Source organism: Brevibacterium linens ATCC 9172, assembly GCF_900169165.1.
GTDB classification, from domain to species: Bacteria; Actinomycetota; Actinomycetes; order Actinomycetales; family Brevibacteriaceae; genus Brevibacterium; species Brevibacterium linens.
The window spans coordinates 1-48,470 of record NZ_FXYY01000024.1 but is presented as its reverse complement, the minus strand read 5'-3'; the positions used below and the strand labels follow the sequence as shown (position 1 = coordinate 48,470).

General features: G+C 65.4%; 42 protein-coding genes. 35 read left to right on the top strand and 7 right to left on the bottom strand.

From position 1 onward, the window contains the following. Positions 1-538: 538 nt before the first annotated feature. A complete protein-coding gene (locus BLIN9172_RS14780; protein WP_127363988.1) occupies positions 539-796 on the top strand; it encodes a hypothetical protein in 258 nt (85 codons plus the stop codon). A 537-nt stretch (positions 797-1,333) separates the two neighbouring features. Here the strand turns inward: BLIN9172_RS14780 and BLIN9172_RS14775 are convergent. After that, complete coding sequence (locus tag BLIN9172_RS14775; RefSeq protein ID WP_101555719.1) at positions 1,334-1,738, bottom strand: hypothetical protein; 405 nt, start codon at positions 1,736-1,738, stop codon at positions 1,334-1,336. A 383-nt stretch (positions 1,739-2,121) separates the two neighbouring features. On the opposite strand from BLIN9172_RS14775, the gene BLIN9172_RS14770 reads away from it, so the two are divergent. The 3 genes from BLIN9172_RS14770 (at position 2,122) to BLIN9172_RS14760 (ending at position 6,569) form a co-directional block, all read left to right on the top strand. Next, the gene (locus BLIN9172_RS14770; protein WP_101555718.1) at positions 2,122-3,330 is read left to right on the top strand and encodes an acetyl-CoA C-acetyltransferase; all 1,209 of its coding nucleotides are present in this window, start codon (positions 2,122-2,124) and stop codon (positions 3,328-3,330) included. Between the two features lies 1 nt (position 3,331). Beyond that, positions 3,332-5,509 (top strand): 3-hydroxyacyl-CoA dehydrogenase NAD-binding domain-containing protein, encoded by a 2,178-nt coding sequence (locus tag BLIN9172_RS14765; protein ID WP_101555717.1) that lies wholly within the window; start codon positions 3,332-3,334, stop codon positions 5,507-5,509. Between the two features lie 139 nt (positions 5,510-5,648). Further along, complete coding sequence (locus tag BLIN9172_RS14760) at positions 5,649-6,569, top strand: NADP-dependent oxidoreductase (RefSeq protein ID WP_101555716.1); 921 nt, start codon at positions 5,649-5,651, stop codon at positions 6,567-6,569. Between the two features lie 64 nt (positions 6,570-6,633). Here the strand turns inward: BLIN9172_RS14760 and BLIN9172_RS14755 are convergent, their stop codons facing one another. Next, positions 6,634-7,260, bottom strand: coding sequence for a TetR/AcrR family transcriptional regulator (locus tag BLIN9172_RS14755; protein ID WP_101555715.1), 627 nt, complete (start codon positions 7,258-7,260; stop codon positions 6,634-6,636). A gap of 134 nt (positions 7,261-7,394) precedes the next feature. Between BLIN9172_RS14755 and BLIN9172_RS14750 the strand changes: the two genes are divergently transcribed. The 4 genes from BLIN9172_RS14750 (at position 7,395) to cls (ending at position 13,919) form a co-directional block, all read left to right on the top strand. Continuing rightward, positions 7,395-9,008 carry a carboxyl transferase domain-containing protein gene (locus BLIN9172_RS14750; RefSeq protein ID WP_101555714.1) on the top strand — a complete coding sequence of 538 codons (1,614 nt, stop codon included), beginning with the start codon at positions 7,395-7,397 and terminating at the stop codon, positions 9,006-9,008. 17 nt (positions 9,009-9,025) lie between these two features. Further along, complete coding sequence (locus BLIN9172_RS14745; protein ID WP_205751064.1) at positions 9,026-11,035, top strand: acetyl-CoA carboxylase biotin carboxylase subunit; 2,010 nt, start codon at positions 9,026-9,028, stop codon at positions 11,033-11,035. Between the two features lie 47 nt (positions 11,036-11,082). Further along, positions 11,083-12,255 carry an acyl-CoA dehydrogenase family protein gene (locus BLIN9172_RS14740; protein WP_101555712.1) on the top strand — a complete coding sequence of 391 codons (1,173 nt, stop codon included), beginning with the start codon at positions 11,083-11,085 and terminating at the stop codon, positions 12,253-12,255. A gap of 191 nt (positions 12,256-12,446) precedes the next feature. After that, positions 12,447-13,919: a cardiolipin synthase gene (cls, locus tag BLIN9172_RS14735; RefSeq protein WP_101555711.1), complete on the top strand. Its 1,473-nt coding sequence runs from the start codon at positions 12,447-12,449 to the stop codon at positions 13,917-13,919. Between the two features lie 109 nt (positions 13,920-14,028). Here the strand turns inward: cls and BLIN9172_RS14730 are convergent, their stop codons facing one another. Next, positions 14,029-15,000, bottom strand: a complete 972-nt coding sequence (locus BLIN9172_RS14730; RefSeq protein WP_101555710.1) for a hypothetical protein — start codon at positions 14,998-15,000, stop codon at positions 14,029-14,031. A 186-nt stretch (positions 15,001-15,186) separates the two neighbouring features. After that, positions 15,187-16,008 carry an HAD-IIA family hydrolase gene (locus BLIN9172_RS14725; protein ID WP_101555709.1) on the bottom strand — a complete coding sequence of 274 codons (822 nt, stop codon included), beginning with the start codon at positions 16,006-16,008 and terminating at the stop codon, positions 15,187-15,189. Between the two features lie 156 nt (positions 16,009-16,164). Here BLIN9172_RS14725 and BLIN9172_RS14720 point away from each other — a divergent pair, with 156 nt between their 5' ends. The 11 genes from BLIN9172_RS14720 (at position 16,165) to BLIN9172_RS14670 (ending at position 28,937) form a co-directional block, all read left to right on the top strand. Beyond that, positions 16,165-16,527 carry an ArsR/SmtB family transcription factor gene (locus BLIN9172_RS14720; protein WP_101555708.1) on the top strand — a complete coding sequence of 121 codons (363 nt, stop codon included), beginning with the start codon at positions 16,165-16,167 and terminating at the stop codon, positions 16,525-16,527. Positions 16,528-16,610: 83 nt separating this feature from the next. After that, positions 16,611-17,141 (top strand): SRPBCC family protein, encoded by a 531-nt coding sequence (locus BLIN9172_RS14715; protein WP_101555707.1) that lies wholly within the window; start codon positions 16,611-16,613, stop codon positions 17,139-17,141. A 140-nt stretch (positions 17,142-17,281) separates the two neighbouring features. Then, positions 17,282-17,812, top strand: coding sequence for a MaoC family dehydratase (locus BLIN9172_RS14710; protein WP_101555706.1), 531 nt, complete (start codon positions 17,282-17,284; stop codon positions 17,810-17,812). A gap of 8 nt (positions 17,813-17,820) precedes the next feature. Beyond that, positions 17,821-18,624, top strand: coding sequence for an HpcH/HpaI aldolase/citrate lyase family protein (locus BLIN9172_RS14705; RefSeq protein ID WP_101555705.1), 804 nt, complete (start codon positions 17,821-17,823; stop codon positions 18,622-18,624). A 14-nt stretch (positions 18,625-18,638) separates the two neighbouring features. Next, entirely contained in the window at positions 18,639-19,304 is a 666-nt protein-coding gene (locus BLIN9172_RS14700; RefSeq protein WP_101555704.1) for a peptide deformylase, read from the top strand. Between the two features lie 48 nt (positions 19,305-19,352). Further along, complete coding sequence (gene msrA, locus BLIN9172_RS14695) at positions 19,353-19,883, top strand: peptide-methionine (S)-S-oxide reductase MsrA (RefSeq protein ID WP_101555703.1); 531 nt, start codon at positions 19,353-19,355, stop codon at positions 19,881-19,883. After that, on the top strand, positions 19,871-20,746 hold the full coding sequence (locus BLIN9172_RS14690) for a nitroreductase family protein (protein ID WP_240812165.1): 876 nt from the start codon (positions 19,871-19,873) through the stop codon (positions 20,744-20,746). Before msrA ends, BLIN9172_RS14690 begins: the two co-directional genes overlap by 13 nt. Further along, positions 20,743-21,996 (top strand): MFS transporter, encoded by a 1,254-nt coding sequence (locus BLIN9172_RS14685; RefSeq protein ID WP_101555701.1) that lies wholly within the window; start codon positions 20,743-20,745, stop codon positions 21,994-21,996. The genes BLIN9172_RS14690 and BLIN9172_RS14685 overlap by 4 nt, the downstream gene beginning before the upstream one ends. Before the next feature lie 141 nt (positions 21,997-22,137). After that, positions 22,138-25,923 carry an efflux RND transporter permease subunit gene (locus BLIN9172_RS14680; RefSeq protein WP_170286930.1) on the top strand — a complete coding sequence of 1,262 codons (3,786 nt, stop codon included), beginning with the start codon at positions 22,138-22,140 and terminating at the stop codon, positions 25,921-25,923. Positions 25,924-25,947: 24 nt separating this feature from the next. After that, positions 25,948-26,709 carry a CPBP family intramembrane glutamic endopeptidase gene (locus BLIN9172_RS14675; RefSeq protein ID WP_101555700.1) on the top strand — a complete coding sequence of 254 codons (762 nt, stop codon included), beginning with the start codon at positions 25,948-25,950 and terminating at the stop codon, positions 26,707-26,709. A 146-nt stretch (positions 26,710-26,855) separates the two neighbouring features. Continuing rightward, a complete protein-coding gene (locus BLIN9172_RS14670; protein WP_101555699.1) occupies positions 26,856-28,937 on the top strand; it encodes a PhoX family protein in 2,082 nt (693 codons plus the stop codon). Between the two features lie 207 nt (positions 28,938-29,144). Here BLIN9172_RS14670 and BLIN9172_RS14665 read toward each other — a convergent pair whose 3' ends face one another. Together BLIN9172_RS14665 and BLIN9172_RS14660 are read right to left on the bottom strand one after the other, a co-directional pair. After that, positions 29,145-29,786, bottom strand: a complete 642-nt coding sequence (locus tag BLIN9172_RS14665) for a VOC family protein (protein ID WP_101555698.1) — start codon at positions 29,784-29,786, stop codon at positions 29,145-29,147. A 184-nt stretch (positions 29,787-29,970) separates the two neighbouring features. Then, positions 29,971-30,459 carry an inorganic diphosphatase gene (locus BLIN9172_RS14660; RefSeq protein WP_101555697.1) on the bottom strand — a complete coding sequence of 163 codons (489 nt, stop codon included), beginning with the start codon at positions 30,457-30,459 and terminating at the stop codon, positions 29,971-29,973. Between the two features lie 108 nt (positions 30,460-30,567). Between BLIN9172_RS14660 and dacB the strand changes: the two genes are divergently transcribed. Genes dacB through tilS form a run of 3 tightly spaced genes read left to right on the top strand, consistent with a single transcriptional unit; the run spans position 30,568 to position 34,071 of the window. Further along, a complete protein-coding gene (dacB, locus tag BLIN9172_RS14655; protein WP_240812166.1) occupies positions 30,568-32,049 on the top strand; it encodes a D-alanyl-D-alanine carboxypeptidase/D-alanyl-D-alanine endopeptidase in 1,482 nt (493 codons plus the stop codon). Further along, complete coding sequence (locus BLIN9172_RS14650; protein WP_101555696.1) at positions 32,046-33,062, top strand: Rv3626c family coenzyme F420 biosynthesis-associated protein; 1,017 nt, start codon at positions 32,046-32,048, stop codon at positions 33,060-33,062. Before dacB ends, BLIN9172_RS14650 begins: the two co-directional genes overlap by 4 nt. After that, a complete protein-coding gene (gene tilS, locus BLIN9172_RS14645) occupies positions 33,049-34,071 on the top strand; it encodes a tRNA lysidine(34) synthetase TilS (RefSeq protein WP_240812167.1) in 1,023 nt (340 codons plus the stop codon). The genes BLIN9172_RS14650 and tilS overlap by 14 nt, the downstream gene beginning before the upstream one ends. A 3-nt stretch (positions 34,072-34,074) precedes the next feature. Here the strand turns inward: tilS and BLIN9172_RS14640 are convergent, their stop codons facing one another. Further along, complete coding sequence (locus BLIN9172_RS14640; RefSeq protein WP_101555694.1) at positions 34,075-35,349, bottom strand: amidohydrolase family protein; 1,275 nt, start codon at positions 35,347-35,349, stop codon at positions 34,075-34,077. Positions 35,350-35,465: 116 nt separating this feature from the next. On the opposite strand from BLIN9172_RS14640, the gene BLIN9172_RS14635 reads away from it, so the two are divergent. The 13 genes from BLIN9172_RS14635 to BLIN9172_RS14575 all read left to right on the top strand — a co-directional run bounded on the left by BLIN9172_RS14635 (position 35,466) and on the right by BLIN9172_RS14575 (position 47,993). Beyond that, entirely contained in the window at positions 35,466-36,737 is a 1,272-nt protein-coding gene (locus tag BLIN9172_RS14635) for an MFS transporter (protein ID WP_101555693.1), read from the top strand. 47 nt (positions 36,738-36,784) lie between these two features. Further along, the gene (gene hpt / locus BLIN9172_RS14630) at positions 36,785-37,336 is read left to right on the top strand and encodes a hypoxanthine phosphoribosyltransferase (protein ID WP_101555692.1); all 552 of its coding nucleotides are present in this window, start codon (positions 36,785-36,787) and stop codon (positions 37,334-37,336) included. Between the two features lie 178 nt (positions 37,337-37,514). Beyond that, positions 37,515-39,677: an ATP-dependent zinc metalloprotease FtsH gene (gene ftsH, locus BLIN9172_RS14625; protein WP_101555691.1), complete on the top strand. Its 2,163-nt coding sequence runs from the start codon at positions 37,515-37,517 to the stop codon at positions 39,675-39,677. Further along, on the top strand, positions 39,677-40,300 hold the full coding sequence (folE, locus tag BLIN9172_RS14620; protein WP_101555690.1) for a GTP cyclohydrolase I FolE: 624 nt from the start codon (positions 39,677-39,679) through the stop codon (positions 40,298-40,300). Before ftsH ends, folE begins: the two co-directional genes overlap by 1 nt. Positions 40,301-40,324: 24 nt before the next feature. Beyond that, entirely contained in the window at positions 40,325-41,203 is an 879-nt protein-coding gene (gene folP / locus BLIN9172_RS14615) for a dihydropteroate synthase (RefSeq protein ID WP_101555689.1), read from the top strand. Then, complete coding sequence (gene folK, locus BLIN9172_RS14610; RefSeq protein WP_101555688.1) at positions 41,200-42,096, top strand: 2-amino-4-hydroxy-6-hydroxymethyldihydropteridine diphosphokinase; 897 nt, start codon at positions 41,200-41,202, stop codon at positions 42,094-42,096. Before folP ends, folK begins: the two co-directional genes overlap by 4 nt. A 28-nt stretch (positions 42,097-42,124) precedes the next feature. Beyond that, complete coding sequence (locus BLIN9172_RS14605; protein ID WP_101555687.1) at positions 42,125-42,586, top strand: DUF3180 domain-containing protein; 462 nt, start codon at positions 42,125-42,127, stop codon at positions 42,584-42,586. Then, positions 42,583-43,083, top strand: coding sequence for a PH domain-containing protein (locus BLIN9172_RS14600; protein ID WP_101555686.1), 501 nt, complete (start codon positions 42,583-42,585; stop codon positions 43,081-43,083). The genes BLIN9172_RS14605 and BLIN9172_RS14600 overlap by 4 nt, the downstream gene beginning before the upstream one ends. A 2-nt stretch (positions 43,084-43,085) precedes the next feature. After that, on the top strand, positions 43,086-44,945 hold the full coding sequence (locus tag BLIN9172_RS14595; protein ID WP_101555685.1) for a PH domain-containing protein: 1,860 nt from the start codon (positions 43,086-43,088) through the stop codon (positions 44,943-44,945). Then, positions 44,942-45,832 (top strand): Rossmann-like and DUF2520 domain-containing protein, encoded by an 891-nt coding sequence (locus BLIN9172_RS14590; protein WP_101555684.1) that lies wholly within the window; start codon positions 44,942-44,944, stop codon positions 45,830-45,832. Before BLIN9172_RS14595 ends, BLIN9172_RS14590 begins: the two co-directional genes overlap by 4 nt. Positions 45,833-45,876: 44 nt before the next feature. Then, positions 45,877-47,436 (top strand): lysine--tRNA ligase, encoded by a 1,560-nt coding sequence (lysS, locus tag BLIN9172_RS14585; protein WP_101555683.1) that lies wholly within the window; start codon positions 45,877-45,879, stop codon positions 47,434-47,436. A gap of 1 nt (position 47,437) precedes the next feature. Then, positions 47,438-47,689 carry a hypothetical protein gene (locus BLIN9172_RS14580; RefSeq protein ID WP_101555682.1) on the top strand — a complete coding sequence of 84 codons (252 nt, stop codon included), beginning with the start codon at positions 47,438-47,440 and terminating at the stop codon, positions 47,687-47,689. Continuing rightward, the gene (locus BLIN9172_RS14575) at positions 47,655-47,993 is read left to right on the top strand and encodes a histone-like nucleoid-structuring protein Lsr2 (protein WP_101555681.1); all 339 of its coding nucleotides are present in this window, start codon (positions 47,655-47,657) and stop codon (positions 47,991-47,993) included. The genes BLIN9172_RS14580 and BLIN9172_RS14575 overlap by 35 nt, the downstream gene beginning before the upstream one ends. Positions 47,994-48,470 lie beyond the last annotated feature (477 nt).

Sequence of the window (48,470 nt, the reverse complement as noted above, 5' to 3'; positions counted from 1 at the left end):
GAGACGGTGGCCGTGGGCGACGGAATTCGCACGACTCTGGCACGCGGCTCTGAGCCCACCTACACGATCATTGTCCTGACCGATTCGCTCCTGCTCGAGCACGACGCCGCAGGGTCTGGAGGAGACCTTGGGAAACATTTGTGGAAGAGACCGGTGAGAGACCGGGACACTACTTCCTGCCCTCGCACCGCGTTCGCACTCGAATCCGAGTGAGCCCCTTGCCATCAAGCGAATCGGTGGATCAAGGTTAAGAAGTACAAGGGTAAGACCGGCTACCACACCTGCCACTCCGAAGGGTCATGGCAGGTTGGATGGTCGGTGAAGCCAACCAGATGCACCAAACCCAAAGCTGGCACCTATGCTGATTCCTACTACCGATTTGACGCTTCGCTCTTCGTGAAGGGCAGCCCAATCACTCTCGGAGTGGGCCTGCACTACCGCACGTCCAAATCAGGGGCCGTAAAAACTTGGCAGGTTGGCGGCTAAGATTGAATCACTTCTGGAGGCAGTCCGGACTAGACAGATGCAGGTGAAAGACATGGCGACCGAACAGCGTGAGCGACTCATGTCGGCGACAGAATGGAAGTTCATTGGCTTCCTCGCCCTTGCCTTCATGCTGACTCCGATCTTTTATGGCCTTCCGCTACTTAGCCCATTGTTCGCCATGAGCACGAGCGTCCGGACACACAGAACGAAAATGGTATGGCTCTGGGTCGTTGCGTCGCTCCTGGTTTTGATGTCGATCGCACCGTTCCTCCTCAGGCTCGCTGGACTGAGCAATTTCGTCGTTGAATAACGATGTTATTTGTCACCCTTGGTGCACATACAGTGCGGACCTGAATACAGCGAACCCCTAATGCAAACAACCCCTGAGCCTCATCGCCAGGGGTTGTTTGCACGGATCCACCCGTTGCCCATATCCCGCGTGTCACCCCTGGTAACTCTCGCGTGCCTGGCGTTTAGCTTCGTGCATGATCGTCAGGCACCTGAACGCAAGTGATCTCGGTAGGACCGTGACTCTACCGACCCTCGCAGCTCTAGGCCGATGCCGTACCGATGCCGTAGTGGCACACTCCACTCCATTACCCTCGAAACCACCATCGACACCAGCAACCTCCGCATTGGCAACCACCTCCACTTGGTACCCAACGACGCGACCGTGTACGTCACCACCGGAGTGAGCGGCGTCAAGTATGGCACCACGCTCGGCAAGTGGGATAAGGGCGATCCAGTCTGCGATTGGCAGGACTTCCTCATCTCGCAGGGGTACAGGTTCAAGAGTGACGGATACTTCGGTGACGACATCGTGAAGGGCACGAAATTATACAGACGCTCAGCGCTTCTTCACCGGTTTGAACGACGTCGAGCACTTCCACGTCGTCTTGCCCTTCTTTGCCGTCACGGTCACCTTGACGGCCTTACCGGGGGTAGCGCCGGAGATGTAGTACTTCAGAGAGGCCTTGCCCTTCTTCGATGCGGTGGCCTTCTTCTTCGTTTTCGTCGTTTTGTAGTGCGCGCGGGTCTCGACCTTGGCCTTCGAACCGACCTTCGAGACGTTGGCCCAGGTGTTCGAGTACTGGCGGGGCTTGGAATTCGACATCTTCACTGCGCATTTCTTCGTCGCAGCTTCGGCGGGTGCCGCGTCGACGGCGATGGGTCCGGCGAGCAGACCGACTGCAAGGGTCAGTGCCATGAGCTTCGAGCCCGTCTTCGTGCGGGCAGGGGTGGTCAAGGACATGATTCTCCAGGGGGATCAGAACTGATAAGTCGATTCATCATAACCACTTCTGTTGTCAAAGCTAATCGGCATTCCGGGCGCTCCTCGACAGCGGTCCGGTGAGGGCCTGGAAGAGGGGCTGAGTGCGGATGGGATGGCCCGTCGAGCAGCTCGAATGCCATGTGTTGATCATCACTGGAAACTGGTAGACAATAGAAGGGCACACTACTGAACGATTGATCAGTCAGCTCGATTCCCGTCCGACCTCGCCCGCGCTCCACGCGCGTTCGAGCACGGAATCGGACCGGCGGCAATCGTGAAGCTGACACAGGAACCCAACATCGGGCCGTTCGCCGGGGTCTCTGCCGAGACCTCATGCACGGCCCTCAGACTGTGAGGAACATATGAGCGAAGCGTTCATCTATGACGCAGTGCGCACCCCACGCGGTAAGAACCGCGGCGGGGCGCTGCACAGCGTCAAGCCCATCGATCTCGTCACCGGCCTCATCGACGCCGTACGCGAGCGCAATCCGGACCTCGACGACTCCCAGATCGACGACATCGTCCTCGGCGTCGTCTCTCCAGTCGGCGAACAGGGCAGCGACATCGCCCGTGTCGCCGCGATCGCCGCCGGCCTCGACGAGTCCGTCGCCGGCGTTCAGGTCAACCGCTTCTGCGCCTCCGGGCTCGAAGCCGTCAACATCGCCGCCCAGAAGGTCGGCTCCGGATTCGAGAACCTCGTCCTCGCCGGTGGCGTCGAATCGATGTCCCGTGTGCCGCTGGGATCCGACGGCGGAGCCTGGGCGCAGGATCCGACGACGAACTATGACACGTACTTCGTGCCCCAGGGAATCGGTGCCGACCTCATCGCCACCACCGAGGGCTTCAGCCGTGCAGACGTGGACGCCTTCGCCGCCGAATCGCAGAAGCGAGCCGCCGCGGCCTGGGAGAACAGCCTCTTCGAAAATTCGATCATCCCGGTCAAGGACATCAACGGCATCACCGTGCTCGACCGCGATGAGCACATGCGTCCTGGATCGACCGTCGAATCGCTGTCGCAGCTGCCACCGGCCTTCGCTAAGCTCGCCGCACAGACCGGATTCGACGAGGTGGCTCTGCAGAAGTACCACTGGGTCGAAGCCATCGACCACGTCCACACCGCCGCAAACTCCTCCGGAATCGTCGACGGCGCAGCGCTTGCCATCCTCGGCGATGAGGAGGTCGGTCAGAAGATGGGAATGAAGCCCCGCGCCCGCATCGTCTCCACCGCAGTCACCGGGTCCGAACCCACCATCATGCTCACCGGTCCGACCCCGGCGACGAAAAAGGCCCTCGACAAAGCGGGACTGACCGTCGACGACATCGATCTGTTCGAACTCAACGAGGCATTCGCCGCAGTCGTGCTCAAGTGGATGAAGGATCTCGACATCCCTCATGAGAAGGTCAACGTCAACGGCGGAGCCATCGCCATGGGCCACCCGCTGGGCGCCACCGGCGCCATGATTCTGGGCACTGTCCTCGACGAACTCGAGCGCCGCGACCTCAAGCGTGGACTCGTCACCCTGTGCATCGGCGCAGGCATGGGCATCGCGACGATCATCGAAAGGGTCTGACATGACGAACACTGAAACCACAGCTGCCGACTACCAGCGCAACACCGATGCCGATGGCATCGTCACCGTCGTCATCGACGAGCCCGGCGCCAAGGTCAACACCATGAACGACTACTTCGCGGCCGCCCTCGAGGCGACCGTGGAATGGCTCGAAGCCAATGTCGACGACATCAGCGGTGTCGTCCTCACCTCGCCGAAGAAGACCTTCTTCGCCGGTGGCAACCTCAACAAGCTGCGTGAAGCCGACCCGGCCAATGCCGCAGAGGAATTCGAGGCTGTCGAACACCTCAAGAAGGTGCTGCGCCGACTCGAGACCTTCGGCAAACCCGTTGTCGCCGCCCTCGGCGGCGCGGCCCTGGGCGGCGGACTCGAACTCGCTCTGGCCGCCCACCACCGGATCGCGGCCGACGACAACCCGAGCGCCCGCTTCGGCTTCCCCGAGGTCTCACTCGGCCTGCTGCCAGGAGGGGGCGGAGTCGCCCGGTCGGTGCGCATGCTCGGCATCCAGACCGCGCTGCAGAAGACCATCCTGCCGTCGACGAAGTTCAAGGCCGCCGACGCCCAGGCGCTCGGCCTCATCGACGAACTCGCTCCTGCGGCCGAACTCGAATCCAAGGCCAAGGCCTGGATCAAGGCCAACCCCGAGGCTGTGCAGCCGTGGGATGTCAAGGGCTTCAAGATCCCGGGTGGCTCGCCGTCCTCGCCGAAGATCGGCGCGATGCTTCCCGCTCTGCCGTCCCTGCTGCGCAAGCAGGGCAAGGGTGCACCGATGCCGGCTCCGCGAGCCGTGGTCGCCGCTGCGGTCGAAGGCGCACTGGTCGACATCGACACCGCGCTGACGGTCGAGTCCCGCTACTTCGTCAACGTCACCCACACACCGGTGGCGAAGAACATGATCAAGGCGTTCTTCTTCGACCTCGGCCACATCAACTCCGGCGGCTCGCGCCCTGACGGTGTCACACCCCGCCAGGTGAAGAAGCTCGGCGTGATCGGCGCCGGAATGATGGGTGCCGCGATCGCCTACAGCGCTGCGAAGTCCGGTATCGAGGTCGTCCTCAAGGACGTCGAGCTCGCCAATGCGGAGAAGGGCAAGGCCTACGCCGCCAAGCGAGAGGAATCGGCTCTGGCCAAGGGCAAGACCACCGAGGCGAAGTCGCAGGCCGTCCTCGACCGGATCACCCCGAGCGCCTCGGCCGAGGATTTCGCCGGTGTCGACTTCGTCATCGAAGCGGTCTTCGAATCCGTCGATCTCAAGCAGAAGGTGTTCGGCGAGATCCAGGACATCGTCGAGCCTGATGCGGTCCTCGGTTCGAACACCTCGACCCTGCCGATCACCGACCTGGCCAAGGGCGTCACCCGGGACAAGGACTTCATCGGCGTCCACTTCTTCTCGCCGGCCGACAAGATGCCGCTGGTCGAGATCATCTGCGGTGAGAACACCTCCGACGAGGTCCTCGCCCGCACCTTCGACCTCGTGCAGCAGATCCGGAAGACTCCGATCGTCGTCAACGACTCCCGCGGATTCTTCACCTCCCGTGTCATCGGCACCTTCATCGCCGAGGCGGTCGCCGCCGTGGGCGAGGGAGTGGAACCGGCCAGCGTGGAACAGGCGGCCCTGCAGGCCGGGTACCCCACCGGTGCCCTGCAGCTGCTCGACGAGCTGACGCTGACCCTGTCGCAGAAGATCAACAAGGAGACCCGCGACGCGGTCGAGGCCGCTGGCGGCACCTGGATAGCCCACCCCTCCGAAGCCGTCTTCGACTGGATGGTCGAGCAGGGACGGACCGGACGCAAGGACGGCGCCGGCTTCTACGACTACGACGAGAACGGCAAGCGCACCACGCTGTGGGCCGGTGTGCGCGAGAAGTACGAATCGGGATCGAATGATCAGCCCTTCGCCGATCTGCAGGAGCGGATGCTCTTCGCCGAGGCGATCGAGACGATCAAATGCCTCGACGAGGGTGTGCTCACCTCGGTGCCGGACGCGAACATCGGTTCGATCTTCGGCATCGGATTCCCCGCGTGGACCGGCGGCGTGCTCCAGTACGTCAACCAGTACGAAGGCGGACTGGCCGGCTTCGTCGACCGGGCGAATGATCTGGCTGCGAAGTACGGCGAGCACTTCACACCGCCGGCCTCGCTGGTCGAGCGCGCGAAGACCGGGGAGACCTACGAATAAGTCGCAGGTCAGCTAGGCCCTGCCTGACCCCATGATCGCCGAGGCGGGGCCGGCCCCCGGAATAGCCTGTTGGCCTTCCGGTGTTGTTCAGTGGCACTGAGACTTCAGTGTCACTGACATCTACCGGAAGGCCATTGCTATGCGTGCCGCCGTCTATGACGCCTACACCGAGAACTTCGACGACATCACCGTCCGCGAGCTGCCCGATCCGAAGCTGCCGCCCGCCTCGGTGCTCATCGAAGTCAGGGCCGCCGGAGTCAACCCGGTGGATTGGAAGCTCGTCGGCGGGCACCTCGACCCGTTCATGCCCACGCAGTTCCCTGTCATCCCGGGCTGGGACGTCGCCGGTGTCGTCATCGGACTCGGCTTCGACACCCCGGAATTCTCCATCGGCGATGAAGTCGTCGCCTATGCGCGCAAGGACGTGCTCGGCGGCGGAACCTTCGCCGAGAAGGTCGCGGTGCCGGTTCATGCCGTAGCCGCGAAGCCGAAGAGCCTGAGCTGGGAACAGGCAGGCGGACTGCCGTTGGCCGGCGGCACCGCTCTGCGGATCCTCGATTCCCTCGGCGACCTGGAGGGCAAGACCGTGCTCATCCACGGAGCATCCGGGGGAGTGGGCAGTTTCGCCGTGCAGATCGCCCGGGCGGCCGGAGCACGCGTCATCGGCACCGCCTCTGAAGCTAACCACGAGTACCTGCGTGGGCTCGGCGCTGAACCCGTGACCTACGGCGACGGTCTGGTCGAGCGTGTCCTCGAGGCCGCCGGCGGTAAGGTCGACGGGGTCGCGGACTTCGTCGGGGGAGTCCTCGACGACACCCTGGCCGTGCTCGCCGAGGGCGGGGCGCACGCCTCGGTGGCCGATCCCAGCGTGGCCGAGCACGGCGGACGCTACATCTGGGTGCGTCCCGACGGCTCCGAGACCGCACGCCTGGGCCGCCTCGCCGACGAAGGGAAACTCACGGTCGCCGTCGCCGGCACCTACGGCCTCGACGATGTCCCCCAGGCCTTCAAGGACAGCGCCACCGGACACGTCCGCGGCAAGCTCGTCATCGTGCCCTGAATATCGGCTATACCGTCCTCGGTGATCGAAATATCGCCGAGGCGGGACTCGGCTGATCCGGTGATCAGCTGAGTCCCAGCGCCGCGGCCGCTGCGGCGCGCAATTCGACCCCGACCACCTCGGCGCTGGAGCGACGAGCCTGGTGCGGGGTCGAATTCATCATCCCGAACGCCGCATGCACGCGCACAGTGGCCGATTCCAGAGTCCACGCCGGGTGGGCGGCCTCGACGACTTCTGCCCACCGGCTGACATAGGCACGCTGCAGGCGGCGCACGGTCCGTCGCGATTCGTCCGGCAGCGCTTCGAGGTCGCGGTCCTGAATGCGGATGAGCTCGGGCTCGCCCATGGCGAAGTCGACATGGAAGTCGATGAGACGTCGCAGGGTCTGAGCCGCCTCGGTGGGGGTGATCCCCGAGGCGGTATCCCAGGCCGCGGAGACGATCTCCTCACCTCCGGACTGCAGATAGGCGGAGATGCCGACGAGCAGCTCCTCGAGCACGGCCTCCTTCGACGAGAAATGCCGGTAGACCGCCGGCGCCGAGATCCCCGCACCTTTGCCCAGGTCGTCGAGGCGCACACCGTGGAAGCCGTGCCGGGCATAGAGCGTCTTCGCGACCTCGAGCAGCTGCTCGCGTCTGGCCGCCTTCGCCGCTGCCCGCGCCGTCGGTTTGGCCTCGTTCGAGATCGACATCCGGCCTCCTTCCCTGAGCCTGATGCCCGCCGTCGCTGAAGACGTCGGTGCGGTCGAACTCATGCGTTGTCAGTTCTGCCTGTGAGCAGTATCATAGCAGTCAGTTAAGAATCATTAACTGAAATGAGGATGGAATGAGAGCAGTGGGAACTGCGGTCAGTCCGGCGACGGGGCAGGTCAACTCCGAGGCCCACGCCGAACTCATCGCTGAACTCCGGGAGCGCATTGCGGCAACGGCCCGCGGCGGTTCCGAGAAGTCCAGGCAGCGTCATATCGATCGTGGCAAGCTGCTGCCGCGTGAGCGCGTCGAGCATCTCCTCGACCCCGGTACTCCCTTTCTCGAACTCTCCCCGCTGGCCGCGGGCGGCATGTACGACGACGCCAGCCCGGGAGCCGGAATCATCACCGGCATCGGCCGGGTCGCCGGACGCGAATGCGTGATCGTGGCCAATGACGCCACCGTCAAGGGCGGCACCTACTACCCGGTGACCGTGAAGAAGCACCTTCGGGCTCAGGAGGTCGCCAAGGAGAACAGCCTTCCGTGCATCTACCTCGTCGACTCCGGTGGCGCGAACCTGCCGAACCAGGACGACGTCTTCCCCGACCGTGAGCACTTCGGCCGCATCTTCTTCAACCAGGCGACGCTCTCAGCTGCCGGCATCCCGCAGCTGGCCGCCGTCATGGGCTCCTGCACCGCCGGCGGCGCCTACGTCCCGGCCATGGCCGACGAATCGATCATCGTCTCCGAACAGGGCACGATCTTCCTCGGCGGCCCACCCCTGGTCAAGGCCGCCACAGGTGAAGAGGTCACCGCCGAAGAACTCGGCGGCGGCGCACTGCACTCCCGCGTCTCCGGCGTCACCGACCACCTCGCAGCCAATGACCCCCATGCGCTGGAGATCATGCGCGACATCGTCTCCACTCTCGGACCGAAGAGCACCCCGAACTGGGACGTCATCGAGCCTCGCATGCCGGCACACTCGCCTGAGGAGCTGACCTCCGTCGTACCCGTGGACTCACGCACCCCGTACGACGTCCGCGAAGTCATCGCGCGCCTCGTCGACGGATCCGAGTTCCACGAGTTCAAAGCCGAATACGGCACGAGCCTCGTCACCGGATTCGCTCACCTCGACGGACATCCGGTCGGGATCGTCGCCAACAACGGCATCCTCTTCGGCGAATCCGCGCAGAAGGGTGCCCACTTCATCGAACTCTGCGACCAGCGCAGCATGCCCTTGGTGTTCCTGCAGAACATCTCCGGATTCATGGTCGGCCGCGACTACGAAGCCGGCGGCATCGCCAAACACGGCGCGAAGATGGTCAACGCCGTCGCCACCGCCCGCGTCCCGAAGTTCACCGTCGTCATCGGCGGCTCCTTCGGCGCCGGCAACTACTCGATGTGCGGCCGTGCGTACTCCCCGCGCTTCCTGTGGATGTGGCCCAATGCCCGCATCTCCGTGATGGGCGGCGAACAGGCCGCCAGCGTGCTCTCCACCGTCAGACGCGACCAGCTCGAAGCTCGCGGCGAAGAGTGGAGCGCAGAGGCCGAAGACACCTTCAAGCAGCCCATCCGTGACCAGTACGAAGCCCAGGGCAACCCGTACTACTCGACGGCACGTCTGTGGGATGACGGAATCATCGAACCCGGTGACACCCGCCAGGTGCTCTCCCTGGCCCTCGACCTTGCCCGCTTCGGACCGATGGAACGCCCGCTGAATGCCAGCGGCTACGGCGTCTTCAGAATGTGAGCCCCACCATGACGAAAATGTTCACAACAGTCCTCATCGCCAACCGCGGCGAGATCGCCCTGCGCGTCATCCGCACCTGCCGCCGCCTCGGCATCCGCACTGTCGCCGTCTACTCCGACGCCGACGCCCAAGCGGCCCATGTCAGGGCCGCCGACACCGCGGTCCACCTGGGCCCGGCGGCCGCGTCCGAGTCCTACCTGCGCATCGACAAGGTCATCGCCGCCGCACAGGCCACGGGAGCCGAAGCCATCCACCCCGGCTACGGATTCCTGTCGGAGAACGCCGAGTTCTCCGCCGCCTGCGCCGAGGCGGGAATCGTCTTCCTCGGCCCCGGAGCCGAGGCGATTCGGACGATGGGCGACAAGATTACCGCGAAGCAGGCCGTGTCCTCCCGCGGCGTGCCGCTCGTTCCCGGCACGAAGGACGCCGCGATGAGCGACGAGTCCCTCATCGCCGCCTCGTCGGACATCGGCTTCCCCGTGCTCATCAAGCCCTCCGCCGGTGGCGGCGGCAAGGGCATGCACGCGGTCTTCGAGGCCGGCAAGCTCGCCGAGGCGCTGGTCACCGCCCGCCGTGAAGCCGCGAGCTCCTTCGGCGACGACACGCTGTTCCTCGAACGCCTCGTCGCCACCCCGCGCCATATCGAAGTCCAGATCATGGCGGACGCGCACGGCAACGTCGTCCACCTCGGCGAACGCGAATGCTCCCTGCAGCGCCGCCATCAGAAGGTCATCGAAGAAGCTCCCTCGGCGCTGCTGGACGAAGAGACCCGCGCCCGAATCGGCCAGGCCGCCTGCGAGACCGCGAAATCCGTCGGCTACGTCGGAGCCGGCACCGTCGAATTCATCGTCGGGGCCGACCGCCCCGACGAGTTCTTCTTCATGGAGATGAACACTCGACTGCAGGTCGAACACCCCGTCACCGAGGAGGTCACCGGAGTCGACCTCGTCGAACTCCAGCTGCGCGTCGGCGCGGGCGAAGAGCTGCCGCTGACCCAGGACGCCATCACGCTGACCGGGCACTCGATCGAAGCGAGAATCTACGCCGAGGACCCCTCGCGCGGATTCCTGCCCACCGGCGGTCGCGCCCTCGACGTCGTCTTCCCGGACGGGGAGGGCATCCGCGTCGACGCCGGGCTCGAAGCCGGGCAGACCATCGCCTCGGACTACGACCCGATGATCGCCAAGCTCATCGTCCGCGCCGATGACCGCGCCCAAGCCATCGCCCGCCTCGATTCCGCGCTCGCCGCCTCGGCGGTTCCGGGAATCGTGACGAACATCGACTTCCTGCGCACCCTCATGAGCCTGCCCGAGGTGGTCGCCGGCGAGCTCGACACCTCACTCATCGACAACCTCGGCGAGGATCAGCTGGCGCACACCTCCGGTGAGACCCACGCGCAGCTGGCAGCCGCCGCCGTCACGGTCACCGGGGGAGCGGCAGGCACGACCCTGACGGGACCGGTCACAGCCGCCGACCTGTCGGCGAATCGGTCGACCGCCTCGGCGTGGGCAGGACCCAGCGCCTGGCGCACCTCACGCCCGGACTTCCGCCCCACGGTCACCCTGGCCGCCGGAGGACGGACAGCCGAAGTCGAGGCTCGCGCGGGAGCCGTCGACGTCGATGACGACGGACTGTGGCACGTCACCCTCGACGGGATCCAGCACACCGCCCGGATCTTCTCCGATGCCCGCGACCGCAGCATCTGGGTGAGCACCGACACCGGGATCCACGTCTTCAACCGGCCATTGGCCGATTCGTCCCTGACACCGGGACTCGAAGGCGCCGAGGTGCTCGCACCGATGCCCGGCTCCGTCGTCGACATCAAGGTCGAGACCGGGGACGCAGTGGAACAGGGAGACCCGATCGTCGTCGTCGAGGCGATGAAGATGGAGCACGTGCTCACCGCACCCGCAGCCGGAATCGTCACCGTCACCGCCGTCGAAGGCGCCCAGGTCGCCCTCGACGAGGTGCTCGCCACGGTCGTCGACGAAGCCGCAGCCGAGGCCGTCGCAGACGCCGCCGAATAGTCACCAGCCACTCACACCACAACCACGCCACAAGCGGGGAGGAAACAATGGAAACCTTTGTTCCGGGAATGCTGCCCGAAGAATACGACGACCTGCGTCAAGGTGTCGCGAAATTCGCCGACGAAGAGGTCGCACCCGTCTCAGCCGAACTCGACGCCAAGCACGAGTTCCCCTACGACCTCGTTGCGAAGATGGGCGAGATGGGACTCTTCGGCCTGCCCTTCGACGAAGAGTACGGCGGCATGGGCGGCGACTACTTCGCCCTGTGCCTGGCCATCGAAGAACTCGGCCGGGTCAACCAGTCCCTGGCCATCACCCTCGAGGCCGGGGTCTCGCTCGGAGCGATGCCGATCTACCGCTTCGGCACCGAAGAGCAGAAGAAGGAATGGCTGCCGAAGCTCACCGACGCCTCTGGCCTGGCCGCCTTCGGCCTGACCGAACCCGAGGCCGGATCGGATGCCGGCGGCACCCGGACCAAGGCCACGCTGGAGAGCGGGACTTGGACGATCAACGGCAGCAAGTGCTTCATCACGAACTCCGGCACCGACATCACCCGCCTGGTCACCGCCACCGCCGTGACCGGAACCCGATCCTCTGGTTCGGGCCGCGAAGTCCCGGAGATCTCGACGATCATGATCCCGACCGGCACCCCTGGCTTCACCGCCGAACCGGCCTATGACAAGGTCGGCTGGAACTCCTCGGACACGCACCCGCTGACCTTCGACAATGTGCAGGTGCCCGAAGAGAACCTGCTCGGCGAGCGCGGACGCGGCTACGCGAACTTCCTGCGCATCCTCGACGAGGGCCGCATCGCCGTGGGTGCCCTGTCCGTCGGCGCCGCCCAGGGCTGCGTCGACGAATCCGTGAAGTACGCGAAGGAACGCCAGGCCTTCGGCAAGCCGATCGCCGACTTCCAGGGCATCTCCTTCAAGATCGCCCGCATGGAAGCCCGCGTCGTCGCCGCCCGGTCGGCGTACTACCTCGCGGCTTCGCGGATGCTCGCCGGACTGCCGTTCAAGAAGGAAGCCGCCATTGCGAAGATGATCGCCGGCGAAGCAGCCATGGACAATGCTCGCGACGCCACCCAGATCCACGGCGGCTACGGCTTCATGAACGAATACCTCGTCGCCCGCCACTACCGCGACTCGAAGATCCTCGAAGTCGGCGAAGGCACCACCGAGGTCCAGCTCATGCTCATCGCCCGCGAACTCGGACTCTGAGCTCAGTTCATCGCCTGTCTCAGGTGTGGGTGCCGACCTCCCGTCGGTCACTCGACCGAGCTTGAGCACCATCATCGCCCGCCGAGGCGGCGCCGCACATCCGTACGGACGTGCAGGTCCGCCTCGGCGGGCGATATTCTTATCCGACATCACCGTGAGGTGAGACGGCGACCGAAGGGGAGTGGGAGCACATGGATCTCAGCATGGTGGCATCGGTGGCGACGACGACGTGGATCGTCATCGAATACATCGTGAAGATCATCGCGGTCGGTGTGGTGCCGGAGAACCGTCGCCCGTCATCGTCATCGGCGTGGCTGCTGCTCATCCTGTTCGTGCCGATCGTCGGCATTCCCGCATTCCTGCTGCTCGGCAGCCCGTATATCGATCAGCGCCGCGCCCGGATCCAGGCCGAAGCGAACGAACTCATGCACGAAGGTGCCGACGACCTGCCCGATGTGCCGCCGTCGCTGGTCGCAAAGCCCGAATTCGTCTCCGTTGCCCAGCTGGGACGGGCACTGACCGCGCTGCCGATGGTCACCGGCGACAGCCACGGGGTGATCTCGGACTACGAGGCGTCGATCAAGCGGATGGCCGAACTCGTCGACGGGGCACACGAATACGTCCACGTCGAGATCTACATCATAGCGTGGGACTCGACGACCGATGTCTTCTTCCGGGCGCTCGAGCGAGCGTCGGCGCGCGGGGTCGAAGTCCGTGTCCTCTTCGACCACATCGGGTCGCGGAAGTATCCGGGATTCCACCGGCTCGGCAAGCGACTGAATGCAGCCGGCATCGAATGGCACCTGATGCTGCCGTTCATTCCGTGGCGCGGCAAAGCTCGCCGCATCGACCTGCGCAATCACCGCAAGCTGCTCGTCATCGACGGCAAGCGGGCGATGATGGGTTCGCAGAACATGATCGATTCGAGCTACCTCAACAGGAAGAACTCTCAGATCGGCCGGAACTGGCACGACATCATGGTCGAGCTCTCCGGGCCCATCGTCGCCGGAATCGAGGCGGTGTTCTCCACCGACTGGTACTCCGAATCGGGACAGGCACTGGGCATCCGCCCGTACGAGCGCGACGGCAACGAGCCTGAAGTCGGCGGGGCGACGAGTGCGATGCAGCTGGTTCCTTCGGGGCCCGGGTTCACGACCGCTCCGAACCTCAAGGTCTTCACTTCGATGATGTACCTGGCGCAGAAGCGTCTGGCCATCGTCAGCCCCTACTTCGTGCCCGACGAATCACTGCTGGCCGCCGTGGAGACCGCGGCCAGGCGTGGGGTCGACGTCGAACTCTACGTCAGCGAACAGGCCGACCAGTACATGGTCGATCGGGCACAGTCGTCCTACTACCGGTCGCTGCTCGAAGCGGGGGTGCGGATCTTCCTGTACCCGAAACCCGCCGTGCTGCACACGAAATGCTTCATCGTCGACGACCTCTATGCCGTGATGGGCTCGTCGAACATGGACATGCGCTCCTTCGGCCTCAACTACGAGATCAGCCTGCTGACCACCGGCGGGGACCTGGTCGATGACATCGTCGACGTCGTCGCCGGCTACCAGGACGTCAGCCGCGAACTCACCCTCGAGGAATGGGAGAAGCGGCCGTGGCCCCGCCGCTATATGGAGTCCGTCATGCGCCTGACCTCATCGCTGCAGTAGCCGGGCGGGGGACAGGCTGCTTCGCCGAGAAACGGGCTGCGGCACGGCTGCTTCGCCGAGAAACGGGCTGAGTGTCGAGAAACGGGCGCGCACGTGCGTTTCTCGACACTCAGCCCGTTTCTCGCTGATCAGTTGTCTCGATGGCCCGCTTGATCGCAGCGAAGATGCGAGGCCTGAAGAGGTCGCCGAAGCTCAGGTTGAAGACGGTGAAGCCGGCATTGAGAAGATCCATATTGCGCTGATGACTCAATTTGGCCGCCTCATCGGGGCCGTGAGGGTTGAGATAGAACTTGCCGAGACCGTGGACTTCCACTGCGACAGCAGCGAACCTGTGCCGAAAGTCATTGCGTCCGATGAACCTTCCCGACTCAGTGAAGGTGTCGACCTGCGGGACCATTCCGGTGATTCCGAAGCGATGGAACTTGACCGCACAGACCGCCTCGGCCGGAGATTCATATTCGGCGCTCGAAAGATCAACGGCCAAGAGGGCTCTTCGGCGTCCGCGTTGCCCTTTCGCCAGCAGATCGGTGATGTCTGCCCGGCCCACCTCTCCCGAGCGGAGTGCTTGAGAGATGAGCGGGACGGAAACCTCGAGCGAACGGTCCAGAGCAACGTCAGCCAGAGTCCTGGGCAGAGCAGTGACGGGATAGGCGAACGCGGATGAGACTTGTTCCGGTGGAAGTCTGCGCGAGTAGATGAACACACCATCGTAATTGCGGGTAGGGGAGTCCCTGGAGATCTCGACTTTCGACGATTCGAGAACGGCTGGGTCAAGACGGTGGATGAGCGCAGCCGAAACATGGGAGAACACATCCCCAGGCAGAAGCTCATCGAGGCGGCATGCGATCTGGACCCGCAGCTCCTCGGCTTCGTCCCGCAGATCTCCGAAGGTTTTCGGGAACGAAGTGTCGCGATCCGCGGATAGACCGCGGATGGGTCCGTGATGGTCATCATCACACGACTTGCGGATCACGTAGTGACCCTTCCTGACGAGGCGCAGGCAGCACCGCTTTGCTTCGGCCAACTGTCTGCGGGACATGCCGAGTCCACGGAGCTGCTTCGTCGTCAGCACTTGGAGCATCTATCAAGGATGACTCCAAAGATTCGCAAATGCAAGCAAATGCTATTAAACGTTAGGTTGTGTGGGGACTGGTTCCATCGAAAAACGGGCTGTGTGTCGAGAAACGGGCGCGCACACCCGTGTTTCGACACCCAGCCCGTTTCTCGGCGCCTGGGGTGTGTCGGCAAAGGCGAAGGAGTATGTGCCTCAGGCGGAGCCGGTGGTGTCGGGGCCGAGCTCGCCGCGGCTCTCCAGCGGCACGTCGAGCAGCTCGTGGACGCCGTCGACGATCTCGTTGGGTCGGAACGGGAAGCGGCGGACATCCTCGGCGGTGGAGATTCCCGAGAGCACAAGGACCGTGTGCATGCCCGCTTCCATGCCCGCGATGATGTCGGTGTCCATACGGTCGCCGATCATCGCGGTGCTCATCGAATGGGCGCCGATCCTGTTCAGCGCCGAGCGGAACATCATCGGGTTCGGCTTGCCCACGACGTAGGGCTCGCGGTTCGTCGCCTTCGTGATGAGTGCGGCGATGGCGCCGGTGGCCGGCAGGACGCCCTCGGGGCTGGGGCCGGTGGCGTCCGGGTTCGTGACGATGAAGCGGGATCCGGCATCGATGAGGCGGATCGCCTTCGTGATCGCCTCGAACGAATAGGAGTGGGTCTCACCGACGACGACGAACTCGGGGTCGTGCTCTGTCATGACGAACCCGGCCTCGTGGATCGCCGTGGTCAGCCCCGCCTCGCCGACGACATAGGCCGTGCCGTGCTCGACCTGGTTGGACAGGAAATCCGCGGTGGCCATCGCCGAGGTCCAGATGTTCGACTCGGGGACGTCGAGTCCGTTCGAGCGCAGCCGGGCGGAGAGGTCACGGGCGGTGTAGATGGAATTGTTCGTCAGCACCAGATAGGGGATGTCCGCCTGACGCCACTGGGCGAGCAGCTCGGCGGCTCCCGGCAGGGGATTGTTCTCCTTGACCAGGACACCGTCCATATCGGTCAGCCAGCAGTCGATCGAATCGCGATCCATGTCTCTCCTCGAACTCGGGGTGGGCCGAAGCGGCTGCTTCCAGCCTAGTCGGGTTGGGCGCAAGTGTGCTGAGGAGTCCGATCCGATGATGCGCGCCCCTTGACGGGGCGGGCGAGGAGTGTATTGTAGTAAGAACTTAATTAAGGGGATGCTTAAATGAGTGTGGATCACGTCTTCGCGGCGCTTGCCGATCCGACGCGTCGGGCGATCATCGATCGTCTGCGCTCAGGAGACAAGACAGCAGGTGAGCTCGCAGAGCCGCTGCCGATCAGCCGTTCGGCTGTCTCCCAGCACCTCAAAGTGCTCGAGGCGGCAGGACTCATCACGAGATCGAAATCCGCGCAGCAGCGCATCGTCGCCCTCAACCCTGATGCCCTCACCGAGGCGGCCGGCTGGCTGCAGGCGGCCCACGACGACTGGCAGCAGCGCTTCGACAACCTCGACCGCGTCCTCGCCGAGGAGGTGCCCACCGACCTTTCAAGGACCGACCCGTCAACCGCAGATCGAACTGCGGGCTGACCATCGACCGCAACGACGTACCGCGCGACGCAGACATCACGCACGACGCAGACTTCATGCACGACTCAAGGAGGAGAGCAGCGATGAACGCCGAGAACGCAGCCAACAGAGCTAACGCAGCCAACACAGCTAACGCAGCCAACACAGCGACCGATCCGAACAGCGCACAGGCGGGAGAACCCGGCTTCACCATCGTCCGCGAATTCGCCGCACCGCGCGCCCGCGTCTGGGAGGCCTGGACGAATCCGGACGTCATGGCCCGCTGGTTCCACCCCGAAACGTTGGTCACCCCACGCGAATCCGTCTCCGTCGACCTGCGGGTCGGCGGCGAATACACCTATACGATGCGCATTCCCAACACGGGACAGGAGTTCCCGACGGCCGGGAAGTACCTCCACATCGACGAGCCCGTCCGCCTCGACTTCACCTGGGGGAGTCCCGGCGAGGTCGACGATGCCCCGCGCGTGAGCGTCGAACTCGAGGAGATCGACGCCGACCGCACCCGCATGACATTCACCCTGACCGGCCTGCCGGGTGACTCGGGGACGGATGCGAGCGCGTACGACGGCTGGTCTTCGGCCTTCAGCGAACTCGATACCGAGGTCAGCAGCTGATCCTGAGCGCGCCGACGCGGCCCATCCGGACTCCATGCCGGATGAGCCGCCTCGGGAGTCCGCTTCTTCGTACCGACCCCGGGTCGCAGGGGTCCGGTGAATGGCGATAAACTCAAATCACGACGAGTGAGGAGCGTTACATGAGTGACAAGGTCATTGCCCAACGTGGTCTGTGGCTGGACGAGATGGAAGTCGGCGCCACCTACAAGCACGCACCGGGCCGCACCATCACCGAGGCGGACAACACGTGGTTCACAGCCGTGACCATGAATACCCAGGCCCTGCACCTCGACGCCGCCTGGTCGGCCACCGAACCCTTCGGTGAGCGCCTCGTCAACTCGATGTTCACCCTGGCCACCCTCATCGGCCTGTCCGTGTCCCAGCTGACACAGGGCACGACCGTGGGAAACCTCGGCTTCTCCGAGGTCAGCTTCCCCTCCCCGATGTTCCACGGCGACACCCTCTACGCAGAGACGACGATCCTCGACAAACGCAATTCGAAGTCCCGTCCGGGCCAAGGCGTCGTCACCTTCGAACATCGCGGCTACAACCAGGACGGCAAGCTCGTCGCGAAGGCTGTGCGGCAGGCGATGATGTTCGACTCCAGCCACGACTCGGCAACCACGACGTCCGCGGCCGAGTCCGCCGACCAGACCGACACCGGAAAGTGAGCGCCCATATGTCTCTCGAGTTCAAACCCGCCTGGCTCTTCGTCCCCGGCGATCGCCCCGACCGGTACACGAAAGCTGCCGAACGCTCGGATATCGTCATCCTCGACCTCGAGGACGCCGTCAACGAGGCCGACAAAGCCGCCGCTCGGGAGTCCATCGTCGACTTCCCCCTCGACCCCAGCCGCACGGTCGTGCGGGTGAACTCCCACGATTCGGGCCACCTCGGCGAGGACCTCAAGATGCTCGCACGCACCGACTACACGGCCGTGATGCTGCCGAAGGCAGAACTCGCAGCGGATCTGTCGATCCTGTCGGGCTTCCAGGTCATCGCGCTCATCGAAACCGCGCTCGGCGCCGTCAACGTCGCCGAGATCGCCGCCGCCCCGAACGTCTACGCGCTGATGTGGGGATCCGAGGATCTCATCGCCGACCTCGGCGGAGGCTCTTCACGCAAGGATGACGGCGGCTACCGGGACGTAGCCAAGCATGTGCGCAGCCAGACCCTGCTCGCCGCCCGGGCCCACAGCAAGTTCGCTCTCGACTCGATCTGGGCGGACATTCCGAACCTCGAGGGCCTCGCCGCCGAAGCCGAGGACGCCGTGCAGTCGGGCTTCTCCGGTAAGGTCTCCATCCACCCCAACCACGTGCCCGTCGTCCGCGACGCCTTCCGCCCCAGCGACGAACAGCTGACCTGGGCGCGATCGGTGCTCGACTTGGCGAAGACGGAGAAGGGCGCGTTCTCCTTCGAAGGCAAGATGATCGACGCCCCGCTGCTCAAGCACGCCGAACTCATCGTCGCCCGCGCGAACTGAAGAGACATCACCTCGTGAACGCCGCCGATGCACTGATCGCCGACCAGATCCGCGCCGTCCTCACCGCCGCCGAGGCGGGAGACGGGACCGCGCCCATCGTCGAGGCCGGGGACCCCGTCCTGCGCACCGACACCCGCCCCTTCGACGGGCAGGTCGATGACGCCGAGCTTGAGAAGCTCGCCGAGGTGATGCGAGCAACCATGCTCGCAGCCCCCGGAGTGGGCCTCGCCGGGCCGCAGGTGGGCATCGGCCTGTCGATGTTCGTGGCAGAAGACCCCGGTGCCCGCGATCCCGAAGTCGCGAGGGTCCGGCAACGGGAGCCGATGCCGCTGCGAGTCGTCCTCAACGCGGGATACGAACGCGCCGGCGCAGACGACGTCGCCTTCTATGAAGGATGCCTGTCGATCCCCGGCTACCAGGCCGTCGTCGCCCGCCCCCGCACGATCGCGTTGACGGGCGTCGACCTGCAGGGCAACCCCATCGCCGAGGAGGTCTCCGGCTGGTCGGCGCGCATCGTCGCCCACGAGACCGACCACCTGTCCGGGATCCTCTTCCTCGACAAGGCCGAGATGCGGTCCTTGTCGACGAACGAATCGGTCGCGACATTCTGGCATCAGCCCTCGACGCAGAAGGCCGCCGCCGAACTCGGCTTCTCCCTGCCGTCCGGCCTGGTGATGTGAGGCGAGACCTGCTGGGAATAACCTGCGCGCGTCATCGTTATACGGTGCATGAGCGATCTTCGTACCCTCACCCTCGGCGCCGGCTGCTTCTGGTGCCTCGATGCCGTCTATCAGCGGACCACCGGCGTGAGAGAAGTGATCTCCGGCTACACCGGCGGACACACCGACGATCCCGGCTACCGTGAGGTCTGCTCCGGGATGACCGGCCACGCCGAGGCCCTGCAGGTGACCTTCGACGCCGACATCGTCCCCGAAGACGTCATCCTCGGACTGTTCTTCACCGGCCATGACCCCACGAGCCTCAACCGCCAGGGCTACGACGTCGGCACCCAATACCGGTCGGCCATGTTCTACCGCGACGAGACCGAGAAGCAGCACTTCGCCGAAGCCATCGAATCCGCGCAGACCCTCTTCGACGATCCGATCGTGACCACCCTCGAACCGCTGGGCACCTTCTATCCCGCCGAGGCGGTCTACCAGGACTTCTACACCGCGAACCCGGACAACGGCTACTGCCGTGTCATCATCGACCCGAAACTGCGCAAGGCCCGCACCGCCTTCGCCGAGTGGGTGAGCTGATGGGCGGCCACAAGAAGGACAAGGGCAAGAAGTCCGCACACAAGAAGCACAAACGAACCACAGACGCGGGCGACGCCTGCGAAGTGACCAAAGATCGGGTCCGTGCCCACTTCCTCGACGGCAACACCGGCCCGTGGGCGAAGAACCTCGCCGCGCAGGACGCGCAGACCGCCCGCTCAGCGCAGAGCGAGAACTACGCTGACCTCGCCGAGGATGCCGCCGCCTCGGCGAGTGACCGAACGGCAGCCGTGACGCCCAGCCGCCGCGGACCCGACTACTCGGTGCCGTCATCGATCGACATCGTCGCCGATCCCGTCCTCCACGCTCTGAGCACCCGACGGTCGATCTCGAAGGTCGACCCGGAGACCCCGAACGATTCCGACCTGCTCGAGATCATCCGATCGATCTCCTCGGTCGCCGACCACAAGTCACTGCGCCCCTGGCGCTTCCTCATCATCCGCGGCCACGACCGGCACCGCCTCGGCGACGCCCTCGACGAAGCCGCCGGAGTGGTCCGCAAACCCGGCGAGACCAACACGAAGCCGCTGCGGGCAGAGCTCCTCCTCGCCCTCGTCTCCTCACCGGTCACACATGACAAGGTTCCCGAATGGGAGCAGCACGCCACCGCCGCCGGTGCCGGCCACCTGCTCGAACTCGCCCTGTGGCAAGCCGGCTGGGGAGTCATGTGGCGCTCAGGCACACTGACGAACACCGAACCGGTCCGCCGCCTCCACCGTCTTGCCGATCACGAGCTGCTCATGGGCTGGTTCTACATCGGAGCCGTTTCCGAACGCTACCGACAGCGGCTGACCACGAGCACCCGCCCCCTGCCGAAGCCCGAACAGTTCCTCGATACCCTGTGAGCACACCCGACACCGAGGCTCCGGAAACGCGCCGCCTGCCCAAGGAGATCTACGTCCTCGTGGCAGCGGCCTTCATCGTCGCCCTCGGCTACGGAATCATCGCTCCCGTCCTGCCGCAGTTCGCAGCGAGCTTCGACTTCGGGGTCACGGCCGCAACCATCGTCGTCTCCTCGTTCGCATTCTTCCGGTTCGTGTTCTCACCCTCGTCTGGCCGCCTCGTCGATGCCTTCGGTGAACGCCGAATCTACATCACCGGCCTCCTCATCGTCGCCGCCTCCACCGCGGCCGTCGCCTTCGCCCAGAACTACTGGCAGCTGCTGATCTTCCGCGGGCTCGGCGGCATCGGCTCGACCATGTTCAGCGTCTCCGCGATGGCCCTCATCGTCCGGCTCGCCCCGATCGACGCCCGTGCGAAAGCCTCTTCGACGTATGCGACAGCGTTCCTCGTCGGCAATATCGCCGGGCCCGTCCTCGGCGGTGCGATGGCCGGATGGGGGATGCGCATCCCGTTCGTCATCTACGCCGTCGGTCTGCTCATCGCCGCCATCGTCGTCCGCGTCTTCCTCGGCTCCACCGCCTCATTCGGCTCCTCCACGAAGTCCGGGCGTGCCCGCCTGGAGGCGGAGAAGGACAAGGAGCAGCAGGAAGTCATGTCCTTCCGGGAAGCCTGGAAAGATTCGGCCTACCGCTCCGCGCTCATCTCCGCTTTCGTCCAAGGCTGGTCGGCGATGGGCATCCGTGTGGCCATCTACCCGCTCTTCGCCATCCAGGCCCTCAAAGCCGATACCGCCGTGGCCGGACTGGCTCTGACCATGTTCGCCATCGGCAATGCCTCGGCGGTCACGGTCGTGGGGCGCTTCGCGGACACCGTCGGGCGCAAGCCCTTCATCCAATGGGGTCTGTTCGTCCTCGGCGTGACGACCGCGGCGTTGGCCTTCATCGACTCGATCTGGCTGTTCTTCGCCTTCTCGGTCATCGCCGGAGTCGGATCCGGCCTGGCCAATCCCGCGCAACAGGCCACCGTCGCCGATGTCATCGGCCGCGAACGCAAGGGCGGCCGAGTGCTCGCCCGCTACCAGATGGCCCTCGACGGCGGAGCGATCCTCGGCCCGATCATCGCCGGAGCCGTCGTCGACCACTTCGACTACTCGTGGGCGTTCCTGCTCACCGGTGTCCTCGGCATCATCGCCGCCGGTCTGTGGTTCTTCGGCCGCGAGACCCGACCGAGGCAGCCGGCTTCGACTCAGTGACGCAGGTGCGGCTGGGCGCGCCCCGGTTCTGATTCCGAGAAGTCAGGTTTTCCTCATGGGCGGCTCAGCGGACACTCACTAGGATGGCTCTGTCGGCGTTCTGCGTCGTCGCCCTGTCTACGACAAAGAAAGTCCCCCTCCGTGAGATTCCTGACCCGGCTGAGCTTGAAGAACCGGGCGCTCATCGCGCTCATCTCCGTCGTTGCCGTCATCTTCGGCGTCATCGGAGCCGGTGCCCTCAAGCAAGAGCTCTTCCCATCCCTCGACAACCCACAGGCCACGGTCACCGCCTCCTACGAGGGGGCGACCCCCGAGGCCGTCGAATCCGAAGTCACCGACCCCCTCGAAGGGGCGCTGACCGCACTGCCCGAAGTCGAGGACATGACCTCGACATCCTCGGCGGGCAGTTCGCAGATCACCGTGGGCACGAAGTACGGCGACGACTCCGATGACGTCGTCCGTGCTCTGCAGCGCGCGGTCTCCCAAGTGCAGCCGACCCTGCCCGACGGGGTCGAACCGAACGTCATGATGATGGGCACCGACGATATTCCGGTGCTCGCCCTCTCCGTGACCTCCGACGCCGATGAAGACCAGCTGACCGCGAATCTCGAGGACATGGTCGAACCGGAGCTGAAGAAGGTCGACGGAGTCTCCCAGGTGCAGATTGCCGGTGCGACGACCAAACAGGTCGAGATCAGCATCCGTCGTGACGATCTCGAGGACGAAGGAGCCAACCTCGACGAGGTGGCCGGAATCCTCCAATCCAACGGCGTCCCCACCTCGGCGGGTGAGCTCAAGGGCGCCGACGGCACGGCCCCGGTCGAGGTCGGCACGCGCATCCGCTCGATCGATGCGATCAAGGACCTCGTCATCTCCGGCAAGGACGGACCGATCCAGGTCTCCGACGTCGCCGACGTCAAGCTCGTCGACGAGCCCGTCGAATCGATCTCGCGCACCAACGGACAGCCGTCGCTGTCCGTGTCGGTGATGAAGGAATCCGACGCGAACACCGTCGACGTCTCACACGCGGTGGCCGACAAGCTGCCTGAACTCGAGAAGATGATGGGCGACAACACTGAGTTCGTCTCCGCGTTCGACCAGGCACCGTTCATCGAGCAGTCCATCCACGACCTCCTCAACGAGGGTGGGCTGGGCCTGATCTTCGCGGTCCTCGTCATCCTCGTCTTCCTGCTGTCGGTGCGGGCGACGATCATCACCGCCATCTCCATTCCGCTCTCCCTCCTCATCGCCATGATCGGCCTGTGGATGGGCGGGGAGACCCTCAACATGCTCACCCTCGGTGCGCTGACGATCTCCGTCGGCCGCGTCGTCGACGACTCCATCGTCGTCATCGAAGCGATCCGCAGGCGCCACGCCTCCGGTGGTGACAAATTCTCGAACATCCTCGCCGCCGTCTCCGAGGTGGCCGGGGCCATCACCGCATCGACGCTGACCACGGTGGCTGTGTTCCTGCCGCTGGCGTTCGTGACCGGGCAGACCGGCGAGATGTTCCGGCCCTTCGCCCTGACCGCGACCATCGCCCTGCTCTCCTCCCTGTTCGTGGCGCTGACGATCGTGCCCGTCCTCGCGTACTGGTTCCTCCGTCAGCGTGAAGCGAAGGTCAAACTCACCCGCGCTGAGAAGACCGAGATCCGCCGCAGCCGCAAGTCGATGCTGTCGCAGTGGCGGACAGAGAAGAAGGCGGCGAAGAAGGCCGACAAGAAGCGCGACCTCGTCGCCGCCGGTGCCGCAGCCGAGGACACCGGCCCGCGCGACGATGCCGATTCCTCCCTTCCGGCTGCTGCCTCTGCGCGAGGCGAAGCCTCCACCCGGTCCGAACCGACCGGAGTGGCCGCGGGCGGTCCGCGCTACGGCGAATCCGCAGACGGCACGGAAGCAGTCGACGAACTCGCCGGAATGCACTCGCCGGTGACCCGTCTGCAGAAGACCTATATGCCGGTCATCGGGTTCTCGACGAAGCACCCGATCGTCATGATCCTCATCGCCGTGCTCATCCTCGCCGGCACCGGAGCGATGATCCCGCAGCTGAAGACCGAACTCTTCGGCGACACCGGGCAGGACTCCCTGCAGATCTCTCAGACCTTCGACCCGGGCACGGACCTCGACGAGGCATCGGAGCAGGCGAAGAAGGTCGAGGACATCCTCGCCGACGAATCCGACGTCGACAACTACCAGCTGTCGCTGGGCGGCACGTCATTCGGCTTCACCGACGATTCGTCCCTGACAGGTACCTATATCGTCAACACGAAGTCCGGAGTCTCGGCGCAGTCGATCTCCGCGGACCTGCAGAAGCAGTTCGACGATCTCAAGGGCGCCGGCGACGTCGAGGTGGCGAGCCAGAGCTCGACCCCGGGTGCGCAGACGATCGACGTCACGCTCACGGCCACCGACGCGCAGGAACTCGAAGACGCGACGAAGAAGGTCAGCGACAAGCTCGAAGGCGTGTCCTCGGCACAGTCGGTGACCAGCGATATCGCTGCGGTCCAGCCCGTGATCGAGGTCAAGGTCGACCATGAGAAGGCCGCAGAGGAGAACCTCACCGAGGCGTCCATCGGCCAGTATGTGCAGCGTGCCATGCATGGTCAGCAGATCGGTGAGGTCGTCATCGACGATGTCTCGCATTCGGTGCTGCTCTTCGACCGCAATGCCGACACTGTGGAGAAGCTGCGTGAACTCAAGATCCCGGGCAAGCCGGAAGAAGCGACGCCTGCCGGCGGAGCAGGCGCGGCAGGAGGTGCCGGAGGAGCAGCCGGAGGAGCCGGCGGTTCAGGTGATGCCGGCGCGGCCGGAGGCGCCGGTGGCACGGGTGGCGCTGGTGGTGCGACTGGCGGTGCCGGAGCGGCCGGCGGCACCGGTACGGCAGGCGGCGACCCGAACGCGGGCGCTCCCGTGACCTCGGAGCCGCGCTTCATCGAACTCGATGAGGTCGCCGAGGTCAAGGAGGTCAAGACCGCTCCGACGATCCGCCACACGGATTCGCAGCGCTCGACCACCGTGTCCGTGACCCCGGAGGGCGATGACCTCGGAGCCGTGTCGACCGAAGTGCAGTCCGCCCTCGACGAGGTGGACCTGCCCGATACGGTCGCCGTCGACACCGGCGGTGCCACCCAGGAGCAGAACGAAGCGTTCTCGCAGCTGGGACTGGCGATGCTCGCGGCGATCCTCATCGTCTTCATCATCATGGTCGCCACGTTCAAGTCACTGCTGCAGCCGCTGATCCTGCTGGTCTCGATCCCGTTCGCGGCCACCGGTTCGGTAGCGCTCTCGCTCATCACCGACACCCCGCTGGGGCTGACGTCGATGATCGGTCTGCTCATGCTCATCGGCATCGTGGTCACGAACGCGATCGTGCTCATCGACCTCATCAACCACTTCCGCATCCGCGGGGTCGACCTGCGCACAGCCATCGTCCACGGCGCCCGGCTGCGTTATCGTCCGATCCTCATGACCGCTGCCGCCACGATCTTCGCGCTGCTGCCGATGGCCCTCGGGCTCACCGGCGGGGGAGTGTTCATCTCGAAGCCGTTGGCGATCGTCGTCATCGGCGGCCTGATCAGCTCGACGCTGCTCACGCTCATCCTCGTGCCGGTGCTCTACCTGCTGCTCGAAGGAGTGAAGGAACGCCGGGCCGAGAAGAAGTACGTGAAGAACATGGCCCGCGGAGAGGTCCTCGACGCCGCCGAAGCCCGGGCGCGGCAGCGCGAGACCGCCACGGCGCTTGCCGGTGCAGGTACTGCCGCCGGTTCCGGTGACACCCGGACACGGACAGAAGGGGAGGCTCCCACCGAGGCGCCCGCACCGACTGTGGACCCGACGTCCGCGGATTCGGCCGGGGCCGCCTCGGCGCCGGATGAGACGACGGGGTCCGACCACGTCGACGACGGGCACGGTGAACCCAAACACTGAGCCGTCCCCGCTAGAGTTGAGTCCATGACGACCGAGCTCGAACCGCAGGAGAGAAAGCGCCTGTGGTTCGAGCTCGGCCTCATCGCGGCGCTGTCCCTGGGCCAGGCGTCCGTCTACGCGATCGTGCGCCTGGCAGACATCGCCACGCGCGGACCGATCAGCGACGCCCAGGCGAAACTCAACACCTCGATCTCGCCCCGACCCGGATTCGACCTGATCTACCAGCTTCTGGACATCGGCTTCGCCCTGGTGCCGGTCGCCCTCGGGCTCTACCTGCTCAGTCGAGACCGACCGGCCCGGCCGCTGCCCATCCGGCTCGGAGTCGACGGGCACCGACTGCGCGACCTCGGCCACGGTGCCCTCATCTTCCTCGTGATCGGCATCGGCACCCTCGGGGTGTACGCGGGCGGCAGGGCATTGGGGATCACGGCCGAGATCCAGCCGTCCAACCTCGGCGATCATTGGTGGACGATCCCGGTGCTGCTGCTCTCGGCCGCGAAGAACGGAATCCTCGAAGAGGTGCTCATCTTCGGCTTCGGGGCACTTCGACTGCGGCAGCTGGGGTACGGACCGTGGCCGATCATCATCTCGCTGGCGCTCTTCCGGGCCAGCTACCACCTCTACCAGGGCATCGGCCCATTCATCGGCAACGTCGCCATGGGCATCATCTTCGGCTGGTACTTCCTGCGCAAGGGCAGACTCATGCCGCTGGTGTGGGCGCACGTCATCATCGACGCCGTCGGATTCCTCGCCCCGGGAGTGCTCGCCCTCGTCGACATCGGCTGAGTGTGCCAGGGTTCACCCTGTGTTCACACATGGGTTGAACTCGGGTCAGGTGTCGGTGACAGTCTCGACCGGGTGAGCCCTCCGGTATCGGACCGTATCGTCGGGCTGTCGGAGGGAGCCGGAATCATGATGCGAGGAGAGAAGCAATGAGAACATTCCTACCGATGGCCGATCACGTACGCGGTAAGCGCAGCGCCGTCACCTGCGCCCTCAAATGCGACAACGCGTGTCTCAAGGCCACCTGCAACACCTCGTCGAACGGCTACTTCCGTGACATCGTCGACGCCAAGCTCAGCCGTCGCGCCGTCCTCGGCGCCTCTGCCGCGGGAGCCCTGGCGCTCGCCGTGACCACCGCCCCCAGCCCGACCGCCGGCAGCGCCGCTGCGGCCGGACACGGCACGCTGAAGTTCTCCGCCATCGACCCCGTTCACCACGAAGTCGATGAGTTCATCGTTCCGCAGGGCTACTCCTGGCATCCGATCGTCCGGTGGGGCGACCCGCTGTTCCCCGACTCTCCCAAATTCGATCCGGAGAACCAGAGCCCCGAAGCGCAGCGTCGCCAGTTCGGCTACAACAACGACTTCCTGTCCATCCAGGTCGACGAGTCCGACGAGAACCGGGCACTGCTCTTCGCCAACCAGGAGTACACGAACGACGAGATCATGTACCCGGAGTCGATGGCCGCAGCCGACAAGCGCGCCATCAGCCGGCAGGCGCACGGTCTGACCGTCGTCGAGCTCGAACGCCGCCACAAGAACTCCCCGTGGTCGGTCGACGTCAACGGGACGAAGAACCGTCGCTTCCTCATCGACACCGAATACGAGTTCACCGGTCCCGCCGCGGGCTCCGACCTGCTGCGGACGAAGGACTACCCGCAGGGCGACAAGGCTCAGGGCACTCTGGGCAACTGCTCGGGCGGACTCACCCCATGGGGAACAGTCGTCTCCGGCGAAGAGAACTTCAACTCCTACTTCAAGGCCCAGGGCACCTCGGCCGCCGACAAGCGCTACGGGCTCGACAGCGAAGACTCGGCCAACGGCTGGGAGAACGATGTCGACCGCTTCGACACGAACAACCCCGGGTATGCCAATGAGGCGAACCGCTTCGGCTGGATCGTCGAGGTCGACCCGTGGGATCCGGAATCGACTCCCGTCAAGCACACGAACATGGGGCGGTTCAAGCACGAGGGCGCCAACGTCACGATCTCCGACTCCGGTCATGCCGTCGCCTATATGGGTGACGACGAGAGGTTCGACTACCTCTACAAGTTCGTCTCGAAGGACACCTTCATCGAAGGCGATCGCGAACACAACAAGACGCTGCTGACCGACGGCGACCTCTATGTCGCGAAGTTCACCGGCAACTCCCCGAAGTCCGAGATCGACGGCAGCGGTGACGTGCCCTCCGACGGCGAGTTCGATGGCAGCGGACAGTGGCTTCCGCTGGTCAAGGACGGCAAGTCGCAGGTGTCCGGCTTCTCCGTCGACGAAGTCCTCGTCAACACCCGTCTGGCCGCGGACAAGGTCGGACCGACGAAGATGGACCGCTGCGAGGACGTCGAACCCAACCCGGTCAGCGGGCGGATCTACGTCGCCTGCACGAACAACTCCGACCGCGGAACCTCCGGCAAGGCCGGAGTCGACGAGGCCAATCCGCGCACGGAGAACCGCGACGGCCATATCGTCGAGATCACCGAACGCTCCGGCGACCACACCGGGACGGACTTCGACTGGACCCTGCTGCTCGTCTGCGGAGACCCGAAACAGGGCGATGCCACATACTTCTCGGGATTCCCCGCCGATCAGGTCTCACCGATCTCCTGCCCGGACAACGTCGCCTTCGACTCGGCGGGCAATCTGTGGATCTCCACCGACGGGGCTCCCGACGGCATCGGCTACTGTGACGGCCTCTTCAAGGTGACAATTGAGGGCAAGCAGCGCGGCCGAGTCGAACAGTTCCTGTCGGTGCCGCGTGAGGCCGAGGTCTGCGGACCGCTCATCCACGACGAGTATGAGTCAGCTTTCGTTGCGGTCCAGCACCCCGGCGAAGACGGCTCCTATGCCGATCAGCACTCGCAGTTCCCCGACTATGTCGACGCGACCGATGTCGATAAGGGAGTGGCCGCGATGCCGCGCCCGACAGTCGTCCAGGTCATCAAGGGCCAGGGCAACGGCGGAGGCAAAGGCAAGGGGCACGGAAACGGCAAGGGGCACGGCCGCGACAAGTGAGTCCCGCAGCCGATAGTCAGCGGCTGCGCTCGAAAAGAGTTCAGGACGATCTGTGCGGGTTTCTCAAGGGAAACTCCGCACAGATCGTCCTGAACTCCGTTGTGCTGCGGCGCAGAGTCGTGCTGCGGCACAGGGCCCCACCGGTTCACCAGCGAACCGGCAGAGTGCCCTGAACAAGACGGCCCTGAATAGCCGCCCGGCAGGGTCTCAGATGGTGACGGCGCCGTTCTCCGTGTTGAAGCTCACCGACATGATGCCCGGCATCCCGTGGGGTGCGGACCAGTCGATGTTGATCTCCGAGATCGGCTTGGCATCCTGAGTGCCCAGCCAGTCGCGCAGACGGTCGCGGTCCCCGGCGATCTGCAGGGTGTCGATGTCGACTCCCGCATTCGTCTTGTACGTCGACGGGTGCTGCGAGGAGTCGGCGGACCACTTGATGAAGAACGGCAGCTGGGGATCGGCGATGAGCCCCTTGACGCCGATCTGCAGCCACTTGAGTTCCAAACCGGACTCCGGCGTGCGATTGCCGTCGACGGCCTTGCGTTCGAGACGGGATTCGACTGCGGTGAGATCGTCGACCGAGACGCACCAGCCCATCCAGCCGCCGCCGAGCTCGGAACGAGCCCGGACCGCCTGACCGAAGGGCGTCGAGAGAGCGGCCGGATGCTCCAAGGCTTCCACGACTTCGAGGTAATGGCCGTTCGCTAAGGGGAAGATGAGGTTTCTGGTGCCGAATCGAGGATGCACACCGCCGTCGTAGGGAACCACACCGAGCTTCTCCGAGATCCGCTCGGCGGTCGCACGATAGCCGTCAGGTTCACTGGCGTATGACACATGATCGAGTTTCATGACTCGACAATCGCATAACCTGGCTCACACTGCCCCTTAGGGTCACCTAAGAAATCGTGATGATCATCACGCCCGGCCGGCAGCGGCTCGGGCAACGGCCGAGGGCAAACGAAACCGCCCGGATGTCATCATCCGGGCGGTCGTGATCCAGCGCTGAGTTCTCAGCGTGATGGGAGGGGAGAGCTCAGTGGCCCTCGGCCTTGAACCGTTCGATGGAGGCGTTGATCTCGGCCTCGGCGGCTTCGCGACCGGTCCAGCTCGACCCCTTGACGAACTTGCCGGGCTCGAGGTCCTTGTACCGGCTGAAGAAGTGCTCGATCGAGTCGAGCATGAACTGGTCCACATCCGAGACGTCGGTGTAGGAGTCCCACCGGGGATCTCCGGCGGGAACGGCGAGAACCTTGTCGTCGCCGCCAGCCTCGTCTTCCATCTGGAACATGCCGATCGGGCGGATGTCGACGAGCACACCGGGGAACAGCGGCTCCGGCAGCAGCACGAGCACATCGAGAGGGTCGCCGTCGTTGCCGAGGGTGTCCTCGATATAGCCGTAGTCGGCGGGGTACTGCATCGAGGTGTAGAGGTAGCGATCGAGCTTGACCCGACCGGTCTCATGATCGACTTCGTACTTGTTGCGGGACCCCTGAGGGATCTCGATTGTGGCCAGCAGTTCCATAGTGCTCCTTCACGTTAGGGGTGCATCACTAGAATAGATGGTACAAGTCCCCGTCACCGCCCACCGACGGCGACCACCCCACGGTCGTCGAGGAATGAGAGCCTGCGTTTGAACGACACCGATGCGCCGCCGAATCCGTCGGACTCCGGCTCCCCCCGCCGCGAACGCAGAAGATCGCGGCGGAAGAGGGGCGGTGCGATCACCGCCGGTGCCGTCGTCCTCGCCCTCGGCGCCTATGTCGCCGTCGATGCCTATGACCTCGTGCCCGGTCTGCCCGGTGTGCTCACCACCGCCCCCCAAGTCGAGGTCCAGACCGTGCCCACCCCGCAGGCCCACGCACGGCAGGTGCCCGCTCCCGCCTCGGCGGTCGACGATTCGGCTCCTGTGCCCACACGGATCCCGAAGACGATCGACGCCGTCCTCAAGGAGTCGAAGGTCACAGGCTTCGGCCTCGAGGTCCGCGACGGGATCAGCGACGACGTCCTCTACGCGAAGGACGAGACGAAGCCGCGCACTCCCGCCTCCGTGACGAAGGTGCTCACCGCGGCCGCCGCCCTGTCCGCGATCGGCGGGCAGACGCGCCTGGCGACGACGACGGACTTCGATGCGGACACGCACACCCTGACGCTGACCGCCGGAGGCGATGTGCTCCTGTCGGCCGGAGATTCCGATCCCGGTTCGGTCAATGGGCACGCGGGGCTGCGGACCCTGGCCGAAGACACCGCGGCCGCCCTCAAAGATCAGAACATCACCGAGGTGGCCCTCAACCTGGACACGAGCCGCTACGTCGGCGAGGACTTCGACTCCGGGTGGTCCCGGTCCGATATCGCCAAGGGCGTGATCACCCCGATCCAGCCGATCATGGTCGACACCGCCTACATCGGATCGACGAACGCCGAATGGCGCGGCCGCAGCGAGCACCCCGCCAAGGACGCGTTCTCGATCTTCGAAGAAGAGCTGAAGAAGACCGGGATCACCGTCACCGCGGAGGCCGACGAGTCCGAAACCGAGACGCCGTCCGAGAACCCGATGGAACTCGCCCGGGTGGAGTCGGCGACGATCTCCGAGATCGTCGAATACGCGCTCGTGCACAGCGACAACGTCGTCGCTGAGGTGCTCGGCAATGAGGTTGCCATCGCCCAAGGCAGGGACGGCAGCCTGGAGAACGGTCCGAAGGCGGTCCTGGAGGCTCTCGGCGACTCCGTCGATCTCGGGCGCACCCACCTCGTCGACACATCGGGGCTGTCCTATGACAACCGGATCGCCCCACACGATCTCACGACCGTCCTGCAGGCCTCGGTCGTCGCCAATGACTCTCTGGCCGGGCTCGTCAGCTACTTTCCCGTCGGCGGACTCACCGGCACCCTGCATGACCGCTTCCTCGACGAGAAGAATGCCTCCGGGGTGGTGCATGCGAAGACCGGAACGCTGTCGACCGTGACTTCTCTGGCCGGGGGAGTGCTCGACGGGGAGGGACGTTACCTCGTATTCTCCATCCAGATCGACGATGTGGATAAGGATAAGATCTTGGAAGCCAGAAAGACTGTGGACGATATCGTCACAGCCCTCGCGAACTGCGGCTGCCGATGATCATCGACGAGGGATTCGCCGCCCGCACCGCCCGTGAGCTCGTCTCCGCGGCGAAGGTCCCCGAACCGGGTGTGCTCGAGACACTCGTCGAGGGCATGAAGGACAATGCGCTGACGGCTCAGGACCTCGTCCTCGATTCGTTCCTGCTGCCGCCGGAGCACGCCGATGCTGTGCGCGGGCGGCTCGCCGCCGGTTCCGTGCTCGTCCTCGACCAGGTCAGCTGGGTCAAAGCCAATGCGCAGTCCGTCAACGGAATGCTCGACGAGGCGGCCCTGCCCGCCCCGGTCAGCCCCGCCACCGCAATGGCCGGTGCCGTCGAGGTCGCCGGGGTGCTCTCGCTCCTGTCGACCCGCGTGCTCGGCCAGTTCGACCCCTTCGCGGTGGAGACGGGACGGCTGATGTTCGTCGCCCCCGCCGTGCTCATCGCCGAGAAGGCCATGGACGTCGATCCGCGTGACTTCCGCATGTGGGTGGCCCTCCACGAAGCCACCCACCAAGTGCAGTTCGCGACGGCGCCCTGGCTGCGCGACCATATGCGCACCCTGCTCTCCGGGGCCGTGTCCACCCGACTGACGATGCCCGGAGTCGGCGGGATCGTCGACCTCTTCGCCACCCTCGGGCGCATCGTCAAAGGCGAGGCCAGCATCATCGACCTCATCCGCGACGAGAACATGCGCGGCGCACTCGACGAGGCCACCGCGATCCTGTCCCTGCTCGAAGGCCACGCCGATGTCGTCATGGACGAAGTGGGCGCGGGAGTCATCCCGAGCGTGCGCCGGCTGCGCCGGAAGTTCGAGGCCCGGCGTGACGCGAGTCAGGGCGGCTTCCTCACCAATCTGCTCGGAATGGACCTCAAACTCGCCCAATATCGGGACGGGGCGAAGTTCGTCCGGGCCGTCCGCCGCGAGGTCGGACAGAAGGGTTTCTCCCGCATCTATGCCGAACCCGCGAACCTTCCCCGCACGGCGGAGATCCACGATCCGCAGCTCTGGCTCGACCGTGTCCACGGCTGAGGGGCCGCGCGACGCAGCCTCGCCGAGGCGGCCGACCCTCGACCCGGCGAGTGCCGCCATCCGCACTGCCGTGCGTGCCGCACTCGCGGACGCAGGAGCGTCCGCACCGGGCCTCATCGTCGCGGTGTCCGGGGGAGCGGATTCGATGGCGCTGCTGCACGCGGCCGCGTTCCTTCACCGGCGCGGTGAGATCCGTGCCCGTGCGCTGACCGTCGATCACGGTCTGCAGACCGTCACCGCCGAGGTGGCCGACCGGGTCGCCGCCACCGCCGAATCCTGGGGCGTGCCTGCCGAGGTGATGAGGGTGAGCATCGACGCCGGAGACGAAGGCCTCGAGGCCGCGGCGCGCTCCGCCCGCTATGCCGCCCTCGAAACCGCTCGGGCGGCGGCCGAAGCCGACTGGATCCTCACCGCCCACACCCGCAGCGACCAGGCCGAGACCGTTCTGCTCGGCCTCATGCGCGGATCGGGCACCCGGTCCCTGGCCGGGATGAGCCCGCTGGCCGGTCGCCTCATGCGGCCCCTGCTCGGCCTCGACCGAGACCAGACCGAAGCGTCCTGCCGGGCGCAGGGCATCGAGTTCTGGAACGATCCGATGAACGCCGACACCGCGTTCACCCGAGTCCGGGCCCGGCAGCTGCTGGCCGGACTCGAAGCCGAACTCGGTCAGCCGATCACCGCGAACCTCGCCCGCACCGCCGACCTGTGCCGCGCCGATGCCGATTTCATCGATGCCCACGCCGAGGCGGCAGGGCAGCAGGTCCGCGCAGCCGCCTCGGTGCCGGTGGAGGTCTTCACCGCACTCGACGACGCCGTGCTCGGCCGAGTCGTGCGCGACTGGGTGATCTCACTCGGCGTGCCCGGGCAGAACCTCGGAGCGGTGCGCGTCGCCGAACTCTGCGCCCTCATCCGCGACCGCAGGCGCGGTCGACTGTCCCTGCCCGGGGACATGGAAGTCGTCGTCGGAGGCGGGCAGGCCGTGTTCCAGCCGGCCGCGAGGGCCCGCTGAGGCTCAGCTCAGCCGCGGCCCGCCTGCCAATTCGCCGCCGGAGGCGATGAGCCGACCTGCCTTGAACACATCCCTGTCCCGTGGGCAGTCCATGATCGCCGAGGTGACCGTGTCGGCGTCGATGAGCACGAAGTCGGCGGGAGCACCCACGGCCAGACCGAACCGGGAATCGTCGACCAGCGCCGAACCGTCGGGGCGATCACCGGCCATGACCTGAGCTCCTCCGCGGGAGGCGATATCGAGACAGCCTTCGATATCTGCGTCTGCACGGAACCCGTTCGTGAACGCCAGCTGCCAGGTCCGGCGCAGCAGGTCGCCGTCACCATAGGGGCTCCAATAGTCCCGCTGACCGTCCTCACCGAGTCCCAGGGCCACGCGGCGGGCGCGGATGAGCGCCTGCGGCAGCGCACCCTTGGCCGGGGCAACCGTGGTCAGGGCCACTCCCGCCTCGGCGAGGACATCGAGGATCCGGGCGACCTCGGGTTCCGGGTTCGTATTCAGTGCGAACGCATGCGAGACCGTGACCTGCCCGGCCATGCCCGCGGCTCGGGTCCGCGCGGCGATCTCCTCGAGCGAGAACAGCCCCGCGGTGCCCGCCTCGTGGAGGTGGATGTCGATGCCCTTGCCGTGCTTGTCCGCCAGGCCGAAGACGACATCGAGATGGGAGACCGGATCCCGGTCGTAGAGCAGCGGATCGAGTCCGCCGACGAGGTCCGCGCCGTCGGCCAGCGCCGCATCGAGGAGCTCTTCGACGCCCTGTTCCCGCACGATACCCGCCTGCGGGAACGCGACGATCTGGAAGTCGAGGACATCGGCATGCGCCTCGAGTGCGGCCTTGACCCCGTGGAAGCGCTCGAGACCGCAGTCGGCGTCGACCTGTGCGTGCGAACGGATGCGCGTGCCGCCGGAGGCGACGAATCTCGCGATTGCAAAAGCGGCCTGATCGGCGACGCTGCGCTCGCCGGCTCGCCAGTTCTCCCGATCGTTCATGATGTACCCGTGCAGAGTGCCGTCGGCGGTGTGCGGACGGAACGTCTGGCCCATCCGATTCGAATCCAGATGGGCATGGACATCGCCGAGGCTCGGCAGCAGGATCCGCCCGGCACCGTCGATGACCTCGGCCCCGGTCGGCGTCGGCCCGGTCGTCGGTGACGCGGACTCGGTGGCGGCATCCTCAGCGGGGGAGAGGCGAGAGATTCGTCCCTCGGTGATCTCGACATCGACGGCGGGAGCATCGGGGGTGCGTGGGAAGAGGCGCACATTCTTCACAAGGATCATGTGCCCAGCCTACGACCGCCAGGCGGTATACCATCGGAGATCGTGCCGGGCAGCGCGCCTCCGTGGGGCCGCGACCCGCGTGCTCGGCGACAACAGCTGTCTGAAAGGATGACGCCATGACGACTGCGCCCGAGCAGGGCTTCCGACGCTCCCGCGGCCTCGACGGTCTGGCCCTGGCCTGCCTCGTCCTCATCGCCGCCTCACTGCGGCCGGCAGCCTCCTCGCTGGGCCCCGTGCTCTCCGAGGTCAGCGACGGATTCTCCCTGGCCGAATGGCAGACCGGTCTGCTCACCGCTCTGCCGGGACTCGTGTTCGCCGTCTGCGGCATCATCGCCGTGCCCCTGCTCAAGCGACTCGGTCTGTTCGCGACTCTGGCCATGAGTGCGGCCCTCATCGTCGCAGGCATCGGTCTGCGCGCCATCGTCACCGAATGGGTCGCCTTCGCTCTGCTCACGGTCCTCGCCCTGGCCGGAATGTCGATCGGCAACGTCATCCTGCCCGTCTACGTCAAGTCCCGCTTCCCACACCGGCCCACCCTGGGCGCGACGACATTCACCGTCTCGCTGGGACTCGGGTCGATGCTGCCCTCGCTGCTCACCGCACCCCTGGCCGAACAGTTCGGCAGTTGGCGCTTCGGCCTCGGCTTCTGGATGATCCTGCCCTTCTCCGCGCTCATCACGTGGTCGGTGCTGCGGAGCCTGAAATCCGTGCCCGTCCTCTCCGGCCAGGCGGCCGAGCCCGGAGGAGAACGGACCGAAGCACCGCCTCGGCGACCGGTCGTCACCTCACCCAAGGCGTGGTACATGGCGATGTTCTTCGGTCTCCAATCGGCCAACGCCTACCTCCAGTTCGGGTGGCTGCCGCAGATCTACCGCGATGCCGGACTCGACCCCTTCCTCGCCGGGATCATGCTCACGATCGTCACCTTCGGCGGTCTGCCCGGCGGATTCCTCGCCCCGCAGATCATCGTCCGGTCCATCGCCCCACGGGCCTTCCTCGTCTCCTTCGGCGTCAGTGCCGTCGCCGGCTATACCGGACTGCTGCTCAGCCCGGTCAGCGTCCCGTGGCTGTGGGCGGCTCTGCTCGGCTACGGCGGATTCGCCTTCCCCGCCGCACTGGCGCTCATCACCTCACGCACCCGCGAGGTCTCGGTCACGGCCTCGACTTCGGCTTTCGTCCAGTCGTCGGGCTATGTGCTCGCCGCACTGTGCCCGCTGGCCGTGGGCGGACTGCTCGGCATCAGCGGCGGCTGGCAGGTGCCGCTGTGGTTCATGGTCATCATCTCCGTGCTCATGGCGATCACCGGTTGGCTGTCGGCCGGTCCTGGGGCCGTCGACGACGAACTGGCGCCGTCATCCGATCCCATTGGCACCGGTGAGGCAAAGTGACCCATAATGGAACCTCCAGGACCCGCATCTGAGGAGAATCGACACTCGTGGACATCAACGATCTCGGCAATGACATCGAAAAAATACTCGTTTCGGAAGAGCAGATAGCCGCACGACTCGTTGAATTGGCCGCAGCCATCGATGAAGACTACAAAGACAAGGACATCCTCCTCGTCGGCGTCCTCAAGGGCGCGGTCATGGTCATGGCCGACCTCGCCCGAGCCCTGCACTCACCGGTGACCATGGACTGGATGGCTGTGTCCTCCTACGGATCGGGTACCAAGTCCTCCGGCGTCGTGCGGATCCTCAAGGACCTCGACACCGACCTCACCGATCGTCACGTCCTCATCGTCGAAGACATCATCGATTCCGGCCTCACCCTGTCCTGGCTGATCCAGAACCTGCGCACCCGCGGAGCTGCCACTGTCGAGATCTGCACCATGCTGCGCAAGCCCGAAGCCGCTAAGGTCGACATCGACGTCAGGTACGTCGGCTTCGACGTGCCCAACGAGTTCGTCATCGGCTATGGCCTGGACTATGCGGAGAAGTACCGCAACGTGCCGTTCGTCGCGACGCTGGCTCAGCACGTCTACAGCTGAACCGACTGCACCGCTTTTTACGCCCGCGGCGAACCCGGGCCGCCTCCGGGGACTGTGACGGAACAGATCCGGTCCGCATTCGGGCTATCGGGGTGCGAAGTACTAGGCTGTGGGGGATGTTCCCAGGCAGCCTCGGTAGCCTGAAACGGTTGCCCACATCTTTTTCCTGAGAGGACTTATGGCCGAGTCGAACAAACGTCGCCCCCTGCTGAACAAGGCGACGAAGGGCCCATTGGTCTGGATCGTCCTGGCACTGCTCGTCGTATCGATCGGTGCTCTGCTGTTCAGCCAGTCCGGGTTCAGCCAGATCGACACCGAACAGGGTCTGCAGCTGCTCAAAGACGACAAGGTCGAACAGGCCAAGATCGTCGACAAGGACCAGCGCGTCGACCTCACTCTCAAGGACGACTACACAGTCGACGACAAGGACTTCGGCAAGAAAGTCCAGTTCTTCTACGTCGAACAGCGCGGCGAGCAGGTCGTCAAAGCCGTCGACTCCGCCGCCCCGGACAAGGGCTTCACCGACGAGGTTCCCAAGCAGAGCTGGCTGATGTCGCTGCTGGGCACGCTCATCCCGTTCGTCATCATCTTCGTCGTCTTCTGGTTCCTCATCTCGCAGATGTCGGGCGGGAAGATGATGAACTTCGGCAAGTCGAAGGCGAAGCTGGTCAACAAGGAGAACCCGGACGTCACCTTCACCGACGTCGCCGGAGTCGACGAAGCCCTCGAGGAGCTCGAGGAGATCAAGGAGTTCCTCGCCGAACCGGAGAAGTTCAAGGCCGTGGGAGCGAAGATCCCCAAGGGCGTGCTCCTCTACGGTCAGCCCGGAACGGGCAAGACCCTGCTGGCCAAGGCCGTCGCCGGTGAGGCCGGAGTCCCGTTCTACTCGATCTCCGGTTCCGACTTCGTCGAGATGTACGTCGGCGTCGGTGCCTCCCGAGTCCGTGACCTCTTCGAACAGGCGAAGTCGAACGCCCCGTGCATCATCTTCATCGACGAGATCGACGCCGTCGGCCGCCAGCGCGGCGCCGGAATGGGCGGCGGGCATGATGAGCGCGAACAGACTCTAAACCAGCTGCTCGTCGAGATGGACGGATTCGACGTCAAGACCAACGTCATCCTCATCGCCGCGACCAACCGCCCCGACGTCCTCGACCCGGCGCTGCTGCGTCCCGGCCGCTTCGACCGGCAGATCCCCGTCGAGGCCCCGGATATGAAGGGCCGCAAGCACATCCTCGAGGTCCATGCCGCCGACAAGCCGCTGGCCGACGAGGTCGACCTCGGCCAGGTCGCGAAGCGGACCCCCGGATTCTCCGGCGCGGACCTGGCCAATGTCCTCAACGAGGCGGCCCTGCTCACCGCACGAGAGAACGCGAAGGTCATCGACAACCGGATCCTCGATGAGGCCATCGACCGCGTCATCGCCGGCCCGCAGAAGCGGACCCGACTGATGAACGACAAGGAACGCCTCGTCACCGCCTACCACGAGGGCGGACACGCCCTCGTCGCCGCGGCCATGAATCAGACCGACCCCGTCACCAAGGTCACGATCCTCCCGCGCGGACGCGCACTGGGCTACACGATGGTGCTGCCGAGCGAAGACAAGTACTCGACGACTCGCAACGAGCTGCTCGACCAGCTCGCCTATGCCATGGGCGGGCGCGTGGCCGAGGAGATCGTCTTCCACGATCCGACCACCGGCGCCAGCAACGACATTGAGAAGGCGACGAATATCGCCCGCAAGATGGTCACCCAGTACGGCATGAGCGACAAGCTGGGCATGGTCAAGATCGGCGACGACCAATCCGAACCCTTCGCCGGACGCGGCTACGGCGGCGGCGACGAATACGGGGATTCGACCCTGTCCTCGATCGATCGCGAGGTCCGCGGTCTTATCGACTCCGCACACGCCGACGCCTACTGGGCGCTGACGCACAACCGCGATGTGCTCGACAACCTCGCCTACCAGCTGCTCGAACGCGAAACGCTGGACCAGGCCGCCCTGGAAGAGATCTTCGCCCCCGTCGTCAAGCGCGCCACCCGCGACGTGTGGCTGGCCCACGACGATCGCCCCGTGTCCGAACGCGGTCCCATCGCACCGCCCGCACCGCTGAGCGAACGCAGCGACGGTGACGGCTCGACCGGCGCCGAGGTCGACACCACCGACATCCCCGGAGCCGGACCCACCGGTGTCAGCGGACCCCATGTCCCGCACAACCCGCCGGGACCCGAGAACCCGAACGGCCCCACCGGCCCGACCGGAGGATCCGGCGCAGGCGGTCCCGGAACCGGGGGACCGGCGAAGAATGAGACGGACGAGGACAGAGGGAACAACGACTGATGGCCGATATCGAAGAGGTCTTCGCCGGCCTCGGCCCTGCCCCCTCGGGGCAGGAGAACAAGGTCGACCAGGAGCGCATCGCCGCTGCCGTGCGTGAGATCCTCATCGCCGTCGGCGAGGACCCCGACCGGGAAGGTCTGCTCGAGACTCCCGGCCGAGTGGCTCGCGCCTATGAGGAGATCTTCGCCGGGCTCCACCGCGACCCGGCCGAAGTCCTCGGCGTCACCTTCGACATCAGCCACGAGGAGCTCGTCCTCGTCCGCGACATCGACCTGTACTCCACCTGCGAACACCACCTCGTGCCCTTCCACGGAGTCGCCCACATCGGCTACATCCCGAGCAGGAACGGCAAAGTCACGGGGCTGTCGAAGCTGGCCCGCCTCGTCGAGATCTATGCTCGTCGCCCCCAGGTGCAGGAACGCCTGACCTCGCAGATCGCCGATGCGCTAGTCGATCACCTGGAACCGCAGGGCGTCATCGTCGTCGTCGAGGCCGAACACCTGTGCATGACCATGCGCGGAGTCCGCAAGCCCGGAGCTTCGACGATCACCTCGGCCGTGCGCGGGCAGCTGCGCGAAAGCGCCTCCCGGGCAGAAGCGATGAGTCTCATCCTCGGCCGCTGAGGCCAGAACACGGATCACCCAGCGATGGATCTCTCAGCAGCGAAGACGACGCAGATCATGGGCGTCCTCAATGTCACCCCCGACTCCTTCTCCGACGGCGGACTGTGGTTCGACCACGACATGGCCGTCGCCCACGGCCTCGAACTCATGGCCACCGGTGCCGACATCATCGACGTCGGAGGCGAATCGACGCGTCCGGGATCGGCCCGCGTCGACGAAGCCGAAGAGCTGCGCCGAGTCGTGCCGGTCGTGCGTGAGCTCGCCGCCGCCGGAGCAGTCATCAGCGTCGACACGATGCGCGCCCGCGTCGCCGCAGAATCCCTGGCAGCCGGGGCTCATATCATCAACGACGTCTCTGCCGGACAGTCGGATCCGACCATGCTCAGCGTTGCCGCCGAGTCCGGAGCCCCCATCGTGCTCATGCACTGGCGCGGCTACCTCGATCAGGCCTCGGCGACCTTCCACTACGACGATGTCGTCGCCGAGGTGATGGCCGAACTGCGCACCCGCATCGACGAAGCCATCGCCGTCGGCGTGAAACCTGCGAACATCATCGTCGACCCCGGCCTCGGATTCTCGAAGAACGCCGAACACAATTGGCAGCTGTTGGCCGCGCTCGACGAATTCGCCGCCCTCGACCATCGGCTCCTCGTCGCCGCCAGCCGGAAGCGCTTCATCGCCTCCCTGCTCAGCCCCGATGACCCGAAGCAGGCCGAACAGGCGGCGAAGGATCAGGCCACGGCCACGATCTCCGCGATCTCCGCACAGGCCGGCGCCTGGGCGGTCCGCGTCCACGATCCGGCCACCTCGGCGGTCGCGTGCAAGGTCATCGCCGCGGTCCGGGAACACTCCGCAGCAGCGAACCCTGCCGCGAACCTCGACACGGAGGACAACGGGCGATGACCGGCGCCGAGGCGACCCCCGACCGCATCGAACTGCGCGGGCTGACGGTGCGCGGCAACCACGGCGTGTTCGACTTCGAGAAACGCGAAGGCCAGGATTTCGTCATCGACGTCACCCTGCACACCTCCGTCGCACGTGCCGCGGCCACCGACGACCTCGCCGAGACGATCCACTACGGCGAACTCGCCGAAGACGTCGCCGGAATCGTCGAGAACAACACCTTCGACCTCATCGAGACGCTGGCCGACCGCATCGCCGACCACTGCCTGAGCCTGTGCGAGCACGTCGAAGTCGTCGTCCACAAACCCTCCGCCCCGATCCAGCGGACCTTCGACGATGTGCGCATCCGCGTCGAGCGCCACCGTGCTGCCGGCGCAGACGCGGGGGAGACCGAAGCGTATCTCAGCCTCGGGGCGAACCGCGGCGATGCCGCGGACACCCTCGACCAGGCGGTGGCCGCCCTCGACCGGCATCCCGACATCACCGTCACCCGCCGGTCCTCACTCTTCCGCACCGCGCCCTGGGGCGGAGTCGACCAGGACGACTTCCTCAACCTCGGAGTGCTCGTGACCACGACGCTGCCGGCACTCGAGCTGCTGTCGGTGGCACAGGGAATCGAAGTCGCCTGCGGGCGCACGCGCGAACTCAGGTGGGGACCGCGCACCCTCGACATCGACCTCATCCGCGTCGGCGGCGAGGACGCCGAGCAGCACCGCCGGACCCCGCGGCTGACCCTGCCGCACCCACGCGCCCATGAACGCGCCTTCGTGCTCGCCCCCTGGGCCGAGCTCGTCGGAGACACACTCATCGACACCCCTCGGGGGCGGCGCCCCCTCAGCGCGGTTCTGGCCGAACTCGACGACCAGGACATCTCCCGGATCACCTCTGGATAACCGCCCGCGATCTGAGAGACTGGGAAGCATGCAGAGAACCTCCTCGTCCACCCTCGCCGTGTGGGCCGTCATCGGCACGGTGCTCGCGATCGTGGTCGACGTGGTGCTCGAAAGCCAAGGGTTCTCACTGCCGGGCCTGCCCTGGTTCGCCGTCATCGGCATGCTCGTCCTCTCCGTCATCCTGTTCATGCTCGGCTGGCCCATCAAGAAGTGGAACGACGGGGACCGGACGAAGGAGATCGACCCGATCCAAGCGGCGAGAGTGGCGATCATGGCCAAGGCCAGCGCTCTGACCGGCGCCGGACTCTCCGGCTGGTACCTCGGCAACGCCGGGTACTATTTCCTGTCGGCCCCGGGGATCCGCAACGATCTGGCCGCAGGTATGCTTGTCGCAATGATCTCTGCCGCCGTGCTCATGATCGTCGGCATGATCGTCGAGGGATTCTGCGAGATCCCACCCCAAGACCCGCCGGGAGCCGAAACAGCATGAACCGCGACCCCTTCTTCTCCATCGGAGCCGATGTGCCCTTCAACCGGGTGAGCTCGAAGTACGGGCGGAAAGAGGTCCTCGCCTCAATGATTCTCGTCGTTCCGCTGCTCATCGCCGCCCTCGTCGTCGCGATCATCTTCACCTCCGAGATGCCGTGGCTGCACCTGGCCTGGATCGCCGTCGCCGTCTACGGCATCATCTCGACGATCATCATCCTTCGACAGGCGCGTGCCATCGGCTATGCCGAACGCGAAGACGATCTGCTCGTCCGTCGCGGCATCATGTTCCACCGCGCCACCGTCGTGCCCTACGGCCGACTTCAGTTCGTCGACGTCGACGCCGGCCCCATCGACCGCATGTTCGGCCTTGCGACCGTCAAACTCCACACCGCGTCGGCCGCCACCGACGCGACGATCCCCGGACTGCCCCGCGCCGAAGCCGATCGCCTGCGCGACAGCCTCGCCGGACTCGGCCAGGCCAATCTCGCCGGACTGTGACCATGCGCGACGAATCCTCGCCCGACACCCCGAACTCTCCCGCCGAGGCGGCCGCACCGGAGGTCTGGCACCGCGTCCATCCGCTGACGCCGATTCTCGAGAGCCTCGGCGTCCTCGTCGGCATCTTCATCGCCGCGGTCTACGGTCTGCAGAACTTCTTCCAGAGCGCCGTCGAAGACCTGGCCTCCGGCCGCTCCGTCAACCTCACCTTCGCCGAATGGCTGGGCGCCCACCCGCTGGTGATCCTCGCCGTCGTCGGCGGGATCATCCTGATCCTCGTTCTCACAGCCTTCTTCAGCTGGTTGGCATGGCGAGTCATGGGATATCGGGTCGACGCCGAAGCGATCTACTATCGGCGCGGACTGCTGTCGAAGAAGCTGCGCAAGGCCCGCCTGGACCGCGTCCAGTCGATCGACCTGCAGCAGAAGCTGCTGCCGCGGATGCTCGGAATGGGCGAACTCGTCTTCGACGTCGCCGGCGGCACCGACTCGAACATCTCCCTGAAATACCTGTCGAAGAAGCGTGCCGAAGAGCTTCGCGATGAGCTTCTCGCCGCGGTGAAAGCGAAGAAGAACGCATCCGCTGCGTCCACTGCGGCCGCCACGGCACCGACCGGAACCGCAGCCGAGCACGGTGGGCCCGAGCCCGAAACAGGAGCAGCCGGAGAGGCTGAAGCCGGTGCGGATGCGGCAGGTCAGCCACGTGTCAGGGCCGGTGACCACGGCGGCCCAGGCCTCGACTCCAGCGGAGAACAGCTGGGTATCGATCTCTCCGTGCCCGAACGCAGCGCCGACAGCATCGGAGTGCGACTGAGCAAACGTCTGGGCGCCCTGGCCGACGACGTCTCCCAGGAAGCGGAAGGCAGCCTCAATGATCTGCTGGCTCCGTACCACCTCTCGGCCGATGTCGGTGAGGAGGGCGAGATCATCCGTGTGCCCGCCCACCGTGTCATCGTGTCCTCCCTGCTCAACACCGGAACGCTGATCTCCGTCGGCGTGATCGTCGTCCTCATCGCCATTGCCGTCGTCTTCCTCGTCGTCGGGATCGAAGAGGCCTTCCTCCCGATCCTCCTCGGCGGACTGCCCGGCATCTTCGCCGCATTCACCGCATTCAAGAAGAACCTCGACAATGCCAATTTCGTCGTCCGCATCAGCGAAGACGGGCTGGCCGTCAGGCATGGACTCTTCTCCACCTCCCGCAAGGTCATCCCCCTCGACCGACTGCAGGCCGTCTGCCTGCATCAGCCGCTGCTGTGGCGCTGGGCCGGCTGGTGGAGGGCCGAATACAACATCGCCAGCGACGGAGGCAAGAACGACGAGAATCTGCTCCTGCCCGTCGGCGATATCGACCAGGCACTGCTCATGGTGGGTCTCGCCCTGCCCGACCCGCAGCTGCCCGCAGGCATCTCCGCCGACGGCCTCGTCCGGTCGGCCATGTACGACCGGAAGTCCACACATCCCGACGCAGCGGCGGCCGAGGGGCTGTTCCACGCGCAGCCGCGCTCCTCACGGGTCATCGACCCCCTCGTCTGGAAGCGACGCGCCTATGCGCTCACCGATTCCCTGCTCGTGCTGCGCCTGGGCATCCTCGACCGACGTGTCGACTTCGTGCCCCATGTCAGGGTCCAGTCCCTGCGCTACTATCAGGGCCCGCTGATGCGAGCGCTGAACCTGGGCACTGTGGCCGTGCATTCGACCGCCGGTCCCATCACCCCACTCGTGAAGCATCAGGATGCCGACGCCGCCAAACGCTTCTTCACCGAGCATGCCGAACGCACTCGGATCGCCCGCCAGACCTACGACGCGGCGGCGAAGAGCCCCCACACCGACCGGACACAGATCCTCGAGGAGGACGAAGGATGAGCCAGGACGACGCACCGCGGCTGGGCATCGGAATCATCGGCTGCGGCCGCGTCGGGGCCAGCATCGGAGCCGCCTGGAGGCAGGCGGGGCACGCCATCATCGGCGTCAGCGCCACCTCGGCGGCGAGCCTCGAACGCGCCGAGGAGATGCTGCCGGCAGTGCCCGTCCTCGACCCGGACGAGATCACCGAACGCGCCGAACTCGTCCTCGTCGCCGTTCCCGATGACGAGATCGCGCCGTTGGTCACGGGTCTGGCCGACCTCGGACGCATCCACGCCGGGCAGATCCTCGTGCACTGCTCCGGCCGGTACGGAACGGACGTCCTCGACGCCGGGACCCGCCTCGGCGCCCTGCCCATCGCCCTGCATCCGTCCCTGACGTTCACCGGAACCGAGGTCGACCTGAGTCGCCTGCGGCAGGCGACGATCGCGGTCACCGCGCCGGCTCCGATCCGTCCGGTGGGGGAGGCCCTCGTCGTCGAACTCGGTGCCGAGCCGATCGACATCGCCGAGGCGGACCGTCCCCTCTACCACGCGGCCATCACCCACGCCTCGAATCATTCGATCACGGTCCTCGCCGAAGCCATGGAACTGCTCTCAGAGGCCGGAGTCGCCGATCCCTCGGCCGTCCTCCACGCCCTCGTCGACGCCAGCGTCGCCAACACCATGCAGAATGGGCCCAAGGCACTGACCGGACCGATCAGCCGCGGCGACGTCGGAACCATCGAAGCGCACCTGGCCGCACTGAGCGAATTCAGCCTCAGCCGGTCGAACCCGTCCGTGCGCAACAGCTACATCGCACTTGCGCGATCGACGGCCGCGAAAGCCCTGGCGATGGGGCGGATCACAGAAGCCCAGGCACAGCAGATCCTGACTGCTCTGGACTGACCGCCGAATTCCCCCGTATGGCCCGTCCACGGTAGCCTTGAAGCATGGCGAACACCGACTCGAAGACACCTGAGAACGCAGACCTTTCACCCGAACACCTCGACCCGGAACAGATCCGGATCCGAAAGGACAAGCGCCAGCGTCTCCTCGACGACGGAACCGACGCCTACCCGGTCACGGTGCCCCGCACGCACAGCCTCGCCGAGGTCCACGCCGCCCACGACGGACTCGAAGCCGGTGAGGAGACCGACGACGTCGTCGGCGTCATCGGCCGCGTCGTCTTCGTCCGCACCACCGGAAAACTCTGCTTCGTCACCCTGCAGGCCGGCGACGGCACCCGACTGCAGGGCATGCTCTCGCTGCGCGAAGTCGGTCAGGAGCGTCTGGATGACTTCAAGACCGACGTCGACCTCGGCGATTTCCTGTTCCTGCACGGGAAGGTCATCAAGTCCAAGCGCGGTGAGCTCTCCGTCCTCGCGGACTCCTGGACCCTGGCGTCGAAGGCCATCCGCCCGCTGCCCGGCCTGCACACCGAACTCGCCGAGGACACCCGTGTCCGCCAGCGCTACCTCGACCTCATCACCCGCGAGCAGGCTCGGGAGACGATGCTCACCCGCGCCAAGGTGATGTCATCGCTGCGGAAGACCTTCGCGGACCAGGACTTCGTCGAGATCGAGACCCCGATGCTGCAGACCATGCACGGCGGTGCCTCGGCACGCCCATTCAAGACGCATATGAACGCCTACGACATCGATATGTATCTGCGCATCGCCCCTGAGCTGTTCCTCAAGCGGGCGGTCGTCGGCGGAATCGAGAACGTCTTCGAGATCAATCGGAACTTCCGCAATGAGGGCGCTGACTCCACGCATTCCCCGGAATTCGCGATGCTCGAGGCCTACCAGTCCTTCGGCGACTACCACTCGATCGCCGATCTGACGAAGACCCTGATCCAGAACGCGGCCCAGGAAGCCACCGGATCTCTCATCGTGACTCTCGATGACGGCACCGAATACGACTTCGGCGGAGACTGGCCGGTCGTGAGCATGTACGACTCCCTGTCCGAGGAATCCGGCGTCGAGGTGACCCCGGAGACCGGTTTGGACGTCCTCGACAAGATCGCCGCCGACAACAACGTCGACTTAGACGGCGTCTTCCGCTCACACGGCAAGTACGTCGAAGAGCTGTGGGAGCACTTCTATCAGGACAAGCTGTGGGCTCCGACCTTCGTCACCGACTTCCCGGTCGACACCTCACCGCTGGTGCGTGAGCACCGGACGAAGAAGGGCGTCGTGGAGAAGTGGGACCTGTACGTGCGCGGCTTCGAGCTGGCGACCGGCTATTCCGAGCTCGTCGACCCGATCATCCAGCGGCAGCGCTTCGAAGCTCAGGCTGCGGACGCCGCTCGCGGCGACGACGAGGCGATGGGTCTCGACGAAGACTTCCTCATGGCCATGGAGCACGGAATGCCGCCGACCGGCGGAATGGGAATGGGGCTCGACCGTCTGCTCATGGCACTGACAGGTTTGGGAATCCGCGAAACAATTCTGTTCCCATTCACCAAGCCATTGGCTTCTTCGCAGGAGGACTCGGCTCAGGAGGGCTGATGTGAATATGTTGGATATCCTCAAAGCGCTGCTCCCGTCGATCTGTGTGGGATTGCTGTTCTGGTATGTATTCCGGAATATCGTCCGCGCAGATCGCAATGAACGCGCACAGGTTGATAAGTACTATTCAGAGATTGAAGTTAGCGGAATCGAGGATAATCCCGAAACGGATGTTAAGATGACAGCGACAAAATCCTCTGATTACGAAAAGAGTGAACATGGCAAGGGAAATGCGCCTCGTTCTCACGGATGATTTCGACGGAAGCGAAGCGGCGGAAACCGTTCGCTTCAGCCTCGACCAGGCAACGTACGAACTCGAGCTCTCAACCGAGAATGCCGAAAAGCTCCGTGAGACGTTCGCCCCATTCATCGCCAAAGCACGTCGTGTAGCCAACACCGGTGGCCGTGGCCGCCGTGCGGGTTCGTCGGGGCCCAAGCGGGACACGGCGAAGATCCGCGAATGGGCTCAGAGCAACGGATACCAGCTCGGTGATCGCGGGCGGATCCCGCTGGAGATCGTCGAAGCATACGAAGCATACGAAGCAGCGGAGAAGTAAGAGGCTCATTCGAAAGCCGATAACCTCCGATTAGTCCCGAGGGGCCAGCGAATTGAATCGCTGGCCCCTCGGGTCTTTTTGTGCTCGGCCTCGGCATTATCGAATTCAGTGGTCCGGCGATGCGGCAGAACGGCAGTGATGAAACGTCACAGACAATTGCCAGGTACAAAGCAGTTGACGGTCATGTCGATGAATGGTCCCGGCAAATGATTCGTTGAACTGAGCGGTGAATCAAGGTGCCCTGAGCCGTGGTCGGCGAATGTCTTCAGCGCATCGAGACGATAATGCTGTTGGTTGAGGTCGTCGGGATCAGTTGTGTTCGTGCCGCATTGATCTGCTCCGGCTCTCTCCCCCGTTACCTTTTAATTAGCCCCACCATCCGTCAGGATTGAAGGGGTCGCTGGCCTGAGGACCCCGGCATGATTGATGCCCCCAGTCATCATGATCCGGGGGGTGTAGTCACCGGGGTTCGAAGGC

Bases quoted from the DNA above. Each gene is read 5' to 3' on its own strand.
- BLIN9172_RS14640 (WP_101555694.1), bottom strand. From the start codon at position 35,349: ATGATCCTTGTGAAGAATGTGCGCCTCTTCCCACGCACCCCCGATGCT.
- BLIN9172_RS14650 (WP_101555696.1), top strand. From the start codon at position 32,046: ATGATCATCGACGAGGGATTCGCCGCCCGCACCGCCCGTGAGCTCGTC.
- BLIN9172_RS14725 (WP_101555709.1), bottom strand. From the start codon at position 16,008: ATGGATCGCGATTCGATCGACTGCTGGCTGACCGATATGGACGGTGTC.
- BLIN9172_RS14770 (WP_101555718.1), top strand. From the start codon at position 2,122: ATGAGCGAAGCGTTCATCTATGACGCAGTGCGCACCCCACGCGGTAAG.
- ftsH (WP_101555691.1), top strand. From the start codon at position 37,515: ATGGCCGAGTCGAACAAACGTCGCCCCCTGCTGAACAAGGCGACGAAG.
- BLIN9172_RS14715 (WP_101555707.1), top strand. From the start codon at position 16,611: ATGAACGCCGAGAACGCAGCCAACAGAGCTAACGCAGCCAACACAGCT.
- BLIN9172_RS14705 (WP_101555705.1), top strand. From the start codon at position 17,821: ATGTCTCTCGAGTTCAAACCCGCCTGGCTCTTCGTCCCCGGCGATCGC.
- lysS (WP_101555683.1), top strand. From the start codon at position 45,877: ATGGCGAACACCGACTCGAAGACACCTGAGAACGCAGACCTTTCACCC.
- BLIN9172_RS14750 (WP_101555714.1), top strand. From the start codon at position 7,395: ATGAGAGCAGTGGGAACTGCGGTCAGTCCGGCGACGGGGCAGGTCAAC.
- BLIN9172_RS14765 (WP_101555717.1), top strand. From the start codon at position 3,332: ATGACGAACACTGAAACCACAGCTGCCGACTACCAGCGCAACACCGAT.
- BLIN9172_RS14740 (WP_101555712.1), top strand. From the start codon at position 11,083: ATGGAAACCTTTGTTCCGGGAATGCTGCCCGAAGAATACGACGACCTG.
- folK (WP_101555688.1), top strand. From the start codon at position 41,200: ATGACCGGCGCCGAGGCGACCCCCGACCGCATCGAACTGCGCGGGCTG.
- BLIN9172_RS14595 (WP_101555685.1), top strand. From the start codon at position 43,086: ATGCGCGACGAATCCTCGCCCGACACCCCGAACTCTCCCGCCGAGGCG.
- BLIN9172_RS14745 (WP_205751064.1), top strand. From the start codon at position 9,026: ATGTTCACAACAGTCCTCATCGCCAACCGCGGCGAGATCGCCCTGCGC.
- BLIN9172_RS14670 (WP_101555699.1), top strand. From the start codon at position 26,856: ATGAGAACATTCCTACCGATGGCCGATCACGTACGCGGTAAGCGCAGC.
- BLIN9172_RS14755 (WP_101555715.1), bottom strand. From the start codon at position 7,260: ATGTCGATCTCGAACGAGGCCAAACCGACGGCGCGGGCAGCGGCGAAG.
- BLIN9172_RS14665 (WP_101555698.1), bottom strand. From the start codon at position 29,786: ATGAAACTCGATCATGTGTCATACGCCAGTGAACCTGACGGCTATCGT.
- folE (WP_101555690.1), top strand. From the start codon at position 39,677: ATGGCCGATATCGAAGAGGTCTTCGCCGGCCTCGGCCCTGCCCCCTCG.
- BLIN9172_RS14720 (WP_101555708.1), top strand. From the start codon at position 16,165: ATGAGTGTGGATCACGTCTTCGCGGCGCTTGCCGATCCGACGCGTCGG.
- BLIN9172_RS14730 (WP_101555710.1), bottom strand. From the start codon at position 15,000: ATGCTCCAAGTGCTGACGACGAAGCAGCTCCGTGGACTCGGCATGTCC.
- BLIN9172_RS14605 (WP_101555687.1), top strand. From the start codon at position 42,125: ATGCAGAGAACCTCCTCGTCCACCCTCGCCGTGTGGGCCGTCATCGGC.
- msrA (WP_101555703.1), top strand. From the start codon at position 19,353: ATGAGCGATCTTCGTACCCTCACCCTCGGCGCCGGCTGCTTCTGGTGC.
- BLIN9172_RS14660 (WP_101555697.1), bottom strand. From the start codon at position 30,459: ATGGAACTGCTGGCCACAATCGAGATCCCTCAGGGGTCCCGCAACAAG.
- BLIN9172_RS14600 (WP_101555686.1), top strand. From the start codon at position 42,583: ATGAACCGCGACCCCTTCTTCTCCATCGGAGCCGATGTGCCCTTCAAC.
- BLIN9172_RS14635 (WP_101555693.1), top strand. From the start codon at position 35,466: ATGACGACTGCGCCCGAGCAGGGCTTCCGACGCTCCCGCGGCCTCGAC.
- BLIN9172_RS14775 (WP_101555719.1), bottom strand. From the start codon at position 1,738: ATGTCCTTGACCACCCCTGCCCGCACGAAGACGGGCTCGAAGCTCATG.
- folP (WP_101555689.1), top strand. From the start codon at position 40,325: ATGGATCTCTCAGCAGCGAAGACGACGCAGATCATGGGCGTCCTCAAT.
- BLIN9172_RS14780 (WP_127363988.1), top strand. From the start codon at position 539: ATGGCGACCGAACAGCGTGAGCGACTCATGTCGGCGACAGAATGGAAG.
- BLIN9172_RS14675 (WP_101555700.1), top strand. From the start codon at position 25,948: ATGACGACCGAGCTCGAACCGCAGGAGAGAAAGCGCCTGTGGTTCGAG.
- cls (WP_101555711.1), top strand. From the start codon at position 12,447: ATGGATCTCAGCATGGTGGCATCGGTGGCGACGACGACGTGGATCGTC.
- BLIN9172_RS14590 (WP_101555684.1), top strand. From the start codon at position 44,942: ATGAGCCAGGACGACGCACCGCGGCTGGGCATCGGAATCATCGGCTGC.
- BLIN9172_RS14710 (WP_101555706.1), top strand. From the start codon at position 17,282: ATGAGTGACAAGGTCATTGCCCAACGTGGTCTGTGGCTGGACGAGATG.
- BLIN9172_RS14575 (WP_101555681.1), top strand. From the start codon at position 47,655: ATGGCAAGGGAAATGCGCCTCGTTCTCACGGATGATTTCGACGGAAGC.
- BLIN9172_RS14760 (WP_101555716.1), top strand. From the start codon at position 5,649: ATGCGTGCCGCCGTCTATGACGCCTACACCGAGAACTTCGACGACATC.